55 protein-coding genes and 2 riboswitches (1 of these 57 cut by a window edge) are annotated in these 56803 nt (G+C 70.7%); of the genes, 30 read left to right on the forward strand and 25 right to left on the reverse strand.

What is annotated here, in order from left to right:
• Positions 1 to 2223, forward strand: the 3' portion of a protein-coding gene (locus tag AB0M02_RS42605; RefSeq protein ID WP_364238197.1) for a glycoside hydrolase family 65 protein. It extends 141 nt beyond the left edge of the window; the window shows 2223 of its 2364 coding nt (coding positions 142-2364); the start codon falls outside the window, past its left edge; the stop codon is at positions 2221 to 2223.
• Between the two features lie 134 nt (positions 2224 to 2357).
• Here AB0M02_RS42605 and AB0M02_RS42610 read toward each other — a convergent pair whose 3' ends face one another.
• Complete coding sequence (locus tag AB0M02_RS42610) at positions 2358 to 3389, reverse strand: hypothetical protein (protein WP_364238199.1); 1032 nt, start codon at positions 3387 to 3389, stop codon at positions 2358 to 2360.
• 4 nt (positions 3390 to 3393) lie between these two features.
• A riboswitch (cyclic di-AMP (ydaO/yuaA leader) is annotated at positions 3394 to 3527 on the reverse strand.
• 208 nt (positions 3528 to 3735) lie between these two features.
• A riboswitch (cyclic di-AMP (ydaO/yuaA leader) is annotated at positions 3736 to 3872 on the forward strand.
• Between AB0M02_RS42610 and AB0M02_RS42615 the strand changes: the two genes are divergently transcribed.
• A complete protein-coding gene (locus AB0M02_RS42615) occupies positions 3871 to 4908 on the forward strand; it encodes a hypothetical protein (RefSeq protein ID WP_364238200.1) in 1038 nt (345 codons plus the stop codon). Its footprint overlaps the riboswitch before it by 2 nt.
• A 19-nt stretch (positions 4909 to 4927) precedes the next feature.
• Here the strand turns inward: AB0M02_RS42615 and AB0M02_RS42620 are convergent, their stop codons facing one another.
• The gene (locus tag AB0M02_RS42620; protein ID WP_364238202.1) at positions 4928 to 5701 is read right to left on the reverse strand and encodes an ABC transporter ATP-binding protein; all 774 of its coding nucleotides are present in this window, start codon (positions 5699 to 5701) and stop codon (positions 4928 to 4930) included.
• A complete protein-coding gene (locus AB0M02_RS42625; RefSeq protein ID WP_364238204.1) occupies positions 5694 to 6590 on the reverse strand; it encodes an ABC transporter permease in 897 nt (298 codons plus the stop codon). The genes AB0M02_RS42620 and AB0M02_RS42625 overlap by 8 nt, the downstream gene beginning before the upstream one ends.
• Before the next feature lie 225 nt (positions 6591 to 6815).
• On the opposite strand from AB0M02_RS42625, the gene AB0M02_RS42630 reads away from it, so the two are divergent.
• The 5 genes from AB0M02_RS42630 (at position 6816) to AB0M02_RS42650 (ending at position 10145) form a co-directional block, all read left to right on the forward strand.
• Positions 6816 to 7385 (forward strand): TetR/AcrR family transcriptional regulator, encoded by a 570-nt coding sequence (locus AB0M02_RS42630; RefSeq protein WP_364238206.1) that lies wholly within the window; start codon positions 6816 to 6818, stop codon positions 7383 to 7385.
• 81 nt (positions 7386 to 7466) lie between these two features.
• Entirely contained in the window at positions 7467 to 7838 is a 372-nt protein-coding gene (locus AB0M02_RS42635) for an Atu4866 domain-containing protein (RefSeq protein ID WP_364238208.1), read from the forward strand.
• A gap of 16 nt (positions 7839 to 7854) precedes the next feature.
• On the forward strand, positions 7855 to 8481 hold the full coding sequence (pnuC, locus tag AB0M02_RS42640; protein ID WP_364238210.1) for a nicotinamide riboside transporter PnuC: 627 nt from the start codon (positions 7855 to 7857) through the stop codon (positions 8479 to 8481).
• A complete protein-coding gene (locus tag AB0M02_RS42645) occupies positions 8478 to 9575 on the forward strand; it encodes an AAA family ATPase (RefSeq protein WP_364238212.1) in 1098 nt (365 codons plus the stop codon). The genes pnuC and AB0M02_RS42645 overlap by 4 nt, the downstream gene beginning before the upstream one ends.
• Positions 9576 to 9578: 3 nt before the next feature.
• A complete protein-coding gene (locus AB0M02_RS42650; protein ID WP_364238214.1) occupies positions 9579 to 10145 on the forward strand; it encodes a hypothetical protein in 567 nt (188 codons plus the stop codon).
• On the opposite strand, the gene AB0M02_RS42655 is transcribed toward AB0M02_RS42650, so the two are convergent.
• On the reverse strand, positions 10133 to 10534 hold the full coding sequence (locus AB0M02_RS42655; RefSeq protein WP_364238215.1) for a rhodanese-like domain-containing protein: 402 nt from the start codon (positions 10532 to 10534) through the stop codon (positions 10133 to 10135). The genes AB0M02_RS42650 and AB0M02_RS42655 overlap by 13 nt on opposite strands.
• Entirely contained in the window at positions 10531 to 10986 is a 456-nt protein-coding gene (locus AB0M02_RS42660) for a cysteine dioxygenase family protein (RefSeq protein WP_364238216.1), read from the reverse strand. The genes AB0M02_RS42655 and AB0M02_RS42660 overlap by 4 nt, the downstream gene beginning before the upstream one ends.
• A 353-nt stretch (positions 10987 to 11339) precedes the next feature.
• Between AB0M02_RS42660 and AB0M02_RS42665 the strand changes: the two genes are divergently transcribed.
• The 4 genes from AB0M02_RS42665 to AB0M02_RS42680 all read left to right on the forward strand — a co-directional run bounded on the left by AB0M02_RS42665 (position 11340) and on the right by AB0M02_RS42680 (position 14903).
• Positions 11340 to 12455 carry a neprosin family prolyl endopeptidase gene (locus AB0M02_RS42665; protein ID WP_364238217.1) on the forward strand — a complete coding sequence of 372 codons (1116 nt, stop codon included), beginning with the start codon at positions 11340 to 11342 and terminating at the stop codon, positions 12453 to 12455.
• A gap of 144 nt (positions 12456 to 12599) precedes the next feature.
• The gene (locus AB0M02_RS42670; RefSeq protein WP_364238218.1) at positions 12600 to 13124 is read left to right on the forward strand and encodes a sigma-70 family RNA polymerase sigma factor; all 525 of its coding nucleotides are present in this window, start codon (positions 12600 to 12602) and stop codon (positions 13122 to 13124) included.
• On the forward strand, positions 13121 to 13843 hold the full coding sequence (locus AB0M02_RS42675) for a zf-HC2 domain-containing protein (protein ID WP_364238219.1): 723 nt from the start codon (positions 13121 to 13123) through the stop codon (positions 13841 to 13843). Before AB0M02_RS42670 ends, AB0M02_RS42675 begins: the two co-directional genes overlap by 4 nt.
• A 13-nt stretch (positions 13844 to 13856) precedes the next feature.
• Positions 13857 to 14903, forward strand: coding sequence for a S66 peptidase family protein (locus tag AB0M02_RS42680; RefSeq protein ID WP_364238220.1), 1047 nt, complete (start codon positions 13857 to 13859; stop codon positions 14901 to 14903).
• Here the strand turns inward: AB0M02_RS42680 and AB0M02_RS42685 are convergent.
• Positions 14887 to 15906 carry an NADPH:quinone reductase gene (locus tag AB0M02_RS42685; protein ID WP_364238221.1) on the reverse strand — a complete coding sequence of 340 codons (1020 nt, stop codon included), beginning with the start codon at positions 15904 to 15906 and terminating at the stop codon, positions 14887 to 14889. The two genes, AB0M02_RS42680 and AB0M02_RS42685, sit on opposite strands and share 17 nt — an antisense overlap.
• A gap of 17 nt (positions 15907 to 15923) precedes the next feature.
• Positions 15924 to 16427: a GNAT family N-acetyltransferase gene (locus tag AB0M02_RS42690; protein ID WP_364238222.1), complete on the reverse strand. Its 504-nt coding sequence runs from the start codon at positions 16425 to 16427 to the stop codon at positions 15924 to 15926.
• 54 nt (positions 16428 to 16481) lie between these two features.
• Here AB0M02_RS42690 and AB0M02_RS42695 point away from each other — a divergent pair, with 54 nt between their 5' ends.
• Positions 16482 to 16970: a response regulator gene (locus AB0M02_RS42695; protein WP_364238223.1), complete on the forward strand. Its 489-nt coding sequence runs from the start codon at positions 16482 to 16484 to the stop codon at positions 16968 to 16970.
• On the opposite strand, the gene AB0M02_RS42700 is transcribed toward AB0M02_RS42695, so the two are convergent.
• Genes AB0M02_RS42700 through pseB form a run of 6 tightly spaced genes read right to left on the reverse strand, consistent with a single transcriptional unit; the run spans position 16971 to position 23107 of the window.
• Positions 16971 to 17966 (reverse strand): spore coat protein, encoded by a 996-nt coding sequence (locus tag AB0M02_RS42700; RefSeq protein WP_364238224.1) that lies wholly within the window; start codon positions 17964 to 17966, stop codon positions 16971 to 16973.
• Positions 17963 to 18691 (reverse strand): glycosyltransferase family protein, encoded by a 729-nt coding sequence (locus tag AB0M02_RS42705; RefSeq protein ID WP_364238267.1) that lies wholly within the window; start codon positions 18689 to 18691, stop codon positions 17963 to 17965. Before AB0M02_RS42705 ends, AB0M02_RS42700 begins: the two co-directional genes overlap by 4 nt.
• On the reverse strand, positions 18685 to 20172 hold the full coding sequence (locus AB0M02_RS42710) for a hypothetical protein (protein ID WP_364238225.1): 1488 nt from the start codon (positions 20170 to 20172) through the stop codon (positions 18685 to 18687). The genes AB0M02_RS42705 and AB0M02_RS42710 overlap by 7 nt, the downstream gene beginning before the upstream one ends.
• Positions 20169 to 21005, reverse strand: coding sequence for a hypothetical protein (locus tag AB0M02_RS42715; RefSeq protein WP_364238226.1), 837 nt, complete (start codon positions 21003 to 21005; stop codon positions 20169 to 20171). Before AB0M02_RS42715 ends, AB0M02_RS42710 begins: the two co-directional genes overlap by 4 nt.
• A gap of 3 nt (positions 21006 to 21008) precedes the next feature.
• Entirely contained in the window at positions 21009 to 22127 is a 1119-nt protein-coding gene (locus AB0M02_RS42720) for an aminotransferase class V-fold PLP-dependent enzyme (RefSeq protein WP_364238227.1), read from the reverse strand.
• Positions 22127 to 23107, reverse strand: coding sequence for a UDP-N-acetylglucosamine 4,6-dehydratase (inverting) (gene pseB, locus AB0M02_RS42725; protein ID WP_364238228.1), 981 nt, complete (start codon positions 23105 to 23107; stop codon positions 22127 to 22129). The genes AB0M02_RS42720 and pseB overlap by 1 nt, the downstream gene beginning before the upstream one ends.
• Positions 23108 to 23296: 189 nt before the next feature.
• Between pseB and AB0M02_RS42730 the strand changes: the two genes are divergently transcribed.
• The 9 genes from AB0M02_RS42730 to AB0M02_RS42770 all read left to right on the forward strand — a co-directional run bounded on the left by AB0M02_RS42730 (position 23297) and on the right by AB0M02_RS42770 (position 34329).
• Positions 23297 to 23539, forward strand: coding sequence for an acyl carrier protein (locus AB0M02_RS42730; protein WP_364238229.1), 243 nt, complete (start codon positions 23297 to 23299; stop codon positions 23537 to 23539).
• On the forward strand, positions 23536 to 24267 hold the full coding sequence (locus AB0M02_RS42735; protein ID WP_364238230.1) for an SDR family oxidoreductase: 732 nt from the start codon (positions 23536 to 23538) through the stop codon (positions 24265 to 24267). The genes AB0M02_RS42730 and AB0M02_RS42735 overlap by 4 nt, the downstream gene beginning before the upstream one ends.
• Positions 24264 to 25487, forward strand: a complete 1224-nt coding sequence (locus AB0M02_RS42740; RefSeq protein WP_364238231.1) for an AMP-binding protein — start codon at positions 24264 to 24266, stop codon at positions 25485 to 25487. The genes AB0M02_RS42735 and AB0M02_RS42740 overlap by 4 nt, the downstream gene beginning before the upstream one ends.
• Positions 25484 to 26518 (forward strand): acyl-protein synthetase, encoded by a 1035-nt coding sequence (locus AB0M02_RS42745; protein ID WP_364238232.1) that lies wholly within the window; start codon positions 25484 to 25486, stop codon positions 26516 to 26518. The genes AB0M02_RS42740 and AB0M02_RS42745 overlap by 4 nt, the downstream gene beginning before the upstream one ends.
• Positions 26515 to 27699 (forward strand): acyl-CoA reductase, encoded by a 1185-nt coding sequence (locus tag AB0M02_RS42750; protein WP_364238233.1) that lies wholly within the window; start codon positions 26515 to 26517, stop codon positions 27697 to 27699. The genes AB0M02_RS42745 and AB0M02_RS42750 overlap by 4 nt, the downstream gene beginning before the upstream one ends.
• Positions 27696 to 29996, forward strand: coding sequence for a hypothetical protein (locus AB0M02_RS42755; protein ID WP_364238234.1), 2301 nt, complete (start codon positions 27696 to 27698; stop codon positions 29994 to 29996). The genes AB0M02_RS42750 and AB0M02_RS42755 overlap by 4 nt, the downstream gene beginning before the upstream one ends.
• Positions 29997 to 30073: 77 nt before the next feature.
• Entirely contained in the window at positions 30074 to 31378 is a 1305-nt protein-coding gene (locus AB0M02_RS42760) for a sensor histidine kinase (RefSeq protein WP_364238235.1), read from the forward strand.
• Positions 31379 to 31390: 12 nt separating this feature from the next.
• The gene (locus tag AB0M02_RS42765) at positions 31391 to 32035 is read left to right on the forward strand and encodes a response regulator transcription factor (RefSeq protein ID WP_364238236.1); all 645 of its coding nucleotides are present in this window, start codon (positions 31391 to 31393) and stop codon (positions 32033 to 32035) included.
• Positions 32036 to 32106: 71 nt separating this feature from the next.
• Positions 32107 to 34329: an MMPL family transporter gene (locus AB0M02_RS42770; RefSeq protein ID WP_364238237.1), complete on the forward strand. Its 2223-nt coding sequence runs from the start codon at positions 32107 to 32109 to the stop codon at positions 34327 to 34329.
• Here AB0M02_RS42770 and crcB read toward each other — a convergent pair.
• The 9 genes from crcB to AB0M02_RS42815 form a co-directional block, all read right to left on the reverse strand.
• Complete coding sequence (gene crcB / locus AB0M02_RS42775) at positions 34313 to 34678, reverse strand: fluoride efflux transporter CrcB (protein WP_364238238.1); 366 nt, start codon at positions 34676 to 34678, stop codon at positions 34313 to 34315. The genes AB0M02_RS42770 and crcB overlap by 17 nt on opposite strands.
• A complete protein-coding gene (locus AB0M02_RS42780; protein ID WP_364238239.1) occupies positions 34675 to 35019 on the reverse strand; it encodes a CrcB family protein in 345 nt (114 codons plus the stop codon). The genes crcB and AB0M02_RS42780 overlap by 4 nt, the downstream gene beginning before the upstream one ends.
• Positions 35020 to 35151: 132 nt before the next feature.
• On the reverse strand, positions 35152 to 36147 hold the full coding sequence (locus tag AB0M02_RS42785) for a hypothetical protein (RefSeq protein WP_364238240.1): 996 nt from the start codon (positions 36145 to 36147) through the stop codon (positions 35152 to 35154).
• Positions 36144 to 37127, reverse strand: a complete 984-nt coding sequence (locus AB0M02_RS42790) for a hypothetical protein (RefSeq protein ID WP_364238241.1) — start codon at positions 37125 to 37127, stop codon at positions 36144 to 36146. Before AB0M02_RS42790 ends, AB0M02_RS42785 begins: the two co-directional genes overlap by 4 nt.
• Entirely contained in the window at positions 37124 to 38680 is a 1557-nt protein-coding gene (locus AB0M02_RS42795; RefSeq protein ID WP_364238242.1) for a hypothetical protein, read from the reverse strand. Before AB0M02_RS42795 ends, AB0M02_RS42790 begins: the two co-directional genes overlap by 4 nt.
• A 1-nt stretch (position 38681) precedes the next feature.
• Entirely contained in the window at positions 38682 to 39698 is a 1017-nt protein-coding gene (pseI, locus tag AB0M02_RS42800; protein ID WP_364238243.1) for a pseudaminic acid synthase, read from the reverse strand.
• Positions 39695 to 40126 (reverse strand): GNAT family N-acetyltransferase, encoded by a 432-nt coding sequence (locus AB0M02_RS42805; protein ID WP_364238244.1) that lies wholly within the window; start codon positions 40124 to 40126, stop codon positions 39695 to 39697. Before AB0M02_RS42805 ends, pseI begins: the two co-directional genes overlap by 4 nt.
• Positions 40127 to 40163: 37 nt before the next feature.
• Positions 40164 to 41234: a glycosyltransferase gene (locus AB0M02_RS42810; RefSeq protein WP_364238245.1), complete on the reverse strand. Its 1071-nt coding sequence runs from the start codon at positions 41232 to 41234 to the stop codon at positions 40164 to 40166.
• Positions 41235 to 41279: 45 nt separating this feature from the next.
• A complete protein-coding gene (locus tag AB0M02_RS42815) occupies positions 41280 to 43547 on the reverse strand; it encodes an EAL domain-containing protein (RefSeq protein WP_364238246.1) in 2268 nt (755 codons plus the stop codon).
• A gap of 118 nt (positions 43548 to 43665) precedes the next feature.
• On the opposite strand from AB0M02_RS42815, the gene AB0M02_RS42820 reads away from it, so the two are divergent.
• Positions 43666 to 45207, forward strand: a complete 1542-nt coding sequence (locus AB0M02_RS42820; protein ID WP_364238247.1) for an amino acid permease — start codon at positions 43666 to 43668, stop codon at positions 45205 to 45207.
• Here the strand turns inward: AB0M02_RS42820 and AB0M02_RS42825 are convergent.
• Entirely contained in the window at positions 45179 to 45679 is a 501-nt protein-coding gene (locus AB0M02_RS42825) for a hypothetical protein (RefSeq protein WP_364238248.1), read from the reverse strand. The genes AB0M02_RS42820 and AB0M02_RS42825 overlap by 29 nt on opposite strands.
• Positions 45680 to 45837: 158 nt before the next feature.
• Here AB0M02_RS42825 and AB0M02_RS42830 point away from each other — a divergent pair, with 158 nt between their 5' ends.
• From AB0M02_RS42830 to AB0M02_RS42855, 6 genes are all read left to right on the forward strand, one after another.
• Positions 45838 to 47430 (forward strand): alpha/beta hydrolase, encoded by a 1593-nt coding sequence (locus AB0M02_RS42830; RefSeq protein ID WP_364238249.1) that lies wholly within the window; start codon positions 45838 to 45840, stop codon positions 47428 to 47430.
• A 230-nt stretch (positions 47431 to 47660) separates the two neighbouring features.
• Positions 47661 to 48248, forward strand: coding sequence for a TMEM165/GDT1 family protein (locus AB0M02_RS42835; RefSeq protein WP_364238250.1), 588 nt, complete (start codon positions 47661 to 47663; stop codon positions 48246 to 48248).
• Positions 48249 to 48256: 8 nt separating this feature from the next.
• The gene (locus AB0M02_RS42840) at positions 48257 to 49495 is read left to right on the forward strand and encodes a tetratricopeptide repeat protein (RefSeq protein ID WP_364238251.1); all 1239 of its coding nucleotides are present in this window, start codon (positions 48257 to 48259) and stop codon (positions 49493 to 49495) included.
• Between the two features lie 39 nt (positions 49496 to 49534).
• Positions 49535 to 50263, forward strand: a complete 729-nt coding sequence (locus AB0M02_RS42845) for a tetratricopeptide repeat protein (protein ID WP_364238252.1) — start codon at positions 49535 to 49537, stop codon at positions 50261 to 50263.
• 2 nt (positions 50264 to 50265) lie between these two features.
• Entirely contained in the window at positions 50266 to 50649 is a 384-nt protein-coding gene (locus AB0M02_RS42850) for a RidA family protein (protein ID WP_364238253.1), read from the forward strand.
• Positions 50650 to 50713: 64 nt separating this feature from the next.
• Complete coding sequence (locus tag AB0M02_RS42855) at positions 50714 to 51430, forward strand: LamG-like jellyroll fold domain-containing protein (RefSeq protein WP_364238254.1); 717 nt, start codon at positions 50714 to 50716, stop codon at positions 51428 to 51430.
• Here the strand turns inward: AB0M02_RS42855 and AB0M02_RS42860 are convergent.
• Positions 51427 to 52617, reverse strand: a complete 1191-nt coding sequence (locus tag AB0M02_RS42860; protein WP_364238255.1) for a glycoside hydrolase family 18 protein — start codon at positions 52615 to 52617, stop codon at positions 51427 to 51429. The two genes, AB0M02_RS42855 and AB0M02_RS42860, sit on opposite strands and share 4 nt — an antisense overlap.
• A gap of 75 nt (positions 52618 to 52692) precedes the next feature.
• Between AB0M02_RS42860 and AB0M02_RS42865 the strand changes: the two genes are divergently transcribed.
• A complete protein-coding gene (locus AB0M02_RS42865) occupies positions 52693 to 54720 on the forward strand; it encodes an alkaline phosphatase family protein (RefSeq protein WP_364238256.1) in 2028 nt (675 codons plus the stop codon).
• A 6-nt stretch (positions 54721 to 54726) separates the two neighbouring features.
• Positions 54727 to 55833, forward strand: coding sequence for a hypothetical protein (locus tag AB0M02_RS42870; RefSeq protein WP_364238257.1), 1107 nt, complete (start codon positions 54727 to 54729; stop codon positions 55831 to 55833).
• Here the strand turns inward: AB0M02_RS42870 and AB0M02_RS42875 are convergent.
• Positions 55830 to 56654 carry an SDR family NAD(P)-dependent oxidoreductase gene (locus AB0M02_RS42875; RefSeq protein WP_364238258.1) on the reverse strand — a complete coding sequence of 275 codons (825 nt, stop codon included), beginning with the start codon at positions 56652 to 56654 and terminating at the stop codon, positions 55830 to 55832. The genes AB0M02_RS42870 and AB0M02_RS42875 overlap by 4 nt on opposite strands.
• Positions 56655 to 56803 lie beyond the last annotated feature (149 nt).

The raw sequence follows: 56803 nt of genomic DNA on the forward strand, positions 1-56803 counted from the left end.
GAGCCGCACGGCCTCCCCGGCAGCTATCTCAACTCGTTCTACGAGCTGCGCCCGCTGCCGCACGCCGAGGCCGGGTACGGCTTCCCGGAGTCCGGTCAGACCATGGTCAACGTGACCAACGCCAAGCTGATGCGCCTGCTCGTCAACGACGAGCCGTTCGACGTGCGCTACGGCGAGCTGCGGTCGCACCAGCGTTGCCTGGACATGCGCGCGGGCACACTGGAGCGCGTCGTCGAGTGGGTGTCCCCCTCGGGTCAGGGCATCCGGGTCCGTACCGTGCGGCTGGTCTCCTTCACCCAGCGCGCGATCGTCGCCTTCCTGTACGAGGTGGAGCCGCTGGAGTCCTCGGCCCGCCTGATCCTGCAGTCCGAGCTGGTGGCCAACGAGCAGTTGCCGCCGATGAGCAAGGACCCGCGGGTGGCGGCGGTGCTGGACCGTCCGCTGCAGGCCGAGGAGATGATGGAGCAGCCCACCGGCGGCATCCTGGTCCACCGCACCAAGGCCAGCGACCTGCGGATGGCCGCGGCCATGGAACATCTGGTGGAGACGCCGGGCCGGCACGCCATCACCACCGAGGGGCACCCCGACTGGCTGCGCACCACGGTCGCCTGCCGCCTGGAGCCGGGTCAGAAGCTGCGTGTGGTCAAGCTGGCGGCGTACGGGTGGTCCAGCATGCGCTCGCTGCCCGCTCTGCGCGACCAGGTCGGCGCGGCCCTCGCCAGCGCGCGCCTGGACGGCTGGGACGGCCTGGTCCAGCAGCAGCAGGAGTACCTGGACGCGTTCTGGGACCACTCCGACGTCCGGGTCGAGGGTGACCCGGAGGTGCAGCAGGCGGTCCGGTTCGGCCTCTTCCACACGTTGCAGGCCGGTGCCCGCGCGGAGCAGCGCCCGATCGGCTCCAAGGGCCTCACCGGGCCGGGATACGACGGGCACACGTTCTGGGACTCCGAGACCTTCGTGCTGCCCGCTCTGACGTACACGCAGCCCTCCGCGGCCGCCGACGTGCTGCGCTGGCGCCACTCGACCCTGGACCTGGCCCGGGAGCGGGCACAGACGCTCGGGCTGCAGGGCGCCGCGTTCCCGTGGCGGACCATCCGCGGCCAGGAGTGCTCCGGCTACTGGCCGGCGGGCACGGCGGGCTTCCACATCGGTGCCGACATCGCCGACGCGGTCCGCCGGTACGTGCAGGCCACCGGCGACTACGACTTCGAGCGTGAGGTCGGCCTGGAGCTGCTGGTGGAGACCGCGCGGCTGTGGCGCTCGCTGGGGCACCACGACCGGCACGGGCGCTTCCACATCGACGGTGTCACCGGCCCGGACGAGTACACGGCCGTGGTCAACGACAACATCTACACCAACCTGATGGCCCAGCAGAACCTGATGACCGCGGTCGACGCCTGCCAGCGTCATCCGGATCTGGCCCGGCGGTTCGGCGTCGACGACGAGGAGGCGGCCTCCTGGCGGGACGCGGCGGCCGCGGTGCACATCCCGTACGACAAGGAGCTCGGGGTGCACCAGCAGTGTGAGGGCTTCACCCGGCTGCAGGAGTGGGACTTCGAGAACACTCCGCCGGAGGGCTACCCGCTGCTGCTGAACTTCCCGTACTTCGACCTGTACCGCAAGCAGGTGGTCAAGCAGGCCGACCTGGTGATGGCGATGTACATCCGCGGTGACGCGTTCACGCCCGAGGAGAAGGCGCGCAACTTCGCCTACTACGACGCGCGGACCGTACGCGACTCGTCGCTCTCGGCCTGCATCCAGGCCGTTCTGGCGGCCGAGACCGGGCACCTGGAGCTCGCGCACGACTACCTGGGCGAGGCCGCCCTGATGGACCTGCACGACCTGCACCGCAACGCGCGGGACGGCGTGCACGTGGCGTCGCTGGCCGGCTCCTGGATCGCGCTCGTCGCCGGCCTCGGTGGCATGCGTGACTTCAACGGACAGCTCAGCTTCGCGCCGCGTCTGCCCAGCCGGATCAACAACCTGGACTTCTCGCTGCTCTGGCGTGGCCTGCGGCTGCGGGTCAACGTGACCTCCGAGGAGGTCACGTACTCGCTGCGCAACGGCGGCGGGTCGGCCCGGCTGACCCTGCTGCACCACGGCAAGGAGATCGAGGTGACCCAGGTCCGCCCGGTGACGATGGCGATCCCGCCGGGGATGCCGGTCGGTCCCGCGCCGTCGCAGCCGGCCGGCCGTGCGCCGGTGCGCCGCGCGGTGCACTGACAGACGCCCAAAGCAACTGCTCGTTGTGTGGAGTTCGGGTGCGGAGCGGGGCCGAACTCCACACGGAAGGTTGCAGGGCCGCTAACGCAAAACGCTCGGCCGGGAATCCCGGCCGAGCGTTTTGCTGAGGTCCGCTAGAGCATCGAGACGTGCACGTGGTCGGTGTGGTCGCTGGCACCCGAGTACGAGTGCCACTCGCCGGTGGCGGGGAACCAGATCTGCTTGTACCAGATGACGTAGTAGATGCCGAGGCGGTCGGCGTTACGCACCAGGAACGCGGTCAGGTCGTTGCCGTACCGCATCATGTCGTCGTTGTGCGCCGACGAGAACCCGCTCTTCTGCAGGGACCAGTCACAGGCCCGGCCCTTGGGGTGCTCGAAGGGACCGCCGTTGCGGTGGCACCCGACGAAGCGCTTGAAGCCGGCTTTCCGGACTTCCTTGTACATGTGCAGCGTGCGCTTGGTCACACAGCCGCTGGTGGTCTCGTCCTTCTCCGTGCAGCCCTCGGACGAGAAGCCGCCGCTGGAGTTGCGCGGTGCCGGCGCCGCGGTCTTGGACGTGGCGTCGACGAGGCCCTTGGTGATGGTCTTGTTGATGCCGGTGCCGCCGCCGACCAGGTCGAGCTGGTTCTCAGCGGCCTTCTTCTGCTTCTGCAGGACGGTCAGCTGCTGCTGCTCGTTCTTGAGCTCGGCGTCGAGAGCGGCCTTCTTGTCGCTGATCTCCTTGATCGCCGTGTTCAGCTCGTGCAGCTTCTCGTCGTGGAGCTTGTTGATCTCCTCCAGGGAGATCGCCTTGCTCATGAAGTCGTTCGACGAGTCGGCGTTCAGCAGGAAGCCGATGGCACTCAGGTTGCCGGTCTGATACTGCTGGGCGGCGATCGAGTTCACCTCGGGGACCAGCGCGTCGCGCCGGATCTCCGCGGCCTTGATGTCGGCGGTGAACTTCTGCTGGTTCTTCCGTGATGTGGAGACGGCTGCCTTCGCGTTGACGAAGCGCCTGTTGGTCGCCTCCATCACGGTCGACAGATCGGCGTCGCCCTCCTCCTCGGCGGTCGGCGAATTACCACCCGGCGCCGCGGTGGCCGTTGTGGCCGGGGCCACAAAGAGCGCGGTGGCCACGAGCGGCGCCAGGGCAAGATTCAGCCACCGGCGGGGACTAGCGGTCATCAACAGTTCCTTCCTTGTCACCGCCGACCGAGTTAGCTGACGGGTTCGGGACGGAAGCAATCCCTACCGCAAACTGCGGATACACCCCAGTGACCTGGTTCCCCGGCTCGCCTTTCGACGATTGGGCGGCGGCCTGCCGGCAACTCGGGGGCGGTGCCGTCCTGGCAGGACCGGACTGGAGTTTACCCGAGATATCGCCGAGCATCAGGTCCCGCTGAGCTGCGAAAAGTGTTACGAGGCAACGACTTTCCGTAATCGCGTCACGTGCCGTATCTGGCCAATCGCGGTGCGTACGAGAACTGTCGATCTGTCGATGTAGTGGGTATGGTCGGAGCCGGTTCCCACCCGGGGACCGCCGCCTAATCGCCCTTGCGGCGAGCCGGGGAACCACCTTTTCCTCCGGGGTGAATCCGCGTTTGCGGTAGGGATTTCCTTCGTCCCGAACCCGTCAGCTAACTCGGTCGGCGGCCGACGGAAGGAAATGCCTGTGCAGGATCAGACTGCGCGGCGATTAGCAGCGGTGATGGCGCTGCTCGTCGCCGTGTGCGGGCTGGCCGTCACCACGTCGCCGGCCACCGCGGCCCCCCGTCTCCTCGCCGCGCCGGGCGACTCCGGCGACGACGGCGAGGGTGGTTCCAAGTCCCTCATCGAACAACTCGAGGACGCCTCCAGCGGTTTCATCAAGGCCAAGGCGGCTCTCAAGAAGTCCAAGGAGCAGCAGGCGGCGCTGACCGCCGAGCTCAAGCGTCTCGACTCGCAGATCGGTCCGCAGCAGGACGTCCTGGACGAGATCGCTCAGCAGGCCTACACCTCGGGCCGGCTCGGCGCGATGTCCGCACTCGTCACCGCCAGCTCGGCCGACAGCTTCATGGACCGCGCCGAGACGCTGGCAACCGTGGCGGCGCAGCAGAACGCGGCGATCGCCGATCTGAAGACCACCCGCGAGAAGCAGCAGCGCGCCAAGCTCGCGATCGAGGCCACCATCCGCGACCAGCAGAAGCAGGTCAACGTGATGGCCAAGCGCAAGGCGCAGGCCGAGACCGCGCTGAAGAAGGCGAACCAGGGCCAGGACGCCAGCTCGTCGAGCGACGGCGGCGGCAGCGCCTCGGCCGACCCGGCGCCCAGCGGCTCCGGCAACGGGTGCACCGAGTCGGACCCGACCACGAGTGGCTGCCTCACGCCGCGCACCCTGCACGCGCTGAAGCAGGCGCAGTCGGACGGGTTCACCCGCTTCACGCGTTGCTTCCGCGAGCAGAACAGCGGTGAGCATCCGAAGGGCCGCGCCTGTGACTTCTCGGCCGAGAAGGGCACGTTCGGCGGTGACGCCACCGGCGCGGACAAGACGTACGGCAACAACCTGGCGAACTACTTCATCAACAACGCCGACGAGCTGAGCGTGCTCTACGTCATCTGGTATCGGCGGATCTGGCTGCCGAGCAGTGGCTGGAAGTCGTACAGCGGGGCGGGTGGCGATCCGTCCAGCGACCACACCAACCACGTGCATCTCTCGGTCGACTGACGCGGCGGGGGTGCGGGGCCTACTTACGCATGTAGGCCTCGTACTCCCGCATCACCTCGTCGGTGGGCCCGTCCGCCCGGATCAGCCCGGACTCCAGCCAGATGGCCCGGTCGCAGGTGTCGCGGATCGACTGCTCGCTGTGGCTGACCAGGAACACCGTGCCCGCCTCGGCGCGCAGCTCGCGCACCCGCGCCTCGCTGCGGCGGCGGAACTTGGCGTCTCCGGTGGCCAGGGCCTCGTCGATGAGCAGGACGTCGTGCTGCTTGGCGGCGGCGATGGAGAAGCGGAGCCGGGCGGCCATGCCGGACGAGTACGTCCGCATCGGCAGCGAGGAGAAGTCGCCCCGCTCGTTGATGCCGGAGAAGTCGATGATCCCGTCCTTCTTCTCCTTGACCTCCTGCGGCGACATGCCCATCGCCAGGCAGCCCAGCTCGACGTTGCGCTCGCCGGGCAGCTCGTTCATCAGGGCGGCGTTCACGCCGAGCAGGGACGGCTGGCCGGAGGCGTAGATCTTGCCCTTGGCCACCGGCAGCAGGCCGGCGACGGCGCGCAGCAGCGTCGACTTCCCGGAGCCGTTGCTGCCGATCAGGCCGATCGCCTCACCCCGGTACGCCACGAAGCTCACGCCCTTGACCGCGTGCACCTCACGGACGTTGGCCGCCTTGGTGCCGGTCACCATCCGCTTCAAGCTCGCCAGCGGGCTGCCGCTGCCCGGCGAGGCCGAGCTGTGCACCTTGTAGATGATGTGGGCGTTGTCCGCGATGACGGTCGGGATCCGCTCGTTGTCAGCCACGGCCGTAGCCCTTCTCTCCGCGCCAGAAGTACACGTACCCACCGATGCCGACCACGACCGTCCAGATCACGGCCTGGGTCCAGAGCAGCGCCGGCGGGCCGGCCAGCTCCACGTCCTCCATCAGCGAGTGGCGCATCAGCTCGATGAAGATGAGCAGCGGGTTCGCCTCGATGACGGCGAGCACCCAGCCGGAGGCGTGCTCGGCGAACAGCTGCACCGGGTAGAGCACGGCCGAGCCGTACATCCAGAACCGCATGATGAACGGGATCAGCTGCTTGACGTCGCGGACCTTGGCGCCGAACTTGGCGGCGGCCAGCGCGAGGCCGGTGTTGAAGATCGAGTGCAGGAGCAGCACCGGAAGGACGAGCAGCCACTCCAGGGTGATCGGCTCGCCGGTGATCAGCACGATGCCCATCAGGACGAACAGCGCCACCACGAAGTTGCGGATCTCCACGAGGGCGACCGACAGCGGCAGGCTGGCCCGCGGGAAGTGCAGGGCGCGGATCAGCCCGAGGTTGCCGGTGATCGCGTTGATGCCGTTCTGCACGATCGACTGGGTGAACTGGAAGACGAACACACCGGCACAGAGGTACGCGATGAAGTTCGACACACCGTCCCGGCCGCCCAGGATCACGCCGAAGATCACGTAGTAGACGGCGGCGTTGATGATCGGTGTCAGGACCTGCCAGAGCGTGCCGAGCTTCGTCGTGCCCAGGGCCGAGGACGTCTTCGCGCTCGCGTGTGCCTGGATGAAGTGCCGGTACGACCACAGCTGGCGTGAGTACTCGGCGAGGCTCGGCAGACGTCCTGAAGCGCTCAGGCCGTGCTTGCGGGCCAGCTCCTTGGGGGAGAGCCCGGTGCCGGCCTCGGCGACCGCCGTCTCTGGCATGGGGTGGTGCTCCGATCTAGTCGGCCCGAAGGAGGCGGCGGGCTCGGTCGGCTTGCGCGAGAACACAGCTAGCAGCATGACAGGCACCCGCCGACGCCGATGAAACGGGTTCGTATCGACGTGGCTGTTGACGGTACTTGACCAAACGGCGGAACGCAACCGTTACGTCGTAGCGCTATAGTGAACAGTGTGGCGACAGTAAAGCGCGCACCTGCCGGAGCGGCAGTGCTCCGAGGCGACATCACCGTGGCGATCCGCAACGCGGTCATGAACGAGTTGGCGGAGGTCGGCTACGGCCGATTGTCCATCGAGGCGGTGGCCCGCCGCGCGGGGGTCGGCAAGACCGCGATCTACCGCCGATGGAGCAACAAGCTGGAGATGGTCATGGAGATCATCTCCGACGTGGCGGAGCGGAAGGTACCGCTTCCCGACACCGGCAGCTTCGCCGGCGACCTCGCGCTGCTCATGATGATCGTGAGCAAGGCGCTCCAGCACCGGATCGCGTCCCAGATCATCCCCGATCTGATGGCCGAGGCGGCCCGTAACCCGCAGATCGCCGAGACCCTGCAGCGAGCGCTGCGGACTCACCAGCAGGCGGTCGGGGACAAGCTGGTCGGCCAGGCCGTGGCCCGGGGCGAGCTGCCCGAGGGCACCGACCCGGACCTCGCCGTCGACCTGATCCTCGGCCCGCTGTACTGGCGGTTGGCGGTGGCACGGCAGCCGCTCGGCGACGACGACCTGGTGCGGCTGACCGCGGCCGTCACGGCGGCGCTGAAGGCGGCCACCACCGAATAGCAACCGAGGATTCGCTCCGCCGCGCGACGCGGGGGCCGAAGGAGAGGGCTGACCCCGATCCCACCCCCGGAGCCGGCCACCATGATCCTCGGTGACACCCGTGTTGACGCCAACGTGCTGGACACGACCGTTCTCGACGCAGCCTCGCTGCTCGCCATCGCCATGGGCGGCGCGACGGACGTCGGCACCTGCCCGGTCACCGGCCGGCCCCGTGTGGTCACCGACGCCGCGGTGGTGGGCGCCTGGCGCAGCGCCGACGGAGTCGTCCGCCTGCAGCTGCGCCGCGACGGCACCTACGCCGGCGAGGTCGCGGGCCGCCGTCGCCAGGCCCGCGGCACGTACCGGGTCGACGGCGGGTCGGTGCTGCTGCACGACGACTCCGGGCTGAACACCCCCGTCACCGTCCACGACGGCGAACTGGAGATGGCGGGACACCGCCTACTGCCGATCTGACTGCCATGCTGTGGCCGTGATCGATTGGTTGAACAGCCCGGCGGTGGTCGCGTTCGGTGTACCGACCTCGTGGGCGGAGGTGCTCGGCTTCGCGACCGGCCTGGTCAACGTGTGGCTGCTGGTACGACAGCACATCCTCAACTGGCCCCTCGGCATCCTGAACGTCCTGCTCCTGATGGTCGTCTTCTGGAGCGCCGGCCTGTACGCGGACGCCGGCCTGCAGATCGTCTACGTGATCCTCGGCCTCTACGGCTGGTGGGCCTGGCTCTACGGCGGCCAGGACCGGACCCGTCTCGTGGTCCGCGACACCACCCGCGCCGAGTGGACCGGACTCGCCCTCGCCGGACTGATCGTCACCGGGGCGCTCTGGCTCTTCCTGGACCGGCTCACCAGCTCGACAGTGCCGCTGGCCGACGCGCTCACCACCGCGCTGTCGCTGCTCGCCACGTACGGCCAGACCCGCAAACTCGTGCAGAACTGGTGGATCTGGATCGCCGCCGACCTGATCTACATCCCGCTGTACGCGTACAAGGGCCTCTGGCTGACCGCGATCCTCTATGTGGCGTTCCTCACTCTCTGCGTGCTCGGCCTCCGAGCGTGGCGGGCCGCTCTGCGGGCGCAGCGGGCGGAGGTGACCGCGTGAGGTACGCCCACGGCCTGATCGTCGGCAAGTTCTACCCACCGCACGCCGGTCACCACGCGCTGATCGAGGCCGCGGCCAGTGTGTGTGAACGGGTCACCGTCGTGGTGGCACCGTCCTCGGCCGAGACCGTCCCGCTGGAACTGCGGCTGCGATGGCTGCGGGAGGCGCACGGGCCGAACGTGCGGTTCGCCGGTGTGCACGACGACCATCCGATCGACTACGACGACCCGGCTGTCTGGGAACTGCACATGGCCGTCTTCCGCGAGGCCGCGGGCACGGACCGGGTGGATGCGGTCTTCTCCTCCGAGGCGTACGGGCCGGAGCTCGCCCGCCGCTTCCACGCCGAGCCGGTCCTGGTCGACCCGGCACGCCTGCGTGTATCCGTCTCCGGCACCGCGGTCCGGGCCGACCCGATCGCGCACTGGCACCACCTGGGCCCCGGGGTTCGCGGCTGGCTGGCGCGCCGGGTGGTCGTGGTCGGCGCCGAGTCCACCGGCACCACGACGCTGGCCCGCGCCCTGGCCCGGCACTACCGGCTGCGCGGCGGGGTCTGGGCCGCCACCCGATGGGTGCCCGAGTACGGCCGGGAGCTGACCGAGCGGAAGCTGGCCGGCCTGCGAGTGAGCCGGCCCGAGGCGACCGTGTTCGACGTCACCTGGGACCGGGACGACTTCGCCGAGGTCGCGGCGGCGCAGAACGCGGCCGAGGACGCGGCTGCCCGAGCCGGGTCGCCGGTGCTCTTCGCGGACACCGACGCGTTCGCCACCACGATCTGGGAGGAGCGCTATCTGGGCAGCACCTCGCCGGAGGTCCGGGCGCTGGTCCGGGATCCGGATCTCTACCTGCTGACCGTGGACGACGGGGTGCCGTTCACCGACGACGGCCTGCGTGACGGGGAACACCTGCGGCAGTGGATGACCGGGCGGTTCCGCGACGATCTGGCGGCGCGCGGCGTCGCGTACGCCCAAATGAGCGGAACCTATGCGCATCGCCTGCGCACCGCGGTTTGCCTGGTCGACGGCCTCCTGGCCGGCGGCCGCGCCTTCCACCCGCCGATTTCCCCTCATCTGCGGGTGGCACCGGCCGAAGCGTGAAGCATGCGCCGCACGAGTATCGCCATCGCCATGGCCCTGCTCTCCGTCTCGCTCGGCGGGTGCGCCGCGCTCGGCCTGGGCGACACACCGGGCGATGCGACGGCGGACCAGGCCGCGGCCGGGGAGTCCTGGATCCGGGTGGAGGAGGGTAGGGCGACACCGAGCCCGACACCGTCACGGGGGAAGAGCCCCAGCCCGTCGGCGGACCCGACACTCTCGGCGCCCGCTCCGGACCCGAGCTGCACGCGGCTCTGGCCGCGGACCGACCCGGTGCTGATCCCGGTCGTGGTGACCGCGGGCGCGGGCTCGCTGAAGGTGGAGTGGCCGCGGCAGTACGACTCCGGATACCGGGTGACCGCGGTCCCGCAGGCGCTCGTCTACGGCAAGCAGCCGGAACCGGTCTGGCAGACCGTGGCGGCCGGCACCGGATGCACGGTCACCGCGACGATCACCGGGCTCACTCCGGGCGCGGCGTACATCGTCTGGCTCGACGCACCCGACACCGGGTACGAACGCGACGGCACGCGTCACCTCTACAGCGGGCGTTCCGGGGTCGTCTACCCCTCCTGAGTCGGCAGCCCGGCGGCCTTCCACGCGGCGAAGCCGCCGGCCAGGTCGGTGGCCCGGCGCAGGCCCAGATCCTGCAGGGCGGCGGCGGCCAGGCTGCTGGTGTAGCCCTCCTGACAGGTCACGATGACGGCGAGGTCGTAGTCACCGGCGAACGGCAGGCGGGCGTCGGATCGCGGGTCGAGGCGCCACTCCAGGACGTTGCGCTCGATCACCACGGCGCCCGGGATCTCGCCGAACTCGGCACGCTGCGCGGCGGGGCGGATGTCCACGAGCACGGCACCGTCACGCACGGCGGCGTCGGTCTCGGCCGGGCCCAGGCGCACCAGCCGGGCGCGCGCACCGGCCAGGATCTCATCGATGCCGCGGGAACCGGCCGGTGCGACGGTCACCACTGGGCACCGGCCCGCTCCACGGTGAGCACGCGCAGGCCGCCGGGCTCGATCCGGTACTTCGTCATGCTGGTCAGCGCCGGTCCGTAGACGTGGATGCTGATCGCCGGGTCCGCGGAGCGGTTGACGATGCGGTGGATGTGGTGGCTGCCGAACCGGCGGTCGGCGCCCTCGCCGAGATCCCGCGAGACGACCCGCGGCGTGCCGTCGACACCGGTCGAGACGGTGTCCTCGGTCAGCGTCCCGGAGAAGACGTGGAAAGCGCCCGCGGAGCCGCCGTGGTCGTGAATTTCGGTCTCCTGGCCGGGTAGCCAGGTGAGCAACCAGACCTCGTGGTCGTCAGCGATCGACAAACGGTGATACCACCGCTCGATCGGGTTGAATCGTGGTGCCACGGGCCATAGATCGGGCGTGGCGGCATATGTCCGGGCAACGGCTAGATGGTCGCTCATCAGGTCTCCCTCGTCGGCATATATAACCTATAGGCAAGATAGGTTTTACCACAAGACCGGACACGCCGTGGGTGAACCCGCGAATCCGTCTCGAAAGAGGCTTAGCGAGTTATGCCTCTTTCTAGAAGTGGCGCGAAAAACTTCTATGAGCGACGACGTCGATACGCTCCGTCGACCAAAGTGGTCACTCTGTCACCAGTTCGGCCTACCTACCTCAGCCGTATCGGCGGAATTGCTGGTCAGACGGTCCCTGGGCAATCGAGAAAGCTATATCGTGACTGCGCCGCCGAGAACCGGTTGCCGGAGGCCGCCCGCGTATCGCCTCTGATGCCCCGATGAACGAGGACGGACAAGTGTTGAAGTCTCGCCGCGGTCTGCTCGCCGCCGGCCTCACCGTCGCCGTCGTCTCCACTCTCGGAGTCGTCTCCACTCTCAACGCGGGCGCGGAACAGATCCCGGACGTACCGGCGCCCGCGGAAGCCGCCGTCGCGCCGGAGGAACCGGCCGCTGCGGCACCCGCGGATGTGCAGCCGCCGGCGCTCCTGCCCTGGGGTGAGAAGCCGCGCAGCCTCCGGATCGGGCGCAACGGCGCCAACAGCAGGTCGCTGAAGGCCGCCGGTCTCAGCGCCGCACCCGACTCGTTCAGCGAGTCCCGCAGCAGCCGTCGTGACGCGCCCAAGGGCCAGTCCTCGCGGACCCGATCCCTGCGGAGCGAGCGGACCGATGTGGTGCCGCCGGTGCCGCCGTCGCCGGCGCCCAGCGCGACGTCGAGTGCCGACGGCCGGCCGGACGTCTACTTCCACTACAACGTCGGTGCCCAGGCCGCCGTCGCCGACGGGGCGTACGCGAACATCACCATCAGCAAGCCCAAACTGGACAAGGCGGACTACCACTCGCTCACCGAGCTGGCCGTACGGACGGCGGACGAGAAGCAGACCATCGAGGTCGGCTGGACGGTGGACCGCTCGCTCAACGGCGACGACGATCCGCACCTGTTCGTCTACCACTGGGTCGACGGCAAGAAGACCTGCTACAACGAGTGCGGCTTCGTCCCGTGGACCTACATCAAGCCGGGTGCCACGCTGCCGCAGGACACCCAGAAGCGCTTCGGTATCCAGTGGGCCGGCGACGCCTGGTGGGTGGCGTACGACACCGACTGGGTGGGTTACTTCCCCGGTGAGATCTGGGGTGGCAAGTTCACCAAGTCCGGTCTGGTCCAGGTCTTCGGCGAGGTCGCGGCGGCCACTGAGAAGCCGTGCAGCACGCAGATGGGCAACGGCAAGGACCTCGAGGACAAGACGGCCTCCAGGGTCGGCAGCCTGGCCTACCTGAACGGCCCCGAGCCGGACATGTACGTGTACCGCACCTTCGAGGTGTACCCCGTCTCGAAGCTGAGCCCCCGGACCTTCCGCTACGGCGGCCCCGGCGAGTGCGACAAGCCGAAGCCGACCCCGACGCCCACCCCCTGACCTGAAGATCCACTCGATGCCCGGTCCCCGGAAGGGAACCGGGCATCGACGTTTTTCCGCCTTTCTGAACCGCCCCTTGAACCGGGACCCGTGCCAGGATGTACATCCGGGTGGCCGGGCGGAACCCGAGGGGAGCTGGCGCCGATGAAGCGACGGGTGAGCCCCGACGAGCAGCTGATGACCGCGCTCTACACCGAGCACTACGCAGTTCTGATCAATTTCGTGTCTCGCTACGTCTCGGACCGTCACAAGGCCGAGGACCTGGTGCAGGAGACACTCCTGCGAGCCTGGAAGCACATCGACCACCTCGACCCGGAACCGGGCCGGACCAGGTCGTACCTGCTCACCATCGCCCGCAACGTGGTGACCAACGCGTGGCGGGCGGAACAGCGCCGGCCACGCCTGGTCGCCGACGAGAACGCGGTCAATTCGGTGCCGTCGGCGGACAATGTGGATCAGATGGTGGAGGGCTGGCTGGTGGCCGAGGCGCTGGAGCGCCTGTCGCCGGAGCACCGGGCCGTCATCCAGGCGATGTATTACGAGGGGCAGAGCGTGGCGGACGCGGCGCGGAAACTGTCGGTGCCCGAGGGCACGGTGAAATCGCGCGCGTACTACGCCGTGCGCGCGTTGCGGACCGTCTTCGAGGAGATGGGGATGCTGCGATCATGAGCGATCTGGACGAACACGGCGCTCTGCATCGGTTGCTGGGCGGCTATCTCCTCGGCGGACTGGACGAGGCCGACACGGATCGGCTGGACGAGCACCTGCACGACTGCGCGGAGTGCCGTGCCGAACTCGACAGGCTCGCTCCCGTACCGGAAATGTTGCAACGCCTGCCGGACGCGCGGCACCTGGGTGGCGGTGCGCCGCTCGCGGTCGCGCCGACCGCGCGGCCCACCCAGCAGAACATCGAAGGCCTGCTCAGCCGGATGCGGGCCGAGAAGACCAAACAGACCCGGGTCGCGCGGGTGCGGTGGCTGGCCGCCGCCGCGGTGGTGGCCGTCGCGGCCGCCGCGATCGGCTACGGGATCTTCACGAACGGCCGGGTCCAGCCCGGTACCCAGCCCGACGCGTTGCCCAGCGTCCAACTCGTGACCACCCGCTTCGAGGCGGCACCCGGCAGCGGGCTGACCGGCTCCGCGGTTCTGACACCCAAGAAGTGGGGTGTCGCGGTGGCGCTCGACGTGAGCCGGATGAGTGGTCAGGGCCCGTTCCTCTGCGTGGTCCGGGACAAGAGCGGCAACACGCAGCAGGCCGCGGTCTGGGGCGACACTCCGGACGGTGCGGCGGAGCTGACCGGTGCGAGCTCGACCAAGGTGACCGACGTCGAGGCGATCCTGATCACCGACAAGGACGGAAAAGTGCTTGGCACCGCCACGGTGACGTGAAGAATGCGGGGGTATGCGACCTGAATTCCGCGTACCCCCCAAACTTCGCCCTGGTGACCGTGTCGCCGTGCTCTCGCCCTCGTTCGCCGCGCCGGCCGTCTTCCCGGCCGTGCACGAGCAGGCCATGGAGCGTATCCGCACCGATCTCGGGCTGGAGCCGGTGGAGTTCCCGACCACCCGGCGGCTCGGGGCAGCGCCCGCGGACCGGGCCGCGGACTTGATGGCGGCGTTTGCGGATCCGGCCATCCGGGCGGTGTTCGCCACGATCGGCGGTGACGACCAGATCACCGTGCTGCCGCACCTGGACCCGGCGCCGTTCCTCGCCGACCCGAAGCCGTACTTCGGGTTCTCGGACAACACCAACGTGCTGAACTGGCTCTGGAACCACGGCGTCGCGGCGTATCACGGCGGCTCGACGATGATCCACATTGGGCAGGGGCCGGGGATGCGGCCGGTGCACACGCGGTCGTTGCGGGCGGCGCTGATGTCCGGCGGCGATCTTGAGATCGAGCCGGTCGCCGAGTTCGTCGAAGAGGAGATCAACTGGGGGATGCCGGAAGCGCTGACGGCGACCGGGCCCGCCGTGCCCAGCCCGGGATGGGTCTGGCACCGGCCCGACCGGGTGGTGAGCGGGCCGGCCTGGGGCGGCAACCTGGAGATCCTGCACTGGAACCTGGCGGCCGGGCGGTGGATCCGGCCGGTCGAGGACTATGCGGGGTGCGTGCTGTTGCTGGAGACGTCCGAGGAGATGCCGCCGGCCGAGGAGGTCTTCCGGATGCTGCGCAACGCCGGTGAGCGCGGGCTGTTGCGGCAGTTCCCGGCGGTGCTGGTGGCCACGGCCAAGGCCACGCACTTCGCGGCGCCGCGGCCGGCCGGGGAACGACAGAAGTACCGCGACGAGCAGCGCGAGGCGGTGCTGCGGGCGCTGGCGACGTATCACCCGGAGGCGATGGCGGTCTTCGGGGTCGATTTCGGGCACACCGATCCGCAGTGGGTTCTTCCGTACGGCGGGCGGATCACCGTGGACGGGCCGGCGCGGCGGATCATCGCCCACTACTGATTTCGATGAGCACCTTGCCCACGGCGTGGTTCTCCACCGCCTCGTGGGCCGCGGCGATCTCGTCGAGCGCGAAGCGGTGGAGCGGCAGGCCGGCCTCCGCGCCCACCCGGAAAGCGCCGTCGTCGACCGCCTCGGCCACCGCCTCCACCGCGTACTGCTTCTCCTCGGCGGTGGTGGTGTAGGTGAGCACGAAATCCAGGCTGACGTTCTTCACCATGGCCTTGAAGCTCGGCACGGTGACATCGCCGCCCATGTAGAGCGCGATGTCACCGCCCGGCGCGACCACGTCCAGATCGAGATCGAGGTTCGCCGTGCTGACCTCGACGATCAGGTCCGGGCCGGACTCGCTCAGCTCGCGGATCCGGGCGGCGACGTCCTCCTCCCGGTAATTGATCACGGCGTCGGCGCCCGCGGCGGCCGCGAGTTCGGCCTTCTCCTTCGAGCTGACCGTGGTCCAGACCGTCGCGCCGGCCCACTTGGCCAGCTGGATGGCGGCGTTGCCGACCGCGCCCGCTCCGCCCGCCACCAGCACCTCGCGGCCCTCCAGCGCGCCGGGAGCGAGCCGGGCCGGCCCGTCCGCGGCCAGCGTGAGGCAGCGGTGCGCGGTGAGCGCGGGAATGCCCAGTGCGGCGCCGATCTCGAACGGGATGCCGTCGTTCATCCGGACCACCTGGTGGCGGGGCAGCACGACGTACTCCTGCGCGGTGCCGTCGGCCCGGGTCCAGGCCGCGTCCCACACCCAGACCCGATCGCCGGGCTCCAGGTCCTGCACGCCCTCACCGAGTGCGTCCACCACACCGGCGCCGTCCTGGTTCGGTACGCGCGGCGGCGCCACCCCGTCCGGAACCCCGCGTCCCGCCCGCGTGCCGGTGTCGGTCGGGTTCACCGCGGACAGCACGATCCGTACGCGTACCTCCCCCGCACCGGCCAGTGGCAGGTCGCGCTCGACGATCTGGAGGACGGAGGAGGCGGGACCTGGCTCGGAGAAAACGGCAGCGCGCATATTCCTCACCTTAAAACTCACAGCTCCCGACGCATCGCGAGGCGTGGCCAGTGGTCCAGCCCGTGCTCGGCCTCCTCGGCGCGGATCTCCACGAGCCCCGGGGTCAGCTCACCGGCGGCCAGCGGCCGGAATCCGAGGCGCTCGTAGTACGGCCGGTTCCACGCGACCTCGTCGAACGTGGTGAGCGTCAGGGCGCGCGAGCCACGCTCCCGGGCCCACTCGGCGACGTGCTCGATCAGGCCCTTGCCGAGGCCGCGCCCGGCGTGTTCCGGGTCGGTGGAGACCTGCTCGACGTGCACGAGGCCGTCCACCCACTTGGCGATCAGGTACGCCACCGGCCGATCCGCCTCGTCAGTGTGCACCCACGCCCGCCCGTCCCGCTGATACTCCAGCAGTTCCTCGGCGGGCAGCGGCTCGTCACGCGCCACCGCGTCCATGCCGATCTCCGCGAAGAGCCGGCCCGCCACGACTTCGATCTCTCGAAGCCGCTCGACGTCACCGGCCCGAGCCACTCTGATCACAAAACCTCCCTGGGTTGCACTCAGGGGATCTTTCTCGGTGCCGAACTGGAGTGCGTGCCCACCGTACTGATCACCGATGACGAGCTGGATCATCGGGAACTGCTCACCCTGGCGCTTCGCCGGCTCGGGTACGACGTCGTCACCGCGTCGGACTCCGTGGGCGCCCTCGACCTGCTGCACCACGGCGGTATCGATGCCGCGCTGATCGACGTACGGATGCCCGGCCTCTCCGGCATCGAGCTCTGCCGCCTGATCCGCAACGACCCGGACTACCAGGACCTACCGATCATGGTGGTGAGCGCCGACGTGCACCGCCACCAGATAATGACCGCGCTGCACGCCGGCGCGGACGATTACCTGCCCAAGCCGTTCAGCCGGGCGGAGCTCACCGAGCGCCTGGAGGACCTGCTGCGGCAGAGCCACGCTGCCGCGTTCCGGTCGGCGACCGCTGCCCGGGCCGCACTGGCCGCTGTTGCGCAGGCTGTGCCGGCTGCTCCGGCCATTCCGGCCGCCTCTCCGGTGGAGACGAAGAAGACCGCCTGATCAGGCGCCCAGGAGAGCGTCGGCGACCCTCTCCACCCCGCGGCCGTCCACCGCTGACCAGCCGCGGGCCGCGAGCGCGGTGCGGGCGGCGGGATCGGTGAGCAGGCCCGCGAGCACGGACGGCGCGGCCTCGTCGAAGTCACCGAGGCGGCCGAGTCCGGCGGCGTAGCCGTGCGCGACCGTTCTCTCGTACCCGAGGATCTGGTTGTCGACCACCCAGAGAAGCGCGGCCGCCCGGCCGAGGCAGAGCAGCTCCCACGTCGACGTCCCGCTCGCGCTGATCACCAGATCGGCGTCGATCAGCAGCTTGGGCAGATGATCGGTGGGCGCGATGATCTCGAAGCGCTGGCCCGGTCCCGCCTCGACCGCGAGCAACTCGGCGCGCAGGCTGTCGTCGGCGGCGATCACGGTGGCGTCGAACGGCACCCCGCTGCGGGTGAGCAACCGCGCGGCCTGCGGTGCGGCGCGGTAGGCGTCGGTGCCACCGAAGAAGGCAACGACCTTGGGTACGCGTGTCCCGCGCTGCACCGGAGCGGTCGTGGGCCGCAACTGCCGAACCGAGGTGCGCAGCAGCGCGTAGTCGAGACCGGCCAGCCGGACGTCGCCCACGTCGAGGACGGCGTCCAGGTTCTGGTCGACGTAGATGTCCGCGGTCTGCCCGCGCGGGTCACCGTCCACGATGGCCAGCACGCGGCGCCCGGTCCGGCGTGCGGCCACGCTCTGCTGCGGCGGAAGCGTGTACGAGTCGATGACCAGCGCGTCCAGGTCGAGCCGCTCGACGGCCGCGACCAGGCCGACGGTGTCGTACGGCGCGGGGTGCCACGGCAGCCCGCGCTGCTCCAACTGGGACTCGGCCCAGGCGACGCCGCCCAGGTCGCTGAGGAAGTGCACGTCCACACCGCGGGCGGTCAGCTCCTCGGCCAGCGCGACGCAGCGGACCAGGTGACCCACCCCGGTCCGCGGCCCCGCGTCACACCGGATCCCCACCGTGGTCATGCTTGGGACAAATCCTTCTGGCGGACGTGCGAGTTCAGGGCGATCAGCTCGGGCTGGTCGGCGAGCCAGTCGGCGAGGGCGCGGACCGGGACCGCGGAGTCGCCGAAGTGGTCGACGACCGCCTCGATCAGTTTCCAGTCGTCCTCGGTGTCGAGGGTGAGCCGCAGGTGCGACAGGTCCGGCTGGACGGTCAGCCCGATCACGTCGAAGTCGTCCGGGTGCGAGTAGATGTACGACGTCACGTGCGTGCGGTGGTGCTCGTACGCCAAATTGTCGATCTCCTTGAGCACCCGCGCCCGGACCACCTCGACGTCCAGGCCGCGCGGCAGTGTCCGCGTGATCGACGTCGTCAGATAATCCACCTCAGCGGCCGTGAACACCCGGTGCGCCCGCGCGACCAGCCGCGGGTCGAGCAGCGGGCAGTCGGCGGTGAACCGCAGCACCGTGTCGGCGAGGTGCGTGTCCAGCACACCGAGGAACCGGGTCAGCACGTCGTCGACCGGCCCGCGGTGGCAGGTAACTCCGATCGCGGCGCACTCGGCCACGATCGCGTCGTCGACAGCCTCGGTGGTGGTCGCGACGACGAGGTCGTCCAGGACGCCGCTGTCCCGGGCGGCGCGGACCACCCGGTCCAGGACGGTCCGTCCGCCGAGGCGGCGCAGGACCTTGCCGGGCAGCCGGGTGGAGCCCATTCGGGCCTGAATGATGCCGAGGGTGCTCATGATTTCCCCTTGCGAAGAGCTTTGCGGGCGATGACCAGCCCGGCCTTGGCGGCGCGGTAGCCGAGAGATCCGCTGAACATCGCGATCTGCGCCTTGGCCCGGCCCAGTTCGGCGTCGCGTTTCTCCAGCTCCGCCTCGAAGAAGTGGTTGCGTTCGGTGGCGTCGGCGAGGCGGCGGCGCAGCGCATCGAGCTGCTCCTCGTGTTCTCGCCGGATGTCCGGCGCTCCGGTGGGCTCCGGTGGCGGGGGCGCGTCGGGCAGCCCGGCCGCGCCGGCGAGCACCTCGGTCATCCGGTCCGCCTCGGTGACGCCGGGCCACGGGTGCGCGTATCCGCCGGTCAGCAGGGTGCGGGCGAACCGGCCCAGCGCATCCGGGACCTCGGCCGTGGAGGGGTCCAGAACGGCGAAACGGTCGCCGTCCACCAGCACGTTTCCCGCAGCCGTCCGGGGCAGCGCGGCCATCCAGCCGGTGAGCAGCCGCCGCAGCGCCGGCAGGTCGTGCCCCAGCGCGGCGGTGAGCAACAGTTCCTCGAGAAGGCGCCCGGCCGGGAGCGGACCGTTGAGCGCCGCCGTGCCGCGTACCACCCGGCGGTGCCATCCGTCCGGTCCGCCGGCCAGCTCGGCGACGGTCACGCCGGCGTCTCCGCTGGTCGTGAGCAGGCCGGGCGGAAGCGGGAAGGGAACCGCCGGGCGCGGGGCCAGGTGGGCGACGGCCAGCCAGGCCGGTGCCAGTTCGGCGCCGAGACCGCGGCGCACGGCCGCGGCGGCGATCCGGCGGGGGTCGGTGAGAACAACCTTTGACGTGTACGCGGAACCGACCGCTGCCGCGGCCAGAGCGGCGAGCGCGTCGAGCGGCCCGTATCGAAGCGTCTCCGGTGTGGCCAGCAGCGCCGGGTTCTCCGGGAGCGGCCAGATCGCGGCCAGACCGGTGACCGGCAGCCCCTCGGCGCCGAGAACCGCGGCGAGCCGGTCCGGCCGTCCGGGAGCGCTGCCGAACTCGCCGAGCGGGCGCCACGCGTCGCCGGTCCGGGCCGCGGTCGGCGTGCCGGGTTCGACCAGTCGGTGCACGCCCAGCTCGTTCCCCACGGTCAGCAGCAGGGTGCCGCCGGGGCGCAGGGTTCGTTTGAGCGCGCGGACCGACTCGGTCCAGTCGTACTGGGGGCCCTCGGGGGAGCAGAGCCGACCGACGCCGTCGAGCGCGACCACGGTGTCGAAGCGGTCGGTCTCGGTGAGTTTGGGCAGGGTGCCGCAGAGGACGCGTACGCCGCGAGCGGACAGGCGCTCGGCGTCCGGCTGCGAGCGGACCAGGCAGGTCACCTCGAGGCCGGGGGTGAGCGCGTCGATCAGGGCGTCGTCGTGCGGCCCGGCGACCAGGACGCGGGTCCGGGCCGGTAGCCGGTCGAGCAGGTGCCGGTAGAGGTCGCCGCCGGCGGGTGGGCGTTCCTCGGCGTACTCCGGCATCTCGCCGCCGATCATCTGGATCATGCCGCGACCCGCTCCCGGTGCGCCTCGGACCAGCCGAGGGTTGCTCTCAGTTCGGCCGGCGAGGCCAGGTAGCCGTCGCCGAGCTCGGCCAGGGCGGTGACGCGTGCCGCCTCAGGGTCGGGGGTGATGCCGTGCAACTCCGGCCACTCGCGGCGGACCCGCTCGGCGGTCGCGGTGTTCTCCCGGTCCAGGTGCATCGGGTCGCCGTACACCGCGGGCGCGCAACCCGCCGCGACGCCGTAGAGGACCGCGCTGCTCAGCCGGTTCGACGCCACCCGGCGGTGCCGTCGCAGCTCGGCGAGCTGTTTGTGCAGGAAACGGGCGTCGGTCCGCGCCCGCATGTAGCCGCGGTAGCCGTGGCAGATCACCCGGCCGGCCCGCTCGTACGCGGCCCGGATCCGGGCGTCCTGGAACTCCTGCCAGTACAGGCAGAAGGTGATCGGCCCGGGTTCGGTGGCGGCGATCTCGTCGATCAGCCGGCGGTGGTCGCCGTCGACCTTCTGCCCCTCCCAGCCGTGGAACGGGTACCAGATGGTGCCCTCCCGCGACTCGGCCAGCCCCGCGGTGTCCGGAGTGGACCCCAGCAGGTAGAGGAAGGGTGACCCGATGACCGTGGCCTTGGGCCGGCCCATCGACCACGCACGCCGCCGGGTCCGCTCGGACCAGACGAAGATCGGCAGGCCGGGCGCGTACGGCGTGCCCGCACCCAGCCCGTCCACGACGTTCCAGCCGTGCTGGAGGTACCCGTCGATCCGCGGTGGGTTCGACGGGTCGAGCCCGCAGTACTCGGCCAGGACGTGTGCGTGGCCGTAGAAGTGATTGCCGTGGTGCACCCGCTAGCTCCCGAGGATGCCGCGCAACGTCTCGACCACACGGTCCTGGTCGGCGTCGGTGAGGTCGGCGAACAGTGGCAGCGACAGCTGCTCGGCGTAGAAGGCCTCGGCGACCGGGCACATGCCCCGGCGGTATCCGAGGTCCTCGAAGACCGGGTGCCAGTAGACCGGGATGTAGTTGACCTGTACCCCGATGCCGGCCGCGCGCAGACGGTCGTACACCTCGCGGCGCCGGCCGTCGAGGATCCGGACCGGGTAGAGGTGCCGCATCGGGTCGGACTCCGGGCGCTGCGCGGGCAGGCGCAGGCCGGGCACGCCGGCGAGCAGGTCGTCGTAGCGGGCCGAGAGGTACGCGCGGCGCGCCTTGAACTCACCGAGGCGCCGCAACTGTGAGCTGCCCAGCGCGCAGAGCACGTCGGGCAGGCGGTAGTTGAGGCCGAACTCGGGCACCTCGTAGTACCAGCCGCCCTCGTCGGGGTGCCGGAAGTTGTCCCGGACCACGCCGACGGTCCGGAAGGCCCGCAGCCGCTCGACCAGCTCCGGCCGGATCGAAGCGACCGCGCCGCCCTCACCGGTGGTGAGGTTCTTGGTCGGGAAGAACGAGAACGTGGTGAGGTCGGCGAGCGAGCCCACCGGCCGTCCCTTGTAGGTCGACCCGATCGCGTGCGCCGCGTCGCCGACCAGCAGCGCGCCGGCGCTCTCGCTGATCTTGCGCAGCCGGTCGTAGTCGGCCGGCACACCCGCGTAGTCGACCGCGGTGATCACCCGGGTCCGTGCGGTGACCGCCGCCTCGGCAGCCGCCGGGTCCAGGTTGGCGGTGTCCTCCTCGACATCCGCGAAGACCACCTTCGCGCCGAGCATCGCGGCACCGGACGCGGTCGCGACGAACGTCATCGGGGTGGTGACCACCTCGTCGCCGTGGCTGACGCCGACGGCCGCGTACGCCGCGTGCAGCGCCGTCGTCCCATTGGTCACCGTGACGCACGGCGCTCCGGCGATCTGCTCCAGCTCGGCCTCGAAGGCGGCGACCCGGGGCCCGGTCGTGAGCCAGTCGCTGCCCAGCGCGGCGACCACGGCCTCCACGTCGCCGGCGTCGATGGACTGGCGTCCGTAGGGCAGCATCACTTCTCCGCGAGCAGGGCGCGCATGTCGTCGACCGAGAGCCACAGGTCGTTGTTGTCCGAGCGGTAGTTGAAGCCGTCGGCGACCGGCTCGCCGCCCTCGGGCGCCTCGTAACCCCAGCTCGCGGCGACCGGCTGAACCACGTAGCGGTCGGCGAAGCGCAGCGTGCGGCGGCTGTCGTCGGCCGCGATCATCTCCTCGTGCAGCTTCTCGCCGGGGCGCATGCCGACCTCGTGGGTGGGCGCGTCCGGCGCGACCGCCTCGACCAGGTCGACGATCCGCATGCTCGGGATCCGCGGAACGTAGAGCTCGCCGCCGTGCATCACGTCGAACGAGTCGACGACGAACTTGACCGCCTGGTCCAGGGTGATCCAGAAGCGGGTCATCCGCTTGTCGGTGATCGGCAGGCTCTTGCCCTCGGCGGCGAGCTGCCGGAAGAACGGGACCACCGAGCCGCGGCTGCCCATCACGTTGCCGTAGCGGACCACGGCCAGGCGGGTCGGGTGGGTGGCGGCGTAGTGGTTGCCGGCGATGACGATCTTGTCGGCGGCCAGCTTCGTGGCGCCGTACAGGTTGATCGGGCTGGAGGCCTTGTCGGTGGAGAGCGCGACGACCTTCTTCACCTCGGCGTTGATCGCGGCGTCGATGACGTTCTGCGTGCCGTTGATGTTGGTCGCGACGAACTCCGACGGGTTGTACTCGGCGGTGTCGACCTGCTTGAGCGCGGCCGCGTGGACCACGTTGTCGATGCCGTGCATGGCCCGGGACAGGCGCTCGCGGTCGCGGATGTCGCCGATGAAGAACCGCAGACGAGGGTCGCCGCCGAACATCTGCCGGACCTCGTACTGCTTGAGCTCGTCGCGCGAGAACACGACGATGCGGTGCGGGTCGAGGTTGTCCAGCGCGTACCTCAGGAAGGCCTTGCCGAACGAGCCGGTGGAGCCGGTGACAAGGATCGAGGAGCCGGCGATTTCAGACACGAGTTAACTCCGGGGGATCAGCGAGAGGCCGGTACGAGCCGGAAGCATAACCAGCTCAGCGCGCATTTCCACGAGTGCGAAGAAAGGCAAGTGTCAGTTCATTCTCAGTTAATCCGGCATTGGTCGGCAGGACCATGGGACTGCGGGAAAGTGGGACTCCTCTGATCACCCCCCGCTTGGAGTAACCCCGTGAGTGAGCTGCAGAAACTACGTGACGCGTTCCGCACCGCGCTTGATCTTCCGGCGGACGCGCCCGTGGACGACCTGCGCTACCAGGACTTCGAGAAGTGGGATTCGCTCGCACACATGTCGCTTGTCGCGACCATCGAAGATGAATTCTCGGTAATGATCGACACGGACGACGTCATCAATATGTCCAGTTTTACCGAGGCAGTGCGAATCCTCGGTAAATACGGGGTGGACGTCAAGTGAGTGTCGCCCTCGTGACGGGTGCGTCGCGCGGCATCGGCCGGGCGACCGCGTCCCGTCTCGCCGAGCAGGGCCACGATCTGGTTCTGCACGGCCACGGCGAGACCGGTGTCGCGGAGGCGGCGGCCGAGCTCTCCGGCAAATACGGGGTGACCGTCGTGCACGGCTCCGGTGACATCGCCGACCCGGCGACCAGCAAGGCCCTCGTCCGGCTGGCGTTCGAGAATTTCAAGCGCCTCGACGCGCTGGTGGTCAACGCCGGTACGCACGCCGCGGGCATGCTCGGGATGACCGGTGACGCGACGATCGAGCGGCTCTTCGCGGTCAATGCGGCCGGTGCCGCGTACACGTTGCAGAACGCGGTCCGCCTGCTGGCCCGGAGCGGAAACGCCGCCGTGGTGCTGACCGCCTCGATCACCGGAACGCACGGCGTGGCCGGGCAGGCCGTCTACGCCGCGTCCAAGGCCGCCGTGGTCGGGCTGGCGAAGTCGGCGGCCAAGGAGCTCGGCCCGCGCGGCATCCGGGTCAACGCCGTGGCACCCGGCTTCATCGCCACCGACATGCTGGACACCCTGGACGAGGCCGGCCGCGCCGAGCGGATCGCCGACACCGCCCTCGGCCGGCTCGGCACCGCCGACGAGGTGGCCGACGTGATCGCCTTCCTTCTTTCCGACCAGGCCCGCTTCGTCACCGGACAGGTGATCGGGGTCGACGGGGGATTGACGCTGTGAATCTGCTCCATCCGGACGCTCGCGTCGTCGACGCCTCGACCGGCGAGACGCTGACCCCGGACCTGATCGACGAGGCCGCGGCGGAACTGGCCGGGTCCGGCCCGCTGTTCCTGCCGATGCCGTCGACGGTGCCGGCGGTGGCCCGCTATCTGGCGGCGCTGCGGCTCGGCCGGCCGGTCGTGCTGCTCGACCCGGAGACCGACCACGCCGGGCTGATCGAGCGGTACACCACCGACGAGGTGCACCCGGACCTGGCGCTGCTGCTCACCACCAGTGGTTCCACGGGCAACCCGAAGCTGGTGCGGTTGTCGCGTACCGCGGTGCTGGCCAATGCCGAGCAGGTGGTGGAGAGCCTCGGGATCACCGGGGACGACGTCGCGATCACGACGCTGCCGCTGTTCTACTCGTACGGGCTGTCGGTGCTCCACTCGTACCTGCTCGCGGGCGCGACCGTGGTGCTGGAGCGGACCGGCATCATGCAGCGCGACTTCTGGGCCGCGGTCGACGAGCACCGGGTGACGTCGCTGGCGCTCGTGCCGTACCAGTACGAGATGCTCAACCGGCTGCGCTTCGACCCGGCCAAGTTCCCGTCCGTGCGCACGCTGACGCAGGCCGGCGGCCGGTTGCGCGCCGGCTTGATCACCGACTTCGCGCAGCGGATGGCGAACGCCGGTGGCCGGATGTTCGTGATGTACGGCCAGACCGAGGCCGCTCCCCGGATGGCCACGCTGCCGCCGGAGCGGCTCGACGACAAGCTCGGCTCGGTCGGCCTGGCGATGCCCGGTGGCGCCTTCAGCATCGAGGACGACGAGGTCGTCTACCGCGGGCCGAACGTCATGATGGGGTACGCCGAGACGGGCGCGGACCTGATCAAGGGCGATGAACTCGGCGGGGTGCTGCGTACCGGTGACCTGGGCCGGCTCGACGACGAGGGTTTCCTCCACATCACCGGCCGGATCAAGCGGATGGGCAAGGTGTTCGGCGTCCGGATCAACCTGGACGACGTCGAGCGCAACTTCCCGGTGGCCGCCGTGGCCGGTGACGACAGGCTGCACGTCTTCGCCGAGGGCGTCTCGGGCGACGAGGCGCGCGCGTTGCGCACCAAGATCGCCGAGTGGCTCGGCACCCATTTCACCGGCGTGAGCGTACGCGCGATCGACTCGCTGCCGCTGCTGCCGAACGGCAAGACCGACTACCGGGCGCTGGAGGCGTCGTTGTGAGTGTCTTCACTCTCCCGCAGTCGCAAAAGGACGAGGTGCTCTTCAAGGAGCTGGCCGGCCTGGTCGAGCACCACCGGTCACGGTGTGAGCCCTACCGGCGCATTCTCGACGCTTCCGGCTTCACCGAGGCATCGGGCGTCGTGGACCTCCCGTGGCTGCCGGTGCGACTGTTCAAGACCCTGGAGCTCAAGAGCATCCCGGACGACGAGGTGTTCAAGGTCCTCACGTCGAGCGGGACGACCGGCGAGGTCAGCCGGATCTACCTGGACAAGGCCGCGGCCGCCGAGCAGACCCGCCGGCTGGGCGCCACCCTGCAGACGGTGCTCGGACCCAAGCGGCTGCCGATGCTGCTGGTCGACTCCAAGGGGATCCTCAAGGACCGCCGCTCGTTCAGCGCCCGGGGTGCCGGCGTGCTCGGCATGGCCACGTTCGGCCGCGACCACCAGTGGGCGCTCGACGTCGACGGCCACGTCGACCTGGACGGTATCCGTGCCTTCCTGGACAAGCACGGCGACCAGCCATTCCTGATCTTCGGCTTCACCTTCCTGGTCTGGCTGCATCTGTACGAGATCGCCCGGGACAACGGCCTCGACCTGAGCAACGGCATCCTGATCCACTCCGGTGGCTGGAAGAAGCTCGTGGACCAGGCGGTCTCGCCCGAGGAGTTCCGCGTGCGCCTGGCCGGTGTCGGCCTCACGAAGATCCACAACTACTACGGCATGGTCGAGCAGATCGGCACGATCTTCCTGGAGGGGCCGAGCGGTGGCTCGCTGTACTGCCCGGACTTCGCGGATGTGGTGGTCCGGGACCCGGAGACCTGGGCGGAACTCCCGCCCGGCAAACCAGGGCTTCTGGAGGTGGTGAGCACGCTGCCGACGTCGTACCCGGGGCACGTGCTGCTCACCGAGGACCTCGGCGTGTTGCACGGTATCGACGACGGCGACTGGCCGGGCAAGCGGTTCTCGGTGCTCGGGCGCCTGCCGCGCGCCGAGGCCCGGGGCTGCTCGGACACCTATCGGGAGGCGGCGTGAACGTGCGGTTCAGGTTCGGCGCCGAGGGTGATCTCACCGCGCCGTCGGACGACCGGCTCACCGTCGGCGACCCTCGCGTCGTCGAGTTCCTCGCCAAGCTGGCCCGCAAGCTGCTGGCACCGGCGGTGGCCCGGCGGCACCCGGAGCTCGGGTCGCTCGGCTACTTCCTGCGCCCGGCCGAGCTGCACCGCGCGGTCGAGAAGATGAGCCGTCCGGACGCGCTGGTCTTCCCCAGGGGCAACGTCTTCCACGTGCCACCGGCCAACGTGGACACTATCTTCGTGTACTCGTGGGCGCTGTCCGCACTGGCCGGCAACCACAACGTCGTACGCATCTCGTCCCGCTCGGCCGGCGCGGCCGAGGTGATCCTCGACGCGCTCAACGAGATCGAGGCCGACGCGATCATCGCGCGGACCCAGCGGATGGTCACGTACGGCCGCGACGACGCTCTGACCGCCGCGCTCAGCCGATGGTGCGACCTGCGGGTGATCTGGGGTGGCGACACTGCCGTGGAGGCGATCCGCAAGCACCCGCTACGGCCGTCGGGACGGGACCTGACGTTCCCGGACCGGACGTCCTGGGCGGTGCTGTCGGTGCCCGGCTGGCGTGCCGCCGATCCGGCTGCCCGGCGCACCGCGGCGGTCGGGTTCGCCAACGACGCGTACTGGTTCGACCAGGCCGCCTGCTCCTCGCCGCGGACCGTCTTCCTGGTCGGCGGCGACGGCGCCGAGGTGCGTGCCGAGTTCCTCGACCTGCTGCTCGACGTCGTGGACCAGCGCGGCTGGACCGTCGACGCGGCGATGGCGGTGGAGAAGCGGGTCAACGCGTACGGGCTCGCGGCCAGTGGCGCGGCGTCCGCTGTGGACTTCCCGGACAACCGGATCACCTCGGTGACCCTGACCGGCACCGGCGAGGCACCACGCCGCTGGATCGGCGCCGGTGCGTTCCCGTTCGCCGAGGTGGGATCGCTGCTCGACCTCGTGCCGGCGATGAACCGGCAGGACCAGACGGTCAGCCACTTCGGGTTCACCCCGGCGGAGCTGCACGCGTTCGCCACCGAACTCGGTGGTCGCGGTGTGGACCGCATCGTCCCCTTCGGATCCGCCCTGACTTTTGGATCGCTTTGGGACGGTTATGACCTTCCATATGAGTTTACCCGACTTACCACCATTCTGACGTGACTCAAACTGTTGCCGAGCCGGCTGTCGAAGAGCCGGCTCCGCCGGCGGCCCGCCGACTTCCGCGGATCCTTCTGTCCCTGCTGCCCTGGCTGATTCCGGCGGTCGCGGCGGGCGGCGTGCTGCACGTCACCCACACCCCGGACCGCGCGATCGCCGTCTATGCGGTCTACCTCCTGCTGGTGGTGGTGCTGCCGGGGACCCTGGTGTTCCGAGCGGTGTTCGGCAGCCGCGGCAACTGGCCCGAGGACCTCGGCCTCGGCGCCGCCACCGGCCTCGTCGTCCTGCTGGCCGGCTGGGCCCTGGCCGCCGCCACCGGCCTTCAGCAACTGCTGCCCGGCTGGCCGGTCCTGGTCGTGCTGCCGTTCCTGCTAGTACCGGCGCTGCGCCGGCACTGGCGGGCCGGGCCGGGCGAGCCGCTGCCGCTCGGCTGGTCCTGGGCGATGGCCGGTGTCCTGATGCTGACGGTCGCCTGGGCTGCGGCTGCGATGCACGCGGTGCCCCGCTTCCCGGCTACCGTCGAGGTCTATCCCGACCTCTACTACCACCTCGCGCTGGTCCACGAGATGACCCGCTCGATGCCGTTCCAGGTGCCACAGCTGGCCGAGGACACGCTGCGCTATCACTACCTGTCGGACGCCGACATCGCCTCGGCCAGCATGATCACCGGAATCTCCGCGGACCTCGTGCTGCTACGGCTCTGGCTGATGCCGATCGTCGCGATCGGGGTGGCCGTCTTCGCCGTGCTCGGCCGCAGCGTGAGCGGCCGCTGGTGGGCCGGCCCGCTGGCGGCGCTGCTGGGCTTCGTCGGCCAGACCGTGGTGGCCGGGGTGCCGTTCGGCGCGCCCGGCATCGGGTTGCCGATCTCCCTGCTCAGCCCGTCGCAGACCTACGCCATGCCACTGATCGGCCTGTTCGTGGTGGTGGCCGTCGACGCGCTGCGGGGCCGGTCGCTGCGCTGGGCCGCCTGGGCCGCGCTGCCGCTGTTGGCGGTGGCGTGCGCCGGTGCGAAGGCGAGCGTGCTGCCGCCGGTGGCCGCCGGCCTGCTCCTGGTGGTCGCGGTGACCCTGGTGTTCCGGCGGCGGATCCCGTGGACCGCGCTGGGCCTGCTGGCGTCGGTCGGCTTCGGCATGGTGGTCGGGCTGCGGCTGTTCGCCGGCGGCGGCGCGGGCACCCTGCAGGTCCAGTTCCTCGCGTCGCTGCGCTGGTTCTCGCCGTACACCGACCTGCTCGGCAACGAGGACGGCCCGGAGAAGGGTGGGCTGTGGCCGCACGGACTGGCCCACGCCGACGCGGCCGGCCGCTGGTTCGTCGCCTGGGTGATCCTGTGGTGGCTGATCGTGCAGGCGCCCCGGTTGATCGGCCTGGTGCTGACCCCACGCTCCTCCGAGCGTGAGTCCGACCCGGTGCCGTGGCTGATCGGCGGCATCGTGGTCGCCGGGACGCTGGCCATGTGGGCGCTCTGGCACCCGTCGGCGAGCCAGATCTACTTCATGAACGGGGTGTTCCCGTTCTGCGGGGTGCTCACCGCCTGGGCGCTCGCCGATCGGGTGCGCAGCTGGTGGGTGCCGTTCGCCGGTGCCGCGGCGGGGGCGGCCTGGGAGCTGCTGGCGCCCGAGGTGAAGGTCCCGGCCGAGAAGACCTTCGGGGCGTACGCGTGGGCGATGGCCGTACCGTTGCTCCGCACCGCCGCTCTGGTCGCTGTCGCGGTGCTGATCGCCGTGCTGATCTGGCGCCGCCGGGCTCTGCGCGCGGTGCCGGCCGCCCTGCTCGCGGCGGTGATCGGGGCCGGGGTGATGTCACCGGTGTCGGTGACCGTGGAGCGCCTCGCCGATCCGGCCAAGCCCCAGGCTCGCGCGCACATGTCGGTCCGGGCCATCGAGATGCGCGCGGCCTTCTGGCTCGAGGAGAACACCGGCCGCGACGACGTGGTCGCCACGAACGTGCACTGCATGCCGATGAGCAGCAAGGTGTGCAACGCGCGGGCCTTCTGGGTCGCCGGGCTCGGTGGCCGGCGCACGCTCGTGGAGAGCTGGGGTTACTCGGACAAGACGGTGGCCGCGCACGGGGTGAACGGCAAGCCGTACATCTACCAGCCGGCGCCGGATCCGGCGATCTTCGAGCTGAACCAGCGGGCCTTCGAGCAGGGCGACCCGGCGGATGTGGCGCGGCTGCGAGACGAATACGGCGTACGGTGGCTGTTCGCCGACTCCCGCGCCGGCGCGGTCTCGCCGCGGCTCGCCGAATCCGCCCAGGTGGCGCATCAGCAGGGGCCGGTCACCATCTACCGGTTGAGGTGACGGTCGGGTTAACCCTACTGTCGATCGGGCGGCTTGCGGGATCGGAGGGGAGGCCCCGGATGCCTACCGTCGATGACATGACGACGACATATTCCGGAGCCGGCGAACAGCCGAGTCTGGCCGGGCGCTACCTGCGCCAATTGGGCATCGACACCCAGTACGTGCTTCTCGGGTTCCCGCTCGGCCTGATCACGCTCGTGCTGTGCATCACCGGCTTCGCGGTCGGCGTCGGCACCGTGGTCATCTGGATCGGCTTCCCGATCCTGGTCGCCACGCTGGTGATGTCCCGCGGTTTTGCGGTCCTGGAGCGGGCCCGGATCGGCCCGGTCCTGGGCCGGCCGGTGCCGCACCCGGTCTACAAGTCGGCGCGGTCCGAGGGCTGGCTGCGCAAGAGCATGGCGCCGCTCGGCGACGCGCAGTCCTGGCTCGACATGGTGCACGGCATCTTCCGTTTCATCCCCAGCACGCTGGGTTTCTGCTTCGTCGTCACCTGGTGGGCGGTGGCACTGGCCGGTCTCAGCTACCCGCTGTGGGACTGGACGCTGCCGCACCCGCCGGACAACTACGAGCTTCACGAATTGCTCGGCTTCCAGGACACCGCGGGCACCCGGGTCCTGTTCAACGTGAGCATCGGGCTGTTCTTCACGGCCACGCTCTACCCGGTGGTCCGCGGCGCCGCGCTGCTCGAGGCGTACTTCGCCAACGGCGTGCTGACCGGCGTCGACGTGCTGCGGCAGCAGGTTGCCCAGGCCAACGCCGACCGCGACGTCGCGCAGCAGCAGAAGGCGGCGGCGGTCTCCGCCGAGGCGGTCGCGCTGCGCAAGCTGGAACGCGACATCCACGACGGCCCGCAGCAGCGCCTGGTCCGGCTCGCCATGGACCTGGGCCGCGCCGAGCAGCAGTTCGCCACCGACCCCGAGGCCGCCCGCGCCACCGTCGCCGAGGCGCTCAGCCAGACCCGGGAGACCCTGGACGAGCTGCGGGCGCTCTCCCGAGGCATCGCCCCGCCGATCCTGGTGGACCGCGGCCTGCGGGCGGCACTGACCGCGCTGGCCGGCCGGTGCACGGTCCCGGTGGACCTGGACGCGCCGCCGCTGGAGCGGATGGACCCGGCCGTCGAGTCGACCGCGTACTTCGTGGTGGCCGAGGCGCTGACCAACGTCGCCAAGCACAGCCACGCGACCGAGGTTCAGGTGAGCGTGCAGCGGATCGCCACCGGCCTGCTGGTCAGCGTCGCCGACGACGGTGTGGGCGGCGCGAGCCTCGCCAAGGGCCACGGCCTGGCCGGCCTGGACGACCGGGTACGCGCGGCCGGCGGCGTGCTGGCGGTGGAGAGCCCCGAGGGTGAGGGAACACGGCTCACGGCCGCCCTGCCGATCTGACAGCATGGCGGCATGCGGGTGGTGATTGCGGACGACGCGGTTCTGTTGCGCGAGGGTTTGGTACGGCTCGTCGAGGAGAACGGCCACACGGTGGTGGCGGCCGTCGGCGACGGGCCGTCACTCGTTGCCGCGGTCGTCGAGCACCGGCCCGACGTCTCCATTGTGGACGTCCGGATGCCGCCGTCACACACCGACGAGGGTCTGCGGGCCGCCGTGGAGGCGCGTGGCAAGGTGCCGGGCAGCCCGATCCTGGTGCTTTCCCAGTACGTCGAGGTCTCGTACGCTGACGATCTTCTGGCCGACCGCCGCGGGGCGGTCGGCTATCTGCTCAAGGACCGGGTGTCGCTGGTCGCCGACTTCCTCGACGCGCTGACCCGGGTGGCCGAGGGCGGCACCGTGCTCGACCCCGAGGTGGTCGGCCAGCTGCTGGTCCGCCGCCGGCGCGACGACCCGCTGCGCAGCCTCACCCCGCGCGAGGGCGAGGTGCTGAGCCTGATGGCCGAGGGCATGTCGAACACCGCGATCGCCCGCAAGATGGTCGTCACCGAGGGCGCGGTGGAGAAGCACGTGCGCAACATCTTCACCAAGCTCGGCCTGCACCAGGACGACGAGCAGCACCGGCGGGTCCTGGCAGTGCTGGCCTACCTCCAGGCGTAGGGCTAGCACTACCCCGGAACGGGGTGCTTCCCGTATCGAGTGGACAGTGCCGAATCCATAGCGTCTTTCCCATGGAGAACAGGGGAAACGTCAAGGGCATCGCGGCACGCGTCGCGATCTGGAGCGCCCGCCACCGGGTGCTCGCGATAGTGGGCTGGATCGCGTTCGTCGCGGCCACGGTTGTGCTCAGCATGCAGGTCACCACGACGGAGGCGAACTACGCGCTGGCCGGGCACGGCGACTCGGGCAAGGCCGACCGGATCGTCGAGGAGGCCGGGTTCCCGGAGCAGCCGGCCGGTGAGATGGTGCTCATCCAGAACCGGGCCGGTTCGAACCGGGTGGCCGCTGCGGAGGAGGTCACGCGGACGCTGAAGACCGTCACCGGTGTCGCCGAGGTGCAGGCGCCGATCGAGTCGCCGGACGGCCGGTCCACGCTGATCAGCTTCAGCCTCGCCGGTGACCCGGAGACCGCCGGCGACCGGGTCGGCCCGGTGCTGGACGCGGTGGCCAAGGTGCAGGCCGCCCACCCCGATCTGTACATCGCCGAGGCCGGCGACGCGAGCGGCGACAAGCTGATCGGCGACGAGCTGGAGGAGGGCCTGACCCGGCTCTCGATGCTCTCCATCCCGGTCACGCTCGGCATCCTGCTGGTCGCGTTCGGCGCGGTGGTCGCTGCGCTGCTGCCGGTCGCGCTGGCGATCATGTCGGTGGTCGCGGCGATCGGCTTGATGGCCGTGGCCAGCCGCTGGGCGCCCGCTGTCGACGAGACCACTCACGTGATGCTGCTGATCGGCCTGGCGGTCGGTGTCGACTACTGCCTCTTCTACATCCGGCGGGAACGTGACGAGCGGCGCCGGGGCGCCGACGCGCACACCGCGCTGATGATCGCGGCGCAGACCTCGGGGCGCTCGATCTGGATCTCCGGACTCACCGTCATCGTCGCGATGGCCGGCATGTTCCTCACCCAGGACGTCACGTTCGTCAGCTTCGCGACCGGCACCATCCTGGTCGTGGCCACCGCGGTGCTCGGCTCGCTGACCGTGCTGCCGGCGCTGCTCTCGGCGCTCGGCGACCGGGTGGACGCCATCAAGATTCCCGGCCTCTACCGCCGCAACAGCAAGAACCGGATCTGGAACGGGCTGCTGCGGGTCGTGCTCGCCAAGCCGCTGATCTCCGCGATGGTCGCGGTGGCCGCCCTCGGCGCCCTCGCCGCTCCCGCTCTCGACCTGCAGACCAAGGGCCAGCGCATCCAGGACGTCGCACACGACTCCGCGGTGGTCAAGGCGTTCGTGGCGATCGGTGAGGCGTTCCCGAGCAAGACCACGCCGGCGCGGGTTGTCGTACAGGCGGACTCGATCAAGGGGGCCGAGTTCGACCAGGCGCTGGCCGCGTTCCGTACCGCTACCGAGGCCAGCGGAGGCAGGTTGGTCGAGCCGATCGACGTCGACGTCAACCCCGGCGGTGACGTGGCGGTCGTGTCGGTCGGCCTGACCGGCAAGGAGGAGAGCCCGGAGGTGATCAGCGCGCTGAACCTGCTGCGCGACGAGGTCGTTCCGGACACCTTCGGCTCGATCCCCGGCGCGACCGCCCTGGTCACCGGCAACGCGGCGAGCAGCGTCGACTACAACAAACGGCTGTCGGACAGCCTGCCGCTGGTCTTCGCCTTCGTCCTGGGGCTGGCGTTCGTGCTGCTGCTCGTCTCGTTCCGCTCGGTGGTCATCGCGATCACCGGTGTGGTGCTGAACCTGTTCTCGGTCGCGGCGGCGTACGGCATGCTGGTCTACGTCTTCCAGTACGGCAACTTCGAGGACCAGCTGGACTTCGTGGCCTCCGGGGGCATCACCAACTGGATGCCCATGTTCCTGTTCGTCATCCTGTTCGGGCTCTCGATGGACTACCACGTCTTCGTGGTCAGCCGGATCCGCGAGGGGCACGACCGGGGCCTGCCGATCCGCGAGGCGGTCAAGGAGGGCGTCGGCGCCACCGCCGGAGTGATCACCAGCGCCGCCATGGTGATGGTCGCGGTCTTCGCGCTCTTCGCCACGCTGCCGCTGGTCGCCACGAAGGAGCTCGGTGTCGGTCTGGCCGCCGCGGTGCTGCTGGACGCCACGATCATCCGCGCGGTGCTGCTGCCGGCCGTGATGACGATGCTCGGGCGGGCCAACTGGTGGCTGCCGCGTGGCCTGCGCTGGCTGCCGGAGATCGCCCACGAGCCGCCGGCTCAGGCCGGGACGAAGCCCGCCGAGCCTCCGGTCACCGGAGCGGGGGAGCGGGAGCTCACCCCGATCGGATGACCTGAGCCAGGGCGCCGCCGATCCAGGCGGCGCCCAGGCCTGCGGTGACACTGAGCAGCGGATAACCGAGCGCCGCGGCGATCTCGCCGCGGCGCGCCAGCGCGAGGGTCTCCCAGCTGAACGTGGAGTACGTGGTCAGCGCGCCGCAGAACCCGGTGCCGAGCAGCGCGATCAGACCGGGGGAGAGCGGCAGGCCGAGGAGGAGGCCGAGCAGCAGCGATCCGGTCACGTTGACCGCCAGGGTGCCCCAGGGGAAGGCCGGGCCGTAGCGGGACTGGAAGAACCGGTCGGTGAGGTAGCGCAGCGGCGCGCCGACGGCCGCGCCGAGGGCGACCAGCAGGAACGTCATCGGCGGACGGCTGCGGCGAGGGCGCTGCCGGCCCAGGCGGCCAGCAGGGAGCCGATCAGCGTGGCGGCGAGATAGCCCAGGCCCGCCTCGGGAACCTGAACGGTGGCGGTGGAGAAGGTCGTGTAGCCGCCCAGCACGCCGGTGCCGAGGAAGAGCCGGGGGATCCGCCGGTCGACGAGTGTGTAGAGCGCACCGATCAGGAAGCAGCCGGAGACGTTGATCGCCCAGGTCGCCCACGGTGTGCCGGGCCAGGCGGCGGAGATGGCGTAGCGGGCCAGGGCGCCGAGCACGCCCCCGGCCGAGACGGCCACCAGGGCGGCACGATCGACGTCGAGATCCATCACCTGGGACGTTAGCTCACCGAGGGCCCGGCGGCCGGGGGGACGTGGCGGCGTCCACCCCGGCCGGATCCGGGCGCTCTCGTCTCGGAGCGTCACAGTCCACTGTAGGCGACGATCTTGAAGAAGGGGAAATCAGGGGTGGCCGAGCGGACAACGGCACTCAGCCGGTCCGGTGGTGCTCACCTCGATACCGGACATCTCGACACCGGCGGCCTGTTCGAACAGGACCGGGGACCACGAATCGCCGGTGCCGGACCCGATCAGCCGGCAGTCACGGACGGTGACGTCGCGATACGCCAGGACGCTCACCACGCCGTCGACCTCGCTGCGGCCCCAGCCGGCCACGCGGACCGCGTAGCGCGGGCCGGACCAGCGGACGCAGACGTCGCTGACCTCGATACGCGCGCCGACGTCCTCGGACGAGGAGACGAACCGGTCGGTGTTGTCGCCGGGGAGCAGGCGGAAGCCCATCTCCACGTCGCGCAGGCACGCGCCGGTCACCCGTACGTCGTGCACCGAGCTGAGGTAGAAGCCCTCGATCGCGTCGCGGACCCGCAGGCCGGTGACGGTGAGCCGGTTGGGGTGGACGGTGGGCCCGGTGATCGACGAGACGTCGGCGCCGGCCGCGCCCCAGTGCACCGCCAGGCCGGTGTATCCGCCGGTGACGGTGACGTCGTGCAGGGACACGTCCCGCACGGCACCCATCACGCCGACGCCGTTGGCGGTACGCAGGCTCCGGTGGTCCACGTGCACCCGGCGCACGTCGACGCCGTCGATCCACTCGGGCTCGGACCGGTACAGGTACTCCCCGACGGTCAGCCCGGTCCCGCGGTCGCCGCCGTGCTCACCCGGGTCCGACGGCGCCGGGCGCAGGCCGAGGTCGCTGATCGCGACGTCGGAGCCGAGCACGTGCAGCACCGGATGACCGGTTCGGGCCTCGGTGACCAGCCAGGTTTCGGCGGACGAGACACCCGTCAGCGTCCAGCCGCCCGGCACCCGCAGCCCGTCGGCGAGCACGTGCTGCCCGGCCGGCAGTTCCAGTTTGCCGGGCGGGGCGGTGTCGAGCAGGGTCTGCAGGGTCTGATGGTTGGCCAGCGGGTCGGCCCCGAGCGCCGGGCGGTGGGTCACGGCTGGTTCACCGCCACGGTCACCGGGGCCGGTGCGGGCACCGGGGTCAGCCGCCAGGACAGGGTCGGCTGCGGCGTCGCGGATCCGAGCAGCACCGGACCGGTGGGCGGCTCGGCCAGACGGATCACGGCGCCGCCGTCACGGTGCTCGACCGTCAGCCGTACCGGGTCGCCGGTGAGCAGGTCGGCGCCGAGGACGTCGCCCAGGTGACCGGGCCGGTTCGGAACGGCCCGCCACGCCACCCGGCGTCCCGCTCTGGCGACCTTGAAGACGGCCCGGGCCGGCTTACGCTTGGTGATCCGGTTGCTCGGCGTGATCGCCACCGGGGGTGCGGTCGGCGCGGAGCCCGTGGTGAGCCGGTGCACGAGAGTGCTGCCGGGCTGCACGACGGCGAAGTCGCATCCGGTGAAGCCGTTCGGTCCCTCGATCGGGGCGGGCGCCGGCTGTTCGCGTACAAAAATGCTGTTGAACCTCAGGCCCACCGCGGACAGCGGGCTCAGCCGCTTGGCCGCCCACGACGGATGCCCGATTTCCGCGAGTTCCACGATGAGAAGGCCGTTCCCATCGAGTTCCGCGGCCGTCAGGTCGAAGGAGAGTACGGCCTCGGCCGCCGCGGCACCCCGCCAGCCCTGCCGCCGCGCCAGCACCGCGGCGCCCCGGATGCGACCCTGCGCCCGCACCGCGACCAGCCGGGGGATCTCCGGCGCCAGCCGGGAGGGACGCACCTTGTCGGACCACCAGCGGGTGGCCAGCTCGTCGAGACCGATCGCGACGCTGACCCGGACCGGACAGCCCGGCGTGTTCACCTTGACCGCGACCGCGCCGAACTCACCGTTGATCCGGCCCACGATCCCGTTGCCCCGAACCACCTGGTCGAGGATGGTGACCGACGGATCGAACCCCCGGGTCAGCTCCAGCGGCAGATCGGCCGGCGAGTGGGGTTCGTCGAACTCGGTGTGGAACCACCTGCCGACGCTCATGACAGATCGGTCCGGGTGAGCAGCGGCTCGCGCCGCGTCCACATCCGCTCGACCGTCTCGAACAGCGGGTCGGCGTCGCTCTCGATGTGCCGGAACGTCGCGCGCATCGTCTTGAGCAGGATGTTCGCCGGCCACACCTCCCACTGCGGCACGTGTGGGGTGACCACGTCGGAACCGCTGCGGTAGAGCCAGAGCCAGAGGCGGGCGCGCCGCACCTGCTCCTCGGTGACCAGCGTGGCGCCGTCCCGGAGGGCCTGGATGCTCTCGTCGAGCGTCTTGAAGTACGCGTCCTGCGAGTCCACCACCGTGGAGAGCCCGCACGAGCTCCACTCGGACCAGCCCGCCTGCACCACCGGGATGCCGTACGCCGGAAGCTCGTTGCTGACGCTGCCCCGCACCGTGACGCCCAGATCGGTGAGGCTCCAGAGCGCGTTCTTGCTGATCGACGAGCTGGGCCGGAAGATCAGGTGCTGGTCCTTGCGGTGCTTTCGGCTGAGGCTGCCGAAGAAGCCGGTCGAGTCGTACAGCGCCTGGCTCGGGTGATCGAGGAAGAGCCACTGGGCGTCGTCGCGGGCGGCCGCCCATGCCGCGGTCTCGGTGAACCAGTCGGCCAGACTCGGGAACAGCTCCCGGTTGGTGCCGAGCGCGTCCGAGACGGCGTGGTTGAAGACGGCCACGATCGGGCGGTCCGGGTCGAGGCCGAAGCGGGCGGCGGCGTGTGAGCGCAGCACCTTGCGCTCGGCCGGGTTGCTCAGGTCCACCGACGCCGACGTGCCGCCGCGCCACCAGCTCGGCCGGCCCAGGTTCACCTTGGCCCGCCAGGCGATCAGCTCGGTCACCCGGTGCAGCCGGTCGCGGCGCGGCCAGACCTGGGCCTCGAACATCTCGCCGATCTGCCGGGTGAGCTCCTCGCGGAACGTCCCGGTCCCGGTGTCGTGCTCGGGGAAGAGCGCGTACGCCTTGAGGCACCCGGTCTGCTGGGTGTGCACCACCGGCACCGAGGCACGCCGGGCGACGTCCACGGCGAGGCCCCACTGGTCGTAGTCGACGTGGCTGGTGACCAGGGCGACGACGTTGCGCCGGAACTGCTCCTCGTAGAAGGCCGCGAGGGCGTTGCCGTATCTCACTCGCTCCGCAGGCGGGTTCTCCCGCAGCCGCGGCAGTTTGGCCAGGCGGGCGTCGGTGGCGGCAATGTTCTGCGAGACGTCGAACGACGGTTTTGCGTCTGATTTGCGGACTATGTCCCAGACGTCGATCGTCTCCGACGCGCCGTAGGACTCCGCCAGCTCACGCACGAGCGAGACGTCGAAGCCCTTCCACAGGGTCTTGTGCCAGGCCTCCTCGACGCCGGTGAAGACGATCATCCGCGCCGGGTGGATCATCCGGATCGCGTTGGCCACGGCGAGGTTCCGCAGCGTGACCCGCAGATCCTGGTGGAACGCCTCGACCAGGATCACCGCGTCGTCGGTGACCGGCGGCAGGTTCTTCTGCCAGAAGACCTCGGCCGCGCTGAGGAAGTGCTTCCACTCCTGCTTGTTCGCCGTCAGGTGCACGTCAGATCAGATCCCAGGTAAGCGGTGTGCCCTTGGCGGCGTCGGTGCGGAACACCCGGCCCATGACGGTGCCGATCTGGTCCGGGTCGAGGCCGCCGGTCGGCCGGATGGAACGAACGTTCTCCGCCGTCACCGGCTCGCCCGCGACGACGTCGGTGACCACGTAGAGCGAGCGCCGGAAGCGCAGGCTCTCCCTCTCCGCCTCGGTCGGGCCGATGCGGGTGGTGCCCAGCGCCTGCCAGGCCCGCTCCGACTCCACCACGAGGGCGGCCAGTTCGGCGGGCTCGAGCGAGAACGCCGAGTCGACGCCGCCGTCCGCGCGGTCCAGCGTGACGTGCTTCTCGATCAGGACGGCGCCGAACGCCACGGCGGCGATCGGTACCCCGATGCCGAGCGTGTGGTCGCTGAGCCCGATCGGCAGGCCGAGCGCGTCGGCGAGCACCGGGATGCGGCGCAGGTTGGTCTCCTCCGGCGGGGCCGGGTACGACGCGGTGCAGCTCAGCACCGTGATGTCGGTGGCGCCGGCACCCTTGGCGGCCTCGACCGCGGCGCTGATCTCCTTGAGCGTGGCCATGCCGGTGGAGATGATGATCGGCTTGCCGGTCGATGCGCAGAGACGAATCAGCGGCAGGTCGGTGATCTCCGACGAGGCGATCTTGTACATCGGCGCGTCGAGCTTCTCCAGCAGTTCGACAGCGGTCCGGTCGAACGGGCTGGAGAACGGCGTGATGCCCCGCTCGCGGGCCCGTTCGAAGATCGGCTCGTGCCAGTCCCAGGGCGTGTGTGCCCGCTCGAAGAGCTGGTAGAGGTAGTCACCGCCCCACAGGTCGTGCCCCTTGGAGATCTGGAAACGCGGGTGCTTGACGTCCACGGTCATGGTGTCCGCGGTGTACGTCTGGATCTTGATGGCGTCCGCACCGGCGTCGGCGGCGGCGTCCACCAGCTGAAGCGCCCGGTCGAGGGAACCGTTGTGGTTGCCCGACATCTCCGCGACGATGTACGGCTTGGATTTGGTCATTTCGCTCTCTCTGTCGCTTTTCGCTCGGTCCAGACGACCGTCTTCGGCACGCCGTCGACAAGGCGTTCGTATCTGCGCGTCTCCCGGAAGCCGAACCGCCGGTGCAGTGCGAGAACCTGCTTGTTCTCGGCGAGCGTCTCGCCGCCGAGAGTCTCGAGGCCGAGCGTGCCGAACGCGTACTCGACGGCCTCTTTCTCCAGCCGCATCCAGGCCTGGAGCAGGCGTGGGCCGAGCCCCTCGACGTCGAGGTAGAACGACCATGTCCCGCCGTTGAAGATCACGACTCCGGCGGGTCGCCCTTCATCCTGATAAATCAGGACATTGGCTTTGCGGGAAGCCCACCAGGCGGCGTGCTCCTCGGGCTGTATCTCATGGGTGGTGAGGCTGACCGCTCGTACCGCTGGGTGATTACGCCAGCTCAGCACCATGTCGCGATCGGAGTCGAGGGCGGGTCGAAGCACGCCGTCAACGTAGGGATGTGGTTTGGACCGTTCCTTGCGCTGAGGGGAGGTCCGGGGAAACCACAGGTGTCCGTTCGGTGGACCGGCGCGCGTTCTTCCGCAGACCAGCCATGCGGTACCCCGTACGCATCGCCGCGTACATGGTGTAGCTGTTGGCCGCGACGAGCCGGTGCTTGAGGCCGGGCGTGCCGGCGGGCGGCAGGTAGCCCGCGGGGCGGTGCCGCCGGTACAGCCCGGCGACCTTCCGGAAGAACGAGCGCCGGCGGGCCGGGTGGACCCGCGAGTCGTTGCCGGCCACCACCAGCAGGTGACTGATCATCAAGGTGAACAAACGGATACGCAGAGCCGGGTCGACGCCCGTGTTGTCGAGCCAGGCGTGCAGCCGGTCGTACTGCTCGAAGGCCTCGAAGTGCCGGTCGCTGCGGGTGGCGGTGATCGCGCCGAACCGGCCGACCCGGTAGTGGTAGCAGACCCGGTTGAGCACGTCGACGCGCTCGGCGGCGAGCAGGACCGGGTTGGTGAACGGGACGTCCTCGTACCAGCCGGGCGGGAACCGCAGGTCGTGCTTGGCCAGGAAGTCCCGGCGCAGGATCCGGTTCCACGCGGTGTGCTGCACGCCGAGCAGGCGCTCCAGCGTGTGCGGGCCGGCGAGCAGCGGTGAGCTGGCGTCGGTCTGCAGCCGGCCGTTCTCGTGCACCCGCAGGTGGTCGACGAGCAGGACGTCGGGCTCGGTCTCGCGGAGCCGCTCCAGGACCGCCCGCACCGAACCGGAGGGCAGCCAGTCGTCGCTGTCGACGAACCAGACGTACCGGCCGCGGGCCTCGACCAGGCCGGCGTTGCGGGCCAGACCCAGACCGACGTTGCTGGACAGGTGAAGGACGCGCAGGTCACCGTGACGTTCGGCGTACCCGTCCAGCATCGCGCCGCAGGCGTCCGGCGAGGCGTCGTCAACCGCGATGACCTCGACCTGCGCGTTCTCCGTGGCCGTCAGGCCGGCGCGGATCGACTCGAGGCACTGGTAGAGATAGCCCTCGACCGCATAGACCGGCACCACGACGGTCAACAGAACGTCCATGTGGCCACCGTTGACCGTGGACGTTAAGCCGAGGCGAACGGCGACCTACGTCACAGGCAATTCTGGCCGTCGCTCGGCCGGAAACAGCAGGTCGTGCATGGCCTGGGTGGTGAGCGGCTCGGCGAAGTAGTAACCCTGGCCCAGCTCGCAGTTGCCGTCCGCGAGCTCGCTGAGCTGTTCGGCGTCCTCGATGCCCTCGGCGATCGTGGACAGCTGCAGCGCCTGGCCCAGCTGGATGATCCCGAGGGTGAGCGCGGTGGCCGTCGGCATGTCGCCGACGTCGTCCACGAACGACTTGTCGATCTTGATGATGTCGACCGGGAACATCCGCAGATACGCCAGCGACGAGTACCCGGTGCCGAAGTCGTCGATGGCCAGCCGGACCCCGAGCTCCTTGATCGCCTCCAGGCGCCGCAGCGTCTCCGGGCGATGATCGACGATCAGCGACTCGGTCAGCTCGATGACCAGGCAGCGGGCCGGCAGCCCGCTCTCGGCCAGCGCCGAGCGGACCACATCCGGCAGGTCGGCGCGGTCGAGTTGGACCGCCGAGAGGTTCACGCTCACGGTCAGCGGCTGGTCGCCGCCGCGCTTGGTGTTCCACCGGGCCGCCTGCCGGCAGGCCTCCCGCAGCACCCACTCGCCGATCGGCACGATCATGCCGGTCTCCTCGGCGAGCGGGATGAAGTCGAGCGGCGGGATCATGCCGCGGTCCGGGTGCTGCCAGCGGACCAGCGCCTCCAGGCCGGAGATCTCGCCGGTGCGCAGCCGCACGATCGGCTGGAAGCGCAGCTCGAACTCGTGCCGGAGCACGGCGCGGCGCAGGTCGGCCTCCATCTCCAGGTGTCGTTGGAAGGACTCGCGCATCGCCGGTTCGAAGACCGCGTACTGGTCCTTGCCCTGCTTCTTGGCCTCGAACATGGCCAGGTCGGCGCGGACCAGCAACTCCTGGGCGTCCTGTGCGCCGTTCTCGCCGTACGCGACCCCGATGCTGCAGGTCACGAACGTCTCCCGGCCGTCGAGGTCGAACGGGTCCCGCATCGCCGTGACGATCCGCTGGGCCACCGGGACAACGGCCTCGACGTCGGCGATGTCCGGCAGCAGCACGGCGAACTCGTCGCCGCCCAGCCGCGCGGCCGTGTCATCGGTGCGCAGGCACTCCCGGAGCCGCTCGGCGACCGCGATCAGCAACTGATCGCCGGCGTTGTGCCCGAGCGCGTCGTTGATCACCTTGAACCGGTCGAGGTCGACCAGCAGGGCGGCCACCCCGCCGGAGCGTGTGGTGGCGAGCGCGGTCTCCATCCGGGTGACGAACAGCGAGCGGCTGGCCAGCCCGGTCAGGTTGTCGTGGAACGCCTGGCTCATCTCGCGCAGCGTCCGCGCGTCGGTGATGGCGAGGCTGACGTGCTCGGCGAAGGCCAGCAGCATCTCCTGCGCCGCCTTGTCCCACTCGCGCCGGGCCGCGACGGTCCCGGCGAACATGGCGCCGACCACCACGCCGTTCTCGTGCACCGGCACGGCCATCACGCTCTTGAGCTTGGCCCGGGCGACCTCGGGTACGGCGATCGGCGAGTTGGCGTAGTCGTCGACGGCGACCAGCTCGTCGCCCATGATCGCGAGCCCGGCGACGCCCAGCGTGGCGATCGGGACCCGTTGCATCCGGCTGACGCCCTCGGCCGGGACGCCGTGCGAGGCGACCAGGCTGGTAAGCGCCGGATCGTCGGTGTCCAGCAGGATGATCCCGGCCAGCTCGACGTCCAGCAGTTCGGCGGCGCTCGTCGTGGTCAGGTTGAGGATGCGCCGCAGCGGCTCGCGCCGGGCGATCGCCCGCTGCACGGTGCTCAGCTCGTCGAAGAGGCGCTGCCGCCGCTGCAGCGAGTCGATCAGTCGGCTGTTCTCGGCGGCCTGCCGCCGCTCCGCCTCGATCAGCTGCAGCGCCTGCAGGCTCAGCTCCAGCACCCGCGCCATGCCGCGTAGCAGCGTGACCTCCTCGACGCTGAACATGCCGTCGCGGCGGCCCAGCGCCAGCACACCGGTGGACGACCCGCCGAGCGGTGCCAGCGCGACGGTGTACGAGGTGCCGTCGACCTCCATCGAGGTGCGGCGGCCGGCGGCGATCTCGGCAAGCGCGTACGCCGGGATCCGCTCGACCGGCAGCCCGACGGCCGCGACCACGTCACCGTCGACCACCAGCACCGCGAGATCGGCCTCGAGCGCGCGGACCGCACAGTCGACGGCGGCGTGCTGCGCGGCTGCCTCGTCGGGCCGATCGGCGACCACGGCGAGGAACTCCGTCAGTTGCTGGGTTGCTTGCACGTTGGTTGCAGTCGGCGGGCCCCGGTGCCAGTTGAGGAAAATGCCAACATGGTCACGAACGGTCAGTAACCCATTACGTAAGGTTGCCAAAAGGTTGCCGGTACGCCTCAATGGATCCGTGGGCACTACCGAGGATGATCCGCCGCACGCCCTCGCACCCGGCCGCATCGGCGCTGCCTTCGTCGCCATTTTCGGTCTCGCGGCCGCCGTTCCCGTCGTCACCCTGGTCACCCTGGTCCCGTCCGCCTTCGCCGCCGCCGCGGGACCGCTGGTGCCGCTCACGTTCGTCGCCGTCGCCCTCGTGCTGCTGCTCTTCTGGGGCGGGTACGCGGCGATGGCCCGCCGTGCGCCGAGCGCCGGTGCGGCGTACCCCGTGATCGCCCGCGGCCTCGGCCGCCCCGCCGGACTGATCGCGGCCTGGCTCGCGATCGCCGGTTACCAGGCGATCCAGTTCGGTCTCTACGTCCTGGCCGGTGCCGCCGCCGCACCCCTGCTGCGAACCTGGTTCGGCGTCGACGCGCCCTGGTGGGCGGTGGCCGCGGCCTGCTGGGCGTTGGTCGCGACAGTCGGCACCGTGCGGGTGGAGGTCGCGGCCGGGGTGGTCGCCCTGTTCGCCGTCGCGGAGGCGGCCGTGCTCGTGGGTGTCGCCGCCGCCAACGTGGTGGACCCCGATGCCGGCCGGGTGACCCCCGCCTCGATCGTCCCCGATCCGGCCACCGTCGACCGTCCCGTCCTCGGTCTGCTGCTCGCTGCCGGGGTGCTGGCCTTCGCCGGCTTCGAGACGACCGCCAACTACGCCGAGGAGACCACCCGCCCCGGCCGTGGTGGCTACGGCGCGGTCGTCATGGTCGCGCTCCTGCTCGGGGGTGTCTCCTGGTCGATGATCGTCGCCGCCGGGCCGTCGCTGATCACCGGTACGGCCGGGTCCCATGGCGGTGGGCTGCTGGTCGAGCTGGCGGCCGAGCGGGTCGCGCCGTGGGCGGTGACCCTGGCCCGCGCGACGCTGCTGGTCGGACTGCTGGCCGGTCTGCTGGCACTGCACCACGCCATCGCCCGCTACCTGTACGCGATGGGCCGCGAGCGGGTGCTCCCCGGCGTACTGGGACACACCGGCCGCCGCACCTCCGCACCGCGCGCCGCCTCCCTGACCCAGTCCCTGATCGCGGGTGCCGCCCTGGCCGGTGCGTACGCGGCCGGCGCCTCCCCCGGTCCGGCCGATGCCCGCTGGCTGCTCGCCGGCGGCACGCTCAGCATCCTGGTGCTGGTCACCGGCATGTCACTGGCCGCTCTGCTGCACCTGAACCGGAAGCCGGCGGGAGAAGGCGCCTGGACCCGCTTCTTCGCGCCCCTTCTGTCCACTGTGGCCCTTGCCAGCCTCGGCTACCTGGCGTTCCGTGACCTCCCGGCCCTGCTCGCCCTGCCCGCCGGAAGCGCCCGGGTCTGGGTGGTCCCGGGTGCGCTCGGCGGGTGCCTGGTGTTCGGCCTGGCACACGCCCTGCTGCTCCGCCTGCTGCGCCCGGTGATCTATGCCGGGATCGGGCTGGCCGGAGCCGCCGTGGTGATCACCCCCGGGCCGCCCTTCATTCCGCAGCAGCGGACCCCCGGCGCGCACCGGCCGGAGCGGATCGAGGTCAGCCAAAAAAGTCCTGAACCTGAGTGAGCGTGAGATAGCCCTGCTGCTCCAGCTCGCGCGGGATCGACGGCAGCCCTCTCGCGGTGACCGGCACGTCGCCGGGATCCGACTGCGGCGGCGACGGCTCGGGCGTCGGCGGCAGGTCCGGCAGCGCCATCGCCTCCTTGATCACCTCGAACATCGTCCGCACCTCCGAGCTGGCCCGCCGGGCGAGCTCGTCCCGGTCCGACTCGACCGGCGGCAGTTCACAGGTGAAGTTGGCCCGCAGCTGGTCGTTGATGCGGCGGATGTCGGCGCTGGGCCGCAGGTGGTCGAGCTGTCCCTCGGTGACGATGCCGAGCTCGCAGCCGGCGAATCCGGAGCAGTGCCACCACTGCTGCCAGCGCGGGTCCGCGTCCAGGGTCTGTACGGCGTGCTGGAGCGCGACCAGGTAGTGCCGTGGCGCGCGGCCGTCGCGAGTTGCCGTCCCCAGCCGCGGGTGGAGCCAGAACTCGTCCATGGTTCGCATGGTGACAGGCAAATCGGCCGAGCATGGGCATTCCGGGCGGGCGCGTCGTCCGGAAAGTCGACCTCGTACGGGGCCCTCCCGGCGTGGACGGGTGGCGGAAGCCCGATTCACCCACAACATAAAGGGTGAATCGGACACAAGGGGCGAACATGAGAAGATTCTGGGCGGTGGCCACCACGGTTGCGCTCTGCGCGGTCGGTGCCGCGGTCACTGCGGCGCAGGCCGACACACGGGGCGGCATCGTGTGGGGCCCCTGCGCGGACGCGACCCTGAAGGCGCAGAGCGCGGAGTGTGGGTTCGTCAGCGTGCCGAGGGACTATGGCGAGCCGGGCGGCCCCAAGATCAAGCTGGCCGTGTCGCGGGTCAAGCACACCGTGCCGGCGGCGAAGTACCAGGGCGCGATCCTGGTCAACCCGGGCGGGCCGGGCGGCGAGGGCGTGGGCATGGCGACGCTCGGCAGCCACGTGCCCAAGGGCGCCGGTGCGGCGTACGACTGGATCGGTTTCGACCCGCGCGGGGTGGGCGCGAGCACGCCGAAGCTGACCTGTGACAGCGACTACGCGGGGTACAACCGTCCGGCGTACGTGCCGTCCACGGCGGCGATCGAGAACGCGTGGCACGCGCGGACCAAGGCGTACGCGGCCGACTGCGCCAAGGCCGGCGGCCCGCTGCTGGACAACATGCGCACCGAGGACTCGGTACGCGACATCGACAGCATCCGGCGTGCGCTCGGCGCCGAGAAGATCAGCTTCTACGGCTTCTCGTACGGGACGTACCTCGCCCAGGTCTACGCCACCCAGTACCCGCAGCGGGTCCGCCGCATGGTGATGGACGGCGTGGTCGACCCGGGCCGGGTCTGGTACCGCTCCAACCTCGACCAGGACATCGCGTTCGACCGCAGCATCAAGGTCTACTTCGCGTGGATCGCCAAGCACGACGCGATCTACCGCCTGGGCCGCACCGCGAAGGACGTGGAGGCGCTCTATTACCGCCAGCTCACCGCCCTGGCCGCCAAGCCGGCCGGCGGGCTGATCGGCCCGGCCGAGCTGACCGACATCTTCCTGCAGCCGGGCTACTACATCTTCGGATGGGAGGCCACCGCGCAGGCCTTCTCCGCCTGGGTCAACCGCAAGGACCCGCTGGGGCTCAAGCGCCTGTACGACGAGAACCACCCGCAGGGTGAGGGCGACGACAACGGGTACGCCGTCTATCTCGCCGTGCAGTGCACCGACGCCCGCTGGCCGTCGGACTGGAAGAAGTGGTCGCGCGACAACTGGCGGGTGCACCGCGAGGCGCCGTTCGAGACCTGGGGCAACGCCTGGTACAACGCGCCCTGCCGGCACTGGGCGGGCAAGGTCGGCCGCCCGGTCGAGGTGACCGGCAAGAAGGCGCCGGCGGTCCTGATGATCAGCGAGACCCTGGACGCCGCCACGCCGTTCTCCGGCGCCCTGGAGGCCCGCCGCCGGTTCCCGCTGTCCGCGCTGGTCGAGGGCGTCGACGGCACCACGCACGCCGGCTCGCTGTTCGGCAACGCCTGCATCGACGACACGATCGCCGACTATCTGGCCACCGGCGCGCTCCCGCGGCGGGTCAAGGCGAACCGGTCGGACAAGCAATGCGCGCCGATCGCCCAGCCGAACCCGTCCGCTCCCACCGCCGGTGTGGTGGCCGTGCCCGCCGGCAAGCGTGCCGGCAACGTCGGTGACCGGCTCCGGTTGCAGCGGCTCATCCACGGAGGCTGAGGTCACAGGCCCGGCGGTGGACTCCACCGCCGGGCCCTGAGCTATGCTCGGACCCGCGAAGGGGAGTAGCTCCCAATGTCGCGGTCGACATACTGAGTCCGGTTCTCCGGATTCCGGCCGCGCGGCCTCGTTCCCGAGGCGAGCGAGACCTTCGACCAGGCCGTATTTGTTACGGCCGGGTCGAGGTCGCCCTGCGCCCCCTCCCGGCCGTTGGTAACCGGGAGACGTTTGTGGAAGGTTTTCTGGCCGCTCTGGCCATCAGCTTCGCGGTCATCTTCGTGGCCGAGCTGGGTGACAAGTCGCAGCTCATGGCGATGACGTTCGCCACCCGATACCGCGCGATGCCGGTCCTGATCGGCATCACCGTGGCGACCGCCGTTGTCCACCTCGTCTCGGTCGGCATCGGTTACGGCCTGGGTGCCGCCCTCCCGACCGGCTGGATCCAGCTGATCGCCGGTGTCGCGTTCCTCGGCTTCGGCGCCTGGACGCTGCGCGGTGACCGGCTCACCGACGAGGAGAAGAGCAAGGCCGAGCGGTCCACCGGTTCGGCGATCCTCGCCGTGGGCGGCGCGTTCTTCCTGGCCGAGCTCGGCGACAAGACCATGCTCGCCACCATCACCCTGGCCACGCAGCACGGCTGGTTCGGCACCTGGATCGGCTCGACCGTCGGCATGGTGGCCGCCGACGCGCTCGCCATCCTGGTCGGCCGCTACCTCGGCAAGCACCTGCCCGAGCGAGTGATCAAATTTGGTGCCGCCGCGCTGTTCGCTATCTTCGGCATCTGGCTGATCGCCGAGGGCGTGATCGAGCTTCGATAGGAGTCGCCGTGTCACAGTCCCGGTCGGAGATGGCCCGGATGCGGTTGCTGCGTGGCGAGCCGGCGGCCGCCGCGGAGCTGCTGGGCCCGGTGCTGGCCGCCGACCCGGACGACGTCACCGCGCTGATCCTGATGACCCACGCCCAGCTGGCACTGAAGAAGCCGCGACTCGCCGAGGAGACGGCGCGGCGGGCGGTGCGGCACGCGCCCGACTGGCCGGACGCGCTCGGCGCGCTCAGCCGGGTGCTCACCGCGCTGGACCGCCACGACGAGGCGATCGCCACGGCTCGTGAGGCGCTGCTGCGGCAGCCGGAGAACGCGTATCGGCACAACCGGCTGGCGTGGGCGCTGCTCGAGGACGGCCGGTTCCCGGTCGAGGCCGAGCACGCGGCACGCGAGGCGGTGCGGCTGGATCCGGAGGAGGCTGACTTCCGGATCACGTACGCCATGGTGATGAAGCAGCTGAACCTGCTGGACCGGGCGCGGCAGGCACTGCGTGACGCGCTCGCGCTGGAGCCGGAGAACGCGGTCGCCCAGCACGAACTGGCCGCGCTCGACGTCGTGCACCACCACCCGTTCGCGCTGAGCCGCCTGGCCCGGGGCGCGTCCGGGCTGGTCGGGGCGCTGCGGGCGGACCCGCGTCAGGAGGCGAGCCGGTTCCTGCTGGACGTCGCCCTGCGCCAGTTCCTGGTGTACACGTCGATCATCCTGGTGCTTCTGGCGTACATCGGCTGGCGCCTGGCGGCGGACTCGCCCGGTGCCGCGCGGGTGGTGGCACTGCTGGCGGCGCTGGCGCCGGCCGCGTACGCCGGCTTCTTCCTCGCCCGGCTGGACCCGGCGCTGCGCCGTTACCTGCGCGATCTGCTCGCGCACGGCCGGCAGCGGGTGGCGGCCGCCGCTGCCGCGCTGGCGCTCGGCCTGCTGTTGTTCGCGGTGGTCGCGCCGAATGGCTGGCTCACGGTCGTGCTGGGTACGGCGACTGCGGCCGGGTTCGCGGTCCGGCTGCTCACCGCGCCGGCCGAGGAGCCCGGCGAGACCGGGCGCGGCCTGTCCAATCACTCGCTCTGGCTGGTCGCCGGGGTTCTCCTGGCGGTGGCCACCGGCCTGGCGGCCACCGAGGTCGCGGACCCGGCCTGGCGCCCGGCCGCCGTCGCGGTGACCCTGGCAGCGGCGGCCGCGTGTCTGCTGATCGTGATTCGCCGCCGGCGCCGAAATCGTCTCAGCTTTTCGCGGGACGTGCCGAAGTAGGGGGGTGATCCCCATCCCCGTGCCTTCCGGAGCGGTCCGATGACTGACCTCGCACAGTCCGACCGGCTGGCGGCTCCCCCCGCCGGCCACGGTCCCGCCACGCGCCCCTTCGCCGACCCGGCCGACCTGACCGTCGCCCGCGCGGCGGCCCTCTTCGAGCACCTGCAGCCGGAGAATGCGGCAGAGGTGCTCGCGCCGGCGCTGGCCGCCAACCCCGGCTCGGCGGCCGGATGGATCCTGATGGCACGGGTCCGGCTCGCACTCGACCAGGTGGAGCCCGCGCTGGACGCGGCGTCGCGTGCGGTCGAGCTGGCACCCGACGACCCGCGCCCGCTGGGCATCGCGAGCCGGGCGCTGACCCTGCTCGGCCGGCACGACGAGGCGATGAGCATGGCGTACCGGGCGGTCGTGGTAGAGCCGAAGAACCCGCTCTGGCACGACCGGGTGGCCTGGGCACTGCTCGCCGCCGATCGGCAACTGGGCGACGCCGAGCAGGCCGCGCGTACGGCGATCGGCCTCGACCCGGGCGAGGCGCACTACTACTTCACCCACGGTGTCGCGCTGGCCGCGCTGGGCCACGTCGACCAGGCCCGGCAGGCGCTGCTCACGTCGCTGCGGCTGGAGCCCGGCAACCCGGTCGCCAAGCACCGGCTCGACGTGCTCAACGGCGAGGCGGTGCCGATGGCCGAGAAGAAGAAGCGCGGCTGGAAGCTGTTCGGCCGTAAGGAGGACAACCGGCCGGCGCGGCCGGAGGAGTACCGTCCCTGAGCATGGAGCGGCGTTCGATCTTCAGTGGCTCGACGTTCGAGGAGCGGTTCGGATACGCCAGGGCGCTGGTCGACGGCGACCGGGTCTACGTGTCGGGCACGACCGGTTTCGACTACACCTCGATGACCATCTCCACGGACGTCGCGGAGCAGGCCGAGCAGTGCCTGAAGAACATTCAGGCGGCGCTCGCCGAGGCCGGCGGATCGATCGCGGACGTGGTGCGCGTGCGCTATCTGCTTCCCGATCCGGCCGACTTCGAGGCGTGCGCGCCGGTGCTGCACCGATGGTTCGGGGTGGTCCGCCCGGCCGCCACAATGCTGGTCTGCGGGCTGCTGGATCCCCGAATGAAGATCGAGATCGAGGTGGACGCGAGGCTTCGCCGGTAATCCGTACGGGGTTTGTAAACGGGCAGATAAGACTACACGTAATAATTCGGTCATGCGATCATGTTTGTCCGCTGCGCTCCTGGCCATCGTGACCGTTGCCGCTTCCGCACCGGCACGGGCCAGCGGCCCCGCTCCCGACCAGCCCGCGGCGTCCTTCATCGCCCGGTACGGCTTCAACGGGCGGTCGAGCGCGATCATCGACGAGTCCGGCAACGGGCACACCCTGCGGGTGCTCTCCTTCCACGGTGGTCAGGTGCGGCAGGTGGCGCACGGACCCGGAACCGCGCTGGCGTTCCCGGGCAAGTGCACCGCCCGCGTGTGCCCGCACGTGGTGCTGCAGAGTCAGGACTCCGCCGACCTCAACCCGGGCACCCGGAACATCGCCTTCGGCGCGGACGTGATGCTCGCCCCGGGGCAGACGAGTCAGGGGCAGAACGTGCTGCAGAAGGGCTACTCGCGGACCAGCAGCCAGTACAAACTGCAGATCGACGGGGTCGCCGGGCGGCCCAGCTGCGTGCTGGTCGACGAGCGGCGGCCGACGATCCGGATCGCGCGCAGCTCGGTCACCACGGCGGACGGGCAGTGGCATCGGGTGCGGTGCCAGCGGACCGGCACGGCGTTGGAGATCTACGTGGATGACGTGATGCGGGGGCGTACGGCGGTGCCGGCCGGACTGTCGGTGAGCAACAACCAGCCGCTGAGCATCGGGGCCAAGGGCGCGTACCGGGACAACGACCAGTTCAACGGGACCCTGGACAACGTCTGGGTGAGGATCGGCTAGTGGCCCATGGCGGTCAGGAGGGCGCTGTCGGGGGTGTCCCCGGACAGTTCCCAGGCGAACAGGCCGCCGAGGGAGCGGCTTCGGGCGTACGCGACCTTCGCGGCGATCGTCTCCGGGGTGTCGTATGACCACCACTGGGCGCCGCAGTGCGCGTACGCCGTGCCGCCGGCCGTACCCGTCGGCGGGCACCGGTCCTTGAGCACGTAGTAGTCCTCGATCCCCTCGCCGAACCGCCCCGGCGCCGGCCCGGTCGCGCTCGCACCCGGCCCGGCACCCGACACGCCGGTCCAGCCGCGGCCGTAGAACCCCACTCCGAGCAGTACCTTCTCCGCCGGGACGCCGAGTGCCAGCAGTTCGGTCACGGTCGCCTCGGCGGTCGCGGTCTCCCGCGGGATCCCGGGGTACGCGCTGAGCGCCGAGTGCGGAGCCGTCTTCTGCTCGGCCACCGTCGTGCCGGTGCCGAAGTAGTCGTACGTCATCGCGCCCAGCCAGTCCGCGTGCCGCGCCGCACCGGCGTAGTCGGTTGCCCGCAGCTTGCCGATGTCGCCCGGCACCGCCGCGCTGATCAGCGCCTGGGGACCGAGCGCGGCCCGCAGCGCCTCGAGTATCCGGGTCAGCGCGTCCCGCCCGCTCGTGTCGCACTCCAGTCCGCAGGCGTTCGGGTACTCCCAGTCGATGTCGATGCCGTCGAACAGCCCGGCCCAGCGCGGATCGTTCAGCAGCGCCCTGCAGGACTCGGCGAACGCCACCGGGTCCTTCGCCGCCTCGGTGAACCCGGCGGACCCGGTCCAGCCGCCGAACGACCAGAGCAGCTCCAGTTTCGGGTACTCCGCCTTCAGCTTGCGCAGCTGACCGAAGTTGCCCCGCAGCGGGTCGGCCGGCGAGTCCGCGACACCGTCCACACTGTCCGGCGCACCGACCGGTTTCTGCGTGGCGGCCCAGTCGTCGCCGATCGCGCACCGGCCGTCGGTGACCTCGCCGAACGCGTACTTCAGGTGGCTGAGCCGGTCCGCGGCGCCGCTGTCGCGCAGGTTCTTCACCCGGTACCCCCGGCCGTAGACACCCCATTCAGTGAAATAGCCGGCCACCACCTGAGATGCCGGCGGCGGGTCCGGGCGTGGCCGGGAATCGCACGAGGCGACCGAAGCCAGGAGAATCAGGGACAGAAGGGCCGAGCGAAGGCGCACCGGCACGAAGGTAGCCGCTCAACCGGTGCGTCGGCCGCTCGTTCCCTCGAACGAGTCCTGTGCAAAGGTCATGACGTGGCACTCAGTCCGCCGTCGGCGCGCTCCCTGTTCGCCTGGCGCCGTGTCCTCAACCGGATGCGGGCGGTACTCCGCAGTGCCCTGACGACGTTCGTGGTGCTCACGTTCACCCTGTGGCTGATGCCGGGTGTGGCCTCCACCGACATCGTCGACGTCCTCGGCCTGGTCGTGCTCGTCGCCGCGGTCGGCGCGGTGCTGCGACCGTTGCTGCTGCTCGGGATCACCGCGCTCGGCGGGTGGGGCGCGATGCTCTTCGGCGTGGTCGCGCAGGTCGTGGTCATGGTGGTGGCCCTGGAGCTCGACCCGGCCGGGCAGATCAGCGGGCTGCCCACGCTGGTGGCCGCCGCGATCCTGGCGGTGGTGGTCGCCGCCCTGCTCGACTGGATGGCCGACGCCGGCAGCGACGACACGTTCGTCCGGGAGGCGCGCCGGCTCATGCGCGGGGTGCGCCGCCGGGCGGCCAGGCGTGCCGGCGGCCCGCTGCTGACGTTCCGGCGCCCCCAGCCCGGCACCGAGCCGGGCCTGCTCATGGTGCAACTCGACGGCGTGGCCGAGCCGGTGCTGCGCTGGGCGGTGCGGGCCGGCAACCTGCCCACCCTGGGACACTGGCTGCGCACCGGCAGCCACACGGTCCGGCCGTGGCACACCGGCCTGCCGTCCACCACGCCCGCCTCACAGGCGGGCATCCTGCACGGCGCGACACGGCAGGTTCCTGGTTTCCGCTGGTACGAGAAGGACACCGGCAAGCTGATGGTCTCCAACCGGCCGCGCGACGCCGCGATCATCGAGACCCGGATCAGCGACGGCAACGGGCTGCTGCGCGACGGCGGGGTGAGCATCAGCAACGCGTTCAGTGGTGACGCCGTGACGAACCTGCTGACCGTCAGCCACGCGGCACTGCCCGGCCGCTCGGCCCGGGGCTGGGCGGCGTTCATGGCCTCGCCGTACGGCTTCACCCGCGCCCTGGTCCTCGGGGTGGCCGAGGTGTTCACCGAGTTGCACCAGGCACGCCTGCAGCGGCGGCGCAACCTGCAGCCGCGGGTCAGCCGCTCCGGCGCGTTCCTGGCGCTGCGCCCGGCCTCGATGCTGCTGCGCGACGTCAACGTCTCGCTGGTCGCCGAGCAGATGGCCCGCGGCGTTCCGGCGATCTACTGCGACCTCGTCGACTACGACGAGGTGGCGCACCACGCCGGCCCGGCCCGGCCGGAGTCGATGCGGCAGCTGGAGAGCCTGGACCGGATGCTGGGCGTCCTGGAGCGCCTGGCGCCGGAGGCGGCCCGTCAGTACCACCTGGTGGTGCTCTCCGACCACGGGCAGAGCCAGGGAGCCACGTTCCGCCAGCGGTACGGCGAGACCCTCGACGAGGTGGTCGACCGGCTCGCCGCCGCGCCGGTTTTCGCGGCCGAGTCGGAGAACACCGTGCCGTCGTCCGCGCCGCTGCTCGTCGTCTCCTCCGGCAACCTGTCGATGATCTACCTCAACCGGTTCCCGCGGCGGGTGAACAGGGCGGGCATCGAGCACGCCTATCCGCGTCTGATCAGCGGGCTCGCGGCGCATCCGGGTGTCGGCCTCGTCGTGGTCCAGGACGACGACGAGGGCGCGGTGGCCCACGGGTCGGGCGGCACCAACCGGCTGCGTGACGGGCACGTCGAGGGGGTTGACCCGCTTCTGGCGTACGGGCCGCGCGCCCGCCACGACCTGCTACGTCATCAGGGTGCCGCGCACATCGGCGACCTCGTGGTGATCAGCGCGGTGGACCCGGTGACCAGTGAGGTCTCGGCGTTCGAGGAACTGGTCGGTTCGCACGGCGGGCTCGGCGGCTGGCAGACCGAAGCGGTCCTGGTCCACCCGTCGAGCTGGCCGGTCTCCGGCGAGCTGGACGGACCGGACGCGGTGCACCGGCAGCTCCTGGACTGGCTGAGCATGCTGGGCCTGCGCCGGGCCGAGCCGGCGCCGATCGAGGCCGGTGAACCGGTTCGTGCCGAGGATCTCGAACCGCGACTTTCCCGCAGTCACGATGGTTAAGGCAATGTGCGTTCTGTCCTAGCCTTCCTTCTCGTCCTTTTCGCCGCGGCTCCGGCACAGGCCGTCGGCACCGCCGTCCGGGCCGCGCCGACCTTCAACGGAACCGTGTACGCGATCGCCTATCGGGGCGGCACCGTCTATGTCGGCGGCTCGTTCACCAGGGCTTCCTGGGCGGGGCGCGACTTCGAGCGGCAGCGGCTGGCGGCGTTCGACGCGCGTACCGGCGAGCTGCTGGACTGGGCGCCGGTCGCGGACAGCACGGTGCGGGCGCTCGCGACCACCTCCGACAGCGTGTACGCGGCCGGCTACTTCCACTCGATCGGTGGCCAGAAACGGGACGCGGTCGCGCGCCTCGACCCCTCCGACGGCACCGTCCGCACGTTCACCCACGCGGTCGACGGGACCCCGTACGCCCTGGCCGTCGGCAACGGCCGCCTCTACCTGGCCGGCAGCTTCACCGCCGTGGACGGCAGCCGGCGTCGCAACCTGGCGGCGTTCTCCCTGGAGAGCGGCAAACTGGACAGGGGCTGGAAGTCGAACACCGACGACACCGTGCACACCATCGCGGCGGCGGGGTCGCAGCTGTTCCTCGGCGGCGCCTTCCACAAGGTCAACGGGGTGAGCAGCATGCTGCGGCTGGCGGCGGTCAGCGGGCACACCGGGGCGCTCGACACCGGCTTCCGGCCGCGGGTGACGGCGGAGGTCAACGCGATCACTGTGGACCGCTCGGGGGTCTATGCGGCGACCGGGGGGCAGGGTGGGCGGGCGGTGGCGTACAAAATGGATGGTTCTCTTCGTTGGCAACGGGTCTTCGACGGAGATGCGGTGGCGATCACCAACCTGGACGGGGTGACCTATGTCGGCGGGCATTTCGACCGGGCCTGCCTCACCCCGCGCAACGGGCCGCAGGGCACCTGCCTGGACGGATCGCTGCCGCGGGTCAAACTCGCCGCGATGACCGGCGCCGGCCAGCTGACCGGCTGGGCACCGCAGGCCAACGGCGTCATCGGCGTCCGGGTCCTGACCGCGAACCGGGCCGCCGGCACCGTCGACGCCGGCGGCGACTTCACCACCATCGCCGGCCTGATCCGGCCCCGTTTCGCCAGCTTCTAGCTCCGGCTCCGGGTGACGAACTCGCTGATCGCCCAGTAACGGGTGGGAGTGATCCGCGCCAGCCAGTCGCCGGCTCGGGCCTCCGGGGCGATCAGCAGCCGGGGGCGGCGGGCCTGGACCGCCGCCACGATCTTCCGGGCGGCGTCCTCCGGCGGCATCCGCAGGGCGGTCTCGGCGAACTTGCGCGTCTGCGCGGCCAGCTCCGGATCGGGGTCACTGACGCGGGCGCTGGCCGCGATGTTCGTCCGGATCCCACCGGGGTGCACCACTGTCACGCCGACGCCGCGCGGCTCCACCTCGTGCCGCAGCGCCTCGGTGAAGCCGCGGACCGCGAACTTGCTGGTCGCATAGGCCACCTGGCCCGCCGGAGCGATCAGCCCGAACAGGCTCGACATGTTGACCACGTGCGAGCCGGGCCGCTCCAGCAGCTGCGGCAGGAACGCCTTGGTCACCCGGATCACCGCATGCAGGTTGATCTCCAGCAGCCAGTCGATGTCGGTGATGCTGTTCTGCTCGAACGTCCCGGTCAGCGTCACCCCTGCGTTGTTGATCAGAAGATCGGCGCCGGCATGGTGGGCCAGGACCTGATCGGCCAGGTCGCGGCGGTCGCCGCCATCGCTCAGATCGCAGATGTACGCGGAAACGTCCGCAGCTCCTGACTCTCGCGCCAGGGCGGCCACTCGGTCCAGCCCGTCGGCATCGCGGTCGACCAGCGCCAGCACCGACCGCCGCCGGGCCAGTTCCAGGGCGAGGGCTGCGCCGATACCGCTCGCTGCTCCGGTGATGACGCAGGTCCGCCCCGCGAACGTGAACCGCCGCAACCGGGGCCTCCTTCTCGTTTGTGGTGCCTGATGACCGCACAGGGTCCGGCTCGCCAATCTTCTCCCCGGTAGCGCCGCCTACGGGGGGCGCACCGACCGCTCAGCCGTCACAGGGCGCCTGAGGATCTGTCCGTGGGTTCGCTTCCGTG

This window comes from Actinoplanes sp. NPDC051861, assembly GCF_040681145.1.
GTDB lineage: Bacteria > Actinomycetota > Actinomycetes > Mycobacteriales > Micromonosporaceae > Actinoplanes.

Excerpts from the sequence above, each read along its gene's own strand:
- AB0M02_RS42610 (WP_364238199.1), bottom strand. The coding sequence starts at position 3,389 with ATGACCGCTAGTCCCCGCCGGTGGCTGAATCTTGCCCTGGCGCCGCTC.
- AB0M02_RS42615 (WP_364238200.1), top strand. The coding sequence starts at position 3,871 with ATGCCTGTGCAGGATCAGACTGCGCGGCGATTAGCAGCGGTGATGGCG.
- AB0M02_RS42625 (WP_364238204.1), bottom strand. The coding sequence starts at position 6,590 with ATGCCAGAGACGGCGGTCGCCGAGGCCGGCACCGGGCTCTCCCCCAAG.
- AB0M02_RS42635 (WP_364238208.1), top strand. The coding sequence starts at position 7,467 with ATGATCCTCGGTGACACCCGTGTTGACGCCAACGTGCTGGACACGACC.
- AB0M02_RS42650 (WP_364238214.1), top strand. The coding sequence starts at position 9,579 with ATGCGCCGCACGAGTATCGCCATCGCCATGGCCCTGCTCTCCGTCTCG.
- AB0M02_RS42660 (WP_364238216.1), bottom strand. The coding sequence starts at position 10,986 with ATGAGCGACCATCTAGCCGTTGCCCGGACATATGCCGCCACGCCCGAT.
- AB0M02_RS42670 (WP_364238218.1), top strand. The coding sequence starts at position 12,600 with ATGAAGCGACGGGTGAGCCCCGACGAGCAGCTGATGACCGCGCTCTAC.
- AB0M02_RS42675 (WP_364238219.1), top strand. The coding sequence starts at position 13,121 with ATGAGCGATCTGGACGAACACGGCGCTCTGCATCGGTTGCTGGGCGGC.
- AB0M02_RS42680 (WP_364238220.1), top strand. The coding sequence starts at position 13,857 with ATGCGACCTGAATTCCGCGTACCCCCCAAACTTCGCCCTGGTGACCGT.
- AB0M02_RS42685 (WP_364238221.1), bottom strand. The coding sequence starts at position 15,906 with ATGCGCGCTGCCGTTTTCTCCGAGCCAGGTCCCGCCTCCTCCGTCCTC.
- AB0M02_RS42700 (WP_364238224.1), bottom strand. The coding sequence starts at position 17,966 with ATGACCACGGTGGGGATCCGGTGTGACGCGGGGCCGCGGACCGGGGTG.
- AB0M02_RS42710 (WP_364238225.1), bottom strand. The coding sequence starts at position 20,172 with ATGATCCAGATGATCGGCGGCGAGATGCCGGAGTACGCCGAGGAACGC.
- AB0M02_RS42720 (WP_364238227.1), bottom strand. The coding sequence starts at position 22,127 with ATGCTGCCCTACGGACGCCAGTCCATCGACGCCGGCGACGTGGAGGCC.
- AB0M02_RS42760 (WP_364238235.1), top strand. The coding sequence starts at position 30,074 with ATGACGACGACATATTCCGGAGCCGGCGAACAGCCGAGTCTGGCCGGG.
- AB0M02_RS42765 (WP_364238236.1), top strand. The coding sequence starts at position 31,391 with ATGCGGGTGGTGATTGCGGACGACGCGGTTCTGTTGCGCGAGGGTTTG.
- AB0M02_RS42770 (WP_364238237.1), top strand. The coding sequence starts at position 32,107 with ATGGAGAACAGGGGAAACGTCAAGGGCATCGCGGCACGCGTCGCGATC.
- crcB (WP_364238238.1), bottom strand. The coding sequence starts at position 34,678 with ATGACGTTCCTGCTGGTCGCCCTCGGCGCGGCCGTCGGCGCGCCGCTG.
- AB0M02_RS42780 (WP_364238239.1), bottom strand. The coding sequence starts at position 35,019 with ATGGATCTCGACGTCGATCGTGCCGCCCTGGTGGCCGTCTCGGCCGGG.
- AB0M02_RS42790 (WP_364238241.1), bottom strand. The coding sequence starts at position 37,127 with ATGAGCGTCGGCAGGTGGTTCCACACCGAGTTCGACGAACCCCACTCG.
- pseI (WP_364238243.1), bottom strand. The coding sequence starts at position 39,698 with ATGACCAAATCCAAGCCGTACATCGTCGCGGAGATGTCGGGCAACCAC.
- AB0M02_RS42805 (WP_364238244.1), bottom strand. The coding sequence starts at position 40,126 with ATGGTGCTGAGCTGGCGTAATCACCCAGCGGTACGAGCGGTCAGCCTC.
- AB0M02_RS42810 (WP_364238245.1), bottom strand. The coding sequence starts at position 41,234 with ATGGACGTTCTGTTGACCGTCGTGGTGCCGGTCTATGCGGTCGAGGGC.
- AB0M02_RS42825 (WP_364238248.1), bottom strand. The coding sequence starts at position 45,679 with ATGGACGAGTTCTGGCTCCACCCGCGGCTGGGGACGGCAACTCGCGAC.
- AB0M02_RS42830 (WP_364238249.1), top strand. The coding sequence starts at position 45,838 with ATGAGAAGATTCTGGGCGGTGGCCACCACGGTTGCGCTCTGCGCGGTC.
- AB0M02_RS42845 (WP_364238252.1), top strand. The coding sequence starts at position 49,535 with ATGACTGACCTCGCACAGTCCGACCGGCTGGCGGCTCCCCCCGCCGGC.
- AB0M02_RS42850 (WP_364238253.1), top strand. The coding sequence starts at position 50,266 with ATGGAGCGGCGTTCGATCTTCAGTGGCTCGACGTTCGAGGAGCGGTTC.